42 protein-coding genes and 5 pseudogenes (2 of these 47 running past the window's edge) are annotated in these 57,671 nt (G+C 42.2%); 12 read left to right on the forward strand and 35 right to left on the reverse strand.

Annotation, left to right across the window (positions count from 1 at the left end; all coding sequences use genetic code 11):
• The 7 genes and pseudogenes from parC to nudF all read right to left on the reverse strand — a co-directional run.
• Positions 1-1,313, reverse strand: the 5' portion of a protein-coding gene (parC, locus tag L0B17_RS17430; protein WP_235086536.1) for a DNA topoisomerase IV subunit A. The gene continues 997 nt to the left of window position 1, outside the view; the window shows 1,313 of its 2,310 coding nt (coding positions 1-1,313); it begins with the start codon at positions 1,311-1,313; its stop codon lies off the left edge, out of view.
• The gene (locus L0B17_RS17435; RefSeq protein ID WP_443019906.1) at positions 1,306-2,478 is read right to left on the reverse strand and encodes a PQQ-dependent sugar dehydrogenase; all 1,173 of its coding nucleotides are present in this window, start codon (positions 2,476-2,478) and stop codon (positions 1,306-1,308) included. Before L0B17_RS17435 ends, parC begins: the two co-directional genes overlap by 8 nt.
• 92 nt (positions 2,479-2,570) lie before the next feature.
• Positions 2,571-4,454 (reverse strand): annotated as a pseudogene (gene parE / locus L0B17_RS17440) (DNA topoisomerase IV subunit B).
• Between the two features lie 48 nt (positions 4,455-4,502).
• Positions 4,503-5,078 carry a YqiA/YcfP family alpha/beta fold hydrolase gene (locus tag L0B17_RS17445; protein WP_235086538.1) on the reverse strand — a complete coding sequence of 192 codons (576 nt, stop codon included), beginning with the start codon at positions 5,076-5,078 and terminating at the stop codon, positions 4,503-4,505.
• Positions 5,079-5,153: 75 nt separating this feature from the next.
• Positions 5,154-5,993: a 3',5'-cyclic-AMP phosphodiesterase gene (cpdA, locus tag L0B17_RS17450; protein ID WP_235086539.1), complete on the reverse strand. Its 840-nt coding sequence runs from the start codon at positions 5,991-5,993 to the stop codon at positions 5,154-5,156.
• A 33-nt stretch (positions 5,994-6,026) separates the two neighbouring features.
• On the reverse strand, positions 6,027-6,461 hold the full coding sequence (locus L0B17_RS17455; protein WP_235089919.1) for a DUF1249 domain-containing protein: 435 nt from the start codon (positions 6,459-6,461) through the stop codon (positions 6,027-6,029).
• Between the two features lie 41 nt (positions 6,462-6,502).
• Entirely contained in the window at positions 6,503-7,132 is a 630-nt protein-coding gene (nudF, locus tag L0B17_RS17460) for an ADP-ribose diphosphatase (RefSeq protein ID WP_235086541.1), read from the reverse strand.
• A gap of 505 nt (positions 7,133-7,637) precedes the next feature.
• Between nudF and tolC the strand changes: the two genes are divergently transcribed.
• Entirely contained in the window at positions 7,638-8,945 is a 1,308-nt protein-coding gene (gene tolC / locus L0B17_RS17465; RefSeq protein ID WP_235086543.1) for an outer membrane channel protein TolC, read from the forward strand.
• Positions 8,946-9,084: 139 nt separating this feature from the next.
• Here tolC and lysS read toward each other — a convergent pair whose 3' ends face one another.
• The 5 genes and pseudogenes from lysS to L0B17_RS17490 form a co-directional block, all read right to left on the reverse strand.
• Positions 9,085-10,587, reverse strand: a complete 1,503-nt coding sequence (gene lysS / locus L0B17_RS17470; protein WP_235086544.1) for a lysine--tRNA ligase — start codon at positions 10,585-10,587, stop codon at positions 9,085-9,087.
• A 12-nt stretch (positions 10,588-10,599) separates the two neighbouring features.
• A protein-coding gene (prfB, locus tag L0B17_RS17475; protein WP_235086546.1) for a peptide chain release factor 2 occupies positions 10,600-11,698 on the reverse strand; the annotation gives its coding sequence in 2 pieces (ribosomal slippage) (positions 10,600-11,622 and positions 11,624-11,698; 1,098 coding nt in all).
• A gap of 252 nt (positions 11,699-11,950) precedes the next feature.
• Positions 11,951-13,101 (reverse strand): annotated as a pseudogene (gene chrA, locus L0B17_RS17480) (chromate efflux transporter).
• Between the two features lie 54 nt (positions 13,102-13,155).
• Positions 13,156-14,301, reverse strand: coding sequence for a 23S rRNA (uracil(747)-C(5))-methyltransferase RlmC (gene rlmC / locus L0B17_RS17485; RefSeq protein WP_235086548.1), 1,146 nt, complete (start codon positions 14,299-14,301; stop codon positions 13,156-13,158).
• Entirely contained in the window at positions 14,291-14,749 is a 459-nt protein-coding gene (locus tag L0B17_RS17490; RefSeq protein ID WP_235086550.1) for a MarR family winged helix-turn-helix transcriptional regulator, read from the reverse strand. The genes rlmC and L0B17_RS17490 overlap by 11 nt, the downstream gene beginning before the upstream one ends.
• A 196-nt stretch (positions 14,750-14,945) precedes the next feature.
• On the opposite strand from L0B17_RS17490, the gene L0B17_RS17495 reads away from it, so the two are divergent.
• Complete coding sequence (locus L0B17_RS17495; RefSeq protein ID WP_235086552.1) at positions 14,946-15,137, forward strand: cytoplasmic protein; 192 nt, start codon at positions 14,946-14,948, stop codon at positions 15,135-15,137.
• 319 nt (positions 15,138-15,456) lie between these two features.
• Here the strand turns inward: L0B17_RS17495 and L0B17_RS17500 are convergent, their stop codons facing one another.
• Complete coding sequence (locus L0B17_RS17500) at positions 15,457-16,017, reverse strand: TMEM165/GDT1 family protein (protein WP_235086554.1); 561 nt, start codon at positions 16,015-16,017, stop codon at positions 15,457-15,459.
• 441 nt (positions 16,018-16,458) lie between these two features.
• On the opposite strand from L0B17_RS17500, the gene L0B17_RS17505 reads away from it, so the two are divergent.
• Positions 16,459-17,661, forward strand: a complete 1,203-nt coding sequence (locus L0B17_RS17505) for an aromatic amino acid transport family protein (protein ID WP_235086555.1) — start codon at positions 16,459-16,461, stop codon at positions 17,659-17,661.
• Between the two features lie 233 nt (positions 17,662-17,894).
• Positions 17,895-20,051, forward strand: a complete 2,157-nt coding sequence (locus L0B17_RS17510; protein ID WP_235086557.1) for a S46 family peptidase — start codon at positions 17,895-17,897, stop codon at positions 20,049-20,051.
• On the opposite strand, the gene L0B17_RS17515 is transcribed toward L0B17_RS17510, so the two are convergent.
• The 8 genes and pseudogenes from L0B17_RS17515 to L0B17_RS17550 form a co-directional block, all read right to left on the reverse strand.
• Positions 20,044-20,781: a pseudouridine synthase gene (locus L0B17_RS17515; protein ID WP_235086558.1), complete on the reverse strand. Its 738-nt coding sequence runs from the start codon at positions 20,779-20,781 to the stop codon at positions 20,044-20,046. The two genes, L0B17_RS17510 and L0B17_RS17515, sit on opposite strands and share 8 nt — an antisense overlap.
• 6 nt (positions 20,782-20,787) lie before the next feature.
• Complete coding sequence (locus L0B17_RS17520; protein WP_235086560.1) at positions 20,788-21,006, reverse strand: hypothetical protein; 219 nt, start codon at positions 21,004-21,006, stop codon at positions 20,788-20,790.
• Entirely contained in the window at positions 21,006-21,497 is a 492-nt protein-coding gene (locus tag L0B17_RS17525; RefSeq protein ID WP_235086562.1) for a hypothetical protein, read from the reverse strand. Before L0B17_RS17525 ends, L0B17_RS17520 begins: the two co-directional genes overlap by 1 nt.
• A 119-nt stretch (positions 21,498-21,616) precedes the next feature.
• On the reverse strand, positions 21,617-22,957 hold the full coding sequence (locus L0B17_RS17530) for a Na+/H+ antiporter NhaC family protein (protein ID WP_235086563.1): 1,341 nt from the start codon (positions 22,955-22,957) through the stop codon (positions 21,617-21,619).
• 359 nt (positions 22,958-23,316) lie between these two features.
• Positions 23,317-26,510 (reverse strand): annotated as a pseudogene (gene putA, locus L0B17_RS17535) (bifunctional proline dehydrogenase/L-glutamate gamma-semialdehyde dehydrogenase PutA).
• 316 nt (positions 26,511-26,826) lie between these two features.
• The gene (locus tag L0B17_RS17540) at positions 26,827-27,405 is read right to left on the reverse strand and encodes a TIGR04211 family SH3 domain-containing protein (RefSeq protein ID WP_235086565.1); all 579 of its coding nucleotides are present in this window, start codon (positions 27,403-27,405) and stop codon (positions 26,827-26,829) included.
• A 132-nt stretch (positions 27,406-27,537) separates the two neighbouring features.
• Complete coding sequence (locus L0B17_RS17545) at positions 27,538-28,806, reverse strand: inorganic phosphate transporter (RefSeq protein WP_235086567.1); 1,269 nt, start codon at positions 28,804-28,806, stop codon at positions 27,538-27,540.
• 24 nt (positions 28,807-28,830) lie between these two features.
• Positions 28,831-29,511, reverse strand: a complete 681-nt coding sequence (locus L0B17_RS17550) for a TIGR00153 family protein (protein ID WP_235086569.1) — start codon at positions 29,509-29,511, stop codon at positions 28,831-28,833.
• A gap of 237 nt (positions 29,512-29,748) precedes the next feature.
• Between L0B17_RS17550 and L0B17_RS18335 the strand changes: the two genes are divergently transcribed.
• Positions 29,749-30,114 (forward strand): CYTH domain-containing protein, encoded by a 366-nt coding sequence (locus tag L0B17_RS18335; RefSeq protein WP_443019907.1) that lies wholly within the window; start codon positions 29,749-29,751, stop codon positions 30,112-30,114.
• Positions 30,115-30,190: 76 nt separating this feature from the next.
• The gene (locus L0B17_RS17555) at positions 30,191-30,868 is read left to right on the forward strand and encodes a hypothetical protein (RefSeq protein ID WP_235086570.1); all 678 of its coding nucleotides are present in this window, start codon (positions 30,191-30,193) and stop codon (positions 30,866-30,868) included.
• A 50-nt stretch (positions 30,869-30,918) separates the two neighbouring features.
• On the opposite strand, the gene L0B17_RS17560 is transcribed toward L0B17_RS17555, so the two are convergent.
• The 4 genes and pseudogenes from L0B17_RS17560 to L0B17_RS17575 form a co-directional block, all read right to left on the reverse strand.
• Positions 30,919-32,136, reverse strand: coding sequence for a class I SAM-dependent methyltransferase (locus L0B17_RS17560; RefSeq protein ID WP_235086572.1), 1,218 nt, complete (start codon positions 32,134-32,136; stop codon positions 30,919-30,921).
• A gap of 331 nt (positions 32,137-32,467) precedes the next feature.
• Positions 32,468-35,592: pseudogene (locus L0B17_RS17565) on the reverse strand (efflux RND transporter permease subunit).
• 11 nt (positions 35,593-35,603) lie between these two features.
• The gene (locus L0B17_RS17570; protein WP_235086574.1) at positions 35,604-36,605 is read right to left on the reverse strand and encodes an efflux RND transporter periplasmic adaptor subunit; all 1,002 of its coding nucleotides are present in this window, start codon (positions 36,603-36,605) and stop codon (positions 35,604-35,606) included.
• Between the two features lie 45 nt (positions 36,606-36,650).
• A complete protein-coding gene (locus L0B17_RS17575) occupies positions 36,651-37,931 on the reverse strand; it encodes a TolC family protein (RefSeq protein ID WP_235086576.1) in 1,281 nt (426 codons plus the stop codon).
• Positions 37,932-38,208: 277 nt separating this feature from the next.
• On the opposite strand from L0B17_RS17575, the gene L0B17_RS17580 reads away from it, so the two are divergent.
• Positions 38,209-38,598 carry a MerR family transcriptional regulator gene (locus L0B17_RS17580; protein ID WP_235086577.1) on the forward strand — a complete coding sequence of 130 codons (390 nt, stop codon included), beginning with the start codon at positions 38,209-38,211 and terminating at the stop codon, positions 38,596-38,598.
• A 50-nt stretch (positions 38,599-38,648) separates the two neighbouring features.
• Here L0B17_RS17580 and L0B17_RS17585 read toward each other — a convergent pair whose 3' ends face one another.
• The 5 genes and pseudogenes from L0B17_RS17585 to L0B17_RS17605 all read right to left on the reverse strand — a co-directional run bounded on the left by L0B17_RS17585 (position 38,649) and on the right by L0B17_RS17605 (position 45,565).
• Positions 38,649-39,884, reverse strand: coding sequence for a potassium/proton antiporter (locus tag L0B17_RS17585; RefSeq protein ID WP_235086579.1), 1,236 nt, complete (start codon positions 39,882-39,884; stop codon positions 38,649-38,651).
• 393 nt (positions 39,885-40,277) lie between these two features.
• A pseudogene (katB, locus tag L0B17_RS17590) lies at positions 40,278-41,740 on the reverse strand (catalase KatB).
• Between the two features lie 341 nt (positions 41,741-42,081).
• Entirely contained in the window at positions 42,082-42,330 is a 249-nt protein-coding gene (locus tag L0B17_RS17595) for a YgjV family protein (RefSeq protein ID WP_235086581.1), read from the reverse strand.
• Positions 42,331-42,438: 108 nt separating this feature from the next.
• Positions 42,439-42,876 (reverse strand): PaaI family thioesterase, encoded by a 438-nt coding sequence (locus L0B17_RS17600; RefSeq protein ID WP_226411349.1) that lies wholly within the window; start codon positions 42,874-42,876, stop codon positions 42,439-42,441.
• Positions 42,877-43,054: 178 nt separating this feature from the next.
• Entirely contained in the window at positions 43,055-45,565 is a 2,511-nt protein-coding gene (locus L0B17_RS17605; RefSeq protein ID WP_235086582.1) for a S8 family serine peptidase, read from the reverse strand.
• A gap of 407 nt (positions 45,566-45,972) precedes the next feature.
• Here L0B17_RS17605 and L0B17_RS17610 point away from each other — a divergent pair, with 407 nt between their 5' ends.
• Together L0B17_RS17610 and L0B17_RS17615 are read left to right on the forward strand one after the other, a co-directional pair.
• A complete protein-coding gene (locus L0B17_RS17610; protein ID WP_443019908.1) occupies positions 45,973-46,407 on the forward strand; it encodes a curlin in 435 nt (144 codons plus the stop codon).
• 14 nt (positions 46,408-46,421) lie between these two features.
• Positions 46,422-47,909, forward strand: coding sequence for a curlin (locus L0B17_RS17615; RefSeq protein WP_235086584.1), 1,488 nt, complete (start codon positions 46,422-46,424; stop codon positions 47,907-47,909).
• 185 nt (positions 47,910-48,094) lie between these two features.
• On the opposite strand, the gene L0B17_RS17620 is transcribed toward L0B17_RS17615, so the two are convergent.
• Together L0B17_RS17620 and L0B17_RS17625 are read right to left on the reverse strand one after the other, a co-directional pair.
• Positions 48,095-48,763: a helix-turn-helix transcriptional regulator gene (locus L0B17_RS17620; protein ID WP_235086586.1), complete on the reverse strand. Its 669-nt coding sequence runs from the start codon at positions 48,761-48,763 to the stop codon at positions 48,095-48,097.
• 286 nt (positions 48,764-49,049) lie between these two features.
• Positions 49,050-49,664 carry a DUF2238 domain-containing protein gene (locus L0B17_RS17625; RefSeq protein ID WP_235086588.1) on the reverse strand — a complete coding sequence of 205 codons (615 nt, stop codon included), beginning with the start codon at positions 49,662-49,664 and terminating at the stop codon, positions 49,050-49,052.
• A 276-nt stretch (positions 49,665-49,940) separates the two neighbouring features.
• Between L0B17_RS17625 and serA the strand changes: the two genes are divergently transcribed.
• Both serA and ygfZ read left to right on the forward strand, forming a co-directional pair.
• Entirely contained in the window at positions 49,941-51,170 is a 1,230-nt protein-coding gene (gene serA, locus L0B17_RS17630) for a phosphoglycerate dehydrogenase (RefSeq protein ID WP_235086589.1), read from the forward strand.
• 408 nt (positions 51,171-51,578) lie between these two features.
• On the forward strand, positions 51,579-52,544 hold the full coding sequence (gene ygfZ / locus L0B17_RS17640; protein WP_235086591.1) for a tRNA-modifying protein YgfZ: 966 nt from the start codon (positions 51,579-51,581) through the stop codon (positions 52,542-52,544).
• Positions 52,545-52,884: 340 nt separating this feature from the next.
• On the opposite strand, the gene L0B17_RS17645 is transcribed toward ygfZ, so the two are convergent.
• Positions 52,885-53,334, reverse strand: coding sequence for a hypothetical protein (locus tag L0B17_RS17645; RefSeq protein WP_235086592.1), 450 nt, complete (start codon positions 53,332-53,334; stop codon positions 52,885-52,887).
• 610 nt (positions 53,335-53,944) lie between these two features.
• Positions 53,945-56,272, reverse strand: coding sequence for a S9 family peptidase (locus L0B17_RS17650; RefSeq protein ID WP_443019909.1), 2,328 nt, complete (start codon positions 56,270-56,272; stop codon positions 53,945-53,947).
• 194 nt (positions 56,273-56,466) lie between these two features.
• Here L0B17_RS17650 and L0B17_RS17655 point away from each other — a divergent pair, with 194 nt between their 5' ends.
• Positions 56,467-57,459: a class 1 fructose-bisphosphatase gene (locus tag L0B17_RS17655; RefSeq protein WP_235086594.1), complete on the forward strand. Its 993-nt coding sequence runs from the start codon at positions 56,467-56,469 to the stop codon at positions 57,457-57,459.
• A 67-nt stretch (positions 57,460-57,526) separates the two neighbouring features.
• Here the strand turns inward: L0B17_RS17655 and L0B17_RS17660 are convergent, their stop codons facing one another.
• Positions 57,527-57,671, reverse strand: the 3' portion of a protein-coding gene (locus tag L0B17_RS17660) for a dicarboxylate/amino acid:cation symporter (RefSeq protein ID WP_235086596.1). It continues 1,115 nt past the right edge of the window; only the last 145 of its 1,260 coding nucleotides appear in the window; its start codon lies beyond the right edge, outside the window; its stop codon occupies positions 57,527-57,529.

The raw sequence follows: 57,671 nt of genomic DNA on the forward strand, positions 1-57,671 counted from the left end.
AATTCTTCTAGCTTGCCAAGGTGACGTAGTTTTAACTCTAAAATTGATTCAGCTTGCTTGTCACTTAAGTTAAAACGCGCCATTAACTCCGCTTTAGGATCATCATGAAAGCGAATAATTTCAATTACTTCATCGATGTTTAAAAACGCGACCATTAAGGCTTCAAGAATATGCAGACGTGCAATCACTTTGTCTAAACGGAATTGTAAGCGACGGGTAACCGTTGACACCTGGTACTCTAACCATTCTGTTAACATGGCCAGCAAGCCTTTCACCTGCGGGCGACCATCTAAGCCAAGCACGTTCAAGTTGATCCGAAAACTTTTCTCTAAATCCGTGGTGGCAAATAGGTGAGTCATTAATTGATCGCAATCAACTCGATTTGAACGCGGAACAACAACTAACCTAACAGGGTTTTCATGGTCAGACTCATCACGTAAATCGCTGACCATTGGCAATTTCTTTGCCTGCATTTGCAAGGCAATTTGTTCTAAAATCTTGCCGCTGCCTGCTTGGTGTGGCAGTGAAGTGATAATAATTTCATGGTTATCAATGCTGTATACCGCACGCATTTTAATTGAACCACGACCCGTTTCATAAATTTTAGCAATGTCAGCACTGGGGGTAATAATTTCTGCTTCTGTTGGATAATCTGGCCCTGGCACCAGTTCCATTAAGCGGGCTAAATCGGCTTTAGGGTTATCTAATAACTCCACACAGGCAGAGACTAATTCACGCACGTTATGTGGTGGAATATCTGTCGCCATACCAACCGCAATACCGGTAATGCCGTTAAGTAAAATATGCGGTAATCGAGCCGGTAATGTTTTAGGCTCCTTCATGGTGCCATCAAAGTTAACGCCCCACTCTACTGTGCCTTGGCCTAGCTCTGACAATAATACTTCTGAAAATTTAGACAGTGTAGCTTCGGTATAACGCATCGCAGCAAACGACTTAGGATCATCTGGGGCACCCCAGTTACCTTGACCTTTTACTAGCGGATAACGATATGAGAAGGGTTGAGCCATTAATACCATGGCTTCATAACATGCGCTGTCACCATGGGGGTGATATTTACCTAATACGTCACCGACCGTACGCGCTGACTTTTTAGGTTTAGATTGCGCATTAAGGCCAAGTTCGCTCATGGCATAAATGATACGACGCTGCACTGGCTTTAAACCATCACCGATATGCGGCAATGCACGATCCATGATCACGTACATTGAATAATTTAAATAAGCCTCTTCGGTGAATCGGCGCAGTGGCATTTGCTCAACGCCATCTAAGCTTAATTCAATCGCATCACTCATCTGTGCTTTCCTGTATTGGATCAGCGGCTTTATAGAACAAACGATATACGTTGCCCTTTAAGTCGTCTGAAATGTAAATTGCGCCATCTGGTGCAGTTAGCAAATCAAATGGTCGGGCGACGGGAAACTCTCCGTCTAAAAAGCTCACTACGGTTTCCTGGTGTGCAATAGCTGTTTTTGGCAGGCTGTTGTCTAGTGTCAGCATAACTATTTGATAACCCACTTTACTTGAACGGTTCCATGAACCATTTTCAGCCACAAACAACTGTTGTTGATAACGTTCTGGAAATTGGGTGCCGGTATAAAAATGCAATCCGGTTGGGGCAACATGGGCCGGTAATTCAAAAATAGGTGCAGTGATTTTTAAATTGGTCGGCTTATCATAAGCGGGCTCTTTAATCGTGCTGGCATGGATATAGGGAAAACCAAAATGGGCGCCTTTTATATCAAGTCGATTAATCTCATCGGCGGGCAAATTGTCACCCATCCAGTTGCGGCCAAGATCTGCAAACCACATTTGTTTAGTATCAGGCTCCCAATCAAAACCGGTCACACTGCGAATACCCAAAGCAACTTGCTCACTGGCACCCGTTTGCACATTAATGGCTAGCACACTGCCATAGGGAGCTGGTGCTTCACACACATTGCAGGGCATGCCTAAGGCTATATATAACCGTCCATCTGGACCAAAACGCATCGCTCGGCTGTAGCGTTTATCTAAATCTGGCAAATTTGAATAGACTTCTTTAGCGCGAGAGGGACGACGTAAACGATCTTCAATCTCCTCATATTTGATAATTCGGTCTTCTTCACTGACATAAAGATCGCCTTTATAAAAGGCTAAAGCATCTGGGTTTTCTAATCCTCTGGCGATAACATATCGTTTATCGACCTGACCATCCTGATCATTATCAACCAATGCGTAAATGGTGCCATTTTTTTGCGAGCCCACAAATAAGGTGCCATGATCACCTAATGCCATTTGCTTAATATCGCCTAAATCAGAGGCATACAAGGAAAGGCCAAAACCTTTGGTCACAGTAATCATCACAGATTGAGCCGCATGAACAGGGTTAACAAGCATTGTGCTAAAACCTAATAATGCACAAGCTTTTACTGCCCATAGCCAACTCAACCAAAGTGATTTCGATTTGATATACAACATGTAATTATTCATTTGCCTCTAATTTTTATTATTGGCGGTCAAAAAACCATTAAAAAATGTTCCCAGTAAACTTGCTCAATAAAAGCAACAGCTTAAACCTGAGCTAAGTCACCTTTGGTTTCTAACCAGCTCTTTCTATCAGATGAACGTTTTTTAGCAAGCAACATATCCATTAGTGCATCGGTGCCATCGTCATCACCTATGGTGAGCTGCACTAAACGGCGAGTATTGGGATCCATCGTTGTTTCGCGTAATTGTAATGGGTTCATTTCACCTAGACCTTTAAATCGCGTGACTTGAACTTTACCTTTTTTCTTTTCAGCGATAATACGATCCAAAATACCCGTTTTTTCTGCTTCATCTAAAGCGTAAAACACCTCTTTACCTAAATCGATACGGAACAAAGGCGGCATAGCAATATACACATGGCCCTTTTCGACTAATACTCGGTAGTGTTTTAAAAATAAGGCACAAAGCAAGGTGGCGATATGCAACCCATCCGAGTCAGCATCAGCTAAAATACAGATTTTACCATAACGTAACTCATCGATATTAGCACTATCAGGGTCACAGCCTATCGCGACAGAAATATCATGTACTTCTTGGGAGGCTAATACTTGCGCCGAATCCACTTCCCAGGTATTTAAAATTTTACCCCGCAGCGGCATAATTGCCTGAAATTCACGGTCGCGAGCTTGTTTGGCACTGCCACCAGCAGAGTCACCTTCCACTAAAAATAACTCGCCGCGCATAGGGTCTTGACCCGAGCAGTCGGTTAACTTACCCGGTAATGCAGGCCCAGAAGTGACTTTTTTACGGGCTACTTTTTTAGCGGCTTTAAGACGACGTTGGGCGTTGCTAATACATAATTCAGCTAATTGTTCCGCTAACTCAGTATTAGAATTCAGCCATAACGAAAATGCATCACGCACAATACCTGATACAAATGCTGAACTTTGACGGCTAGAGAGTTTCTCTTTAGTTTGCCCAGCAAATTGAGGGTCTTGCATTTTGATGGAGACAATAAATGCCGCTTTATCCCAAATATCTTCAGGGGATAACTTGATACCACGGGGAACTAAGTTGCGAAACTCACAAAACTCACGCATCGACTCTAATAGACCTTGTCTAAAGCCGTTAACATGGGTACCTCCTAATGGAGTGGGAATTAAGTTTACATAACTTTCGTTAAGACTTTCACCACCTTCAGGTAACCAGGTAATCGCCCATTCGGCGGCTTCTAATTCACCTTTAAAATTGCCGACAAAAGGCTCTTCGGGTAATAACACTGAATCTTTAACGGCTTCTTTTAAATAATCTGTTAAGCCACTTTCATAAAACCACTCATGGACTTCACCGTTGTGTTTATTGGTGAATTTAATTCTAAGTCCTGGGCACAATACGGCTTTAGCACGTAGAATATAAATAAGCTTAGTCGTTGAAAAGTTAGCAGAATCAAAATAGCTACTGTCAGGCCAGAAATGAACGCTGGTGCCCGTATTACGACGACCGCAAGTGCCTGTTACGGTTAACTCCTCTACTTTGAAGCCATTTTCAAAGGCCATTTCATAGATTTGAGCATCACGGCGAACCGTTATCTGAACCTGGTAGACAGCGCGTTAACAACAGAAATACCTACCCCGTGTAAACCGCCTGAAAATTGATAGTTCTTATTAGAAAACTTACCACCCGCGTGCAGCTTGGTGAGAATAAGCTCAACCCGGGATCCCCTCTTCAGGATGAATGTCGACTGGCATACCGCGGCCATCATCGGTCACTTCCAATGAGTTATCAGTGTGTAATGTCACTTCAATTTTTGATGCATGTCCTGCAAGTGCTTCATCGACACTGTTATCGATGACTTCTTGGCCCAAATGATTGGGACGAGTTGTATCGGTATACATGCCCGGACGGCGTTTAACCGGGTCAAGTCCGTTAAGGACTTCAATTGCATCTGATGTATATTGATTAGTCATATTCCACACATTTTTGTTATTCACTCAACCAAAGCGGAGTGTTGATTATTAAGGCAGCTGAAGAAATCGACAAATTTTATCAAGCTGTTGCTCGTATCCCACAAAGCTGTGGTCGCCATTAGGTTCTAGATGTAATTCACAGCAATGATACTTGTGCAAAGCCTGACGATAATCTAACACTTCATCACCAGTTTGCAACAAAACCAAGAATCTATCAGGGTGGTTAATGGCACTTGTATCATATTGCGCTACGGCAATACGATCTTCAGGTAACACCTGATAATGCTCGTCAATATGAGGATTATATTGAGGCCCTAAAAACTCTTCAAATAAATCATACGGTTTTACTGCTGGGTTTACTAATACTGCTTTTCCACCATACTTTTCGGCTAAAAAACTGGCAAAATATCCACCAAGAGACGAACCAATAAATCGAACAGGCTGACTTTTTGCGAGTGCTTGTTCGGTTATCTCTGTTAACAATGCCATCGCGGCATGGATAGATGTGGGTACTTGTGGCTGAAAAAATGCTAAATCTGGATAATATTGCTTAATATATTTTGCTGTTTTCAGCGCTTTATCTGACTGATTTGAACTATTGAATCCATGTATATAAAGCAGCATATATCCTCACGCCACGGTTAATTTACATTAACGCGCATTCACAAAGCTTACTAAAAAGTAGTGGGTCGAAAGAAGTTAGTAACCGCTGGCTTCATTGTCTGGTGTGAAATGATCGCCTGCAACACGATGAACCTCAGAGTGAATGCTACCATCGCAAAGCAGCTCCAGCAAACGATAACCTGGTTGAACGTCATCTAAAGCGAAATGTTCGGATAAAGGCTTAAATTGTATACAGGTGGAAGGGGTCGCCATTAATGCTATTGCCCCATGTGGACCTTGGTGATATTGGTTTATCTGCTGATGCACATGCCCCCAAAGTAAGCCTTTGACTTGTGGGTATTGACTCACTCTTTGGATAAAGTCGTTACCATTAGCCATACAGTGTTGATCTAACCAGCCACATCGCATCAAAATGGGATTATGATGCATAACCAGTAATACATGCTTATCCGGCTCAGCTTTAATGGCGGCATCAATGATGGAAAACTGCGTTTCTCCCATAAAACCACCAGGTTTACCGCGAACCGTAGAATCCAACATTAAAATTTGCCATTTACCCGCAATTATTCGTTGCTGGCCAAAAACATGAGCGCCTTGCATGTGTAACGTCATCATACGAGGGTCGTCATGATTACCAGGTAAATAATGACAGGGCAATTGGGCAGATGATATTTGGCGAACAAAATTATGATAAGAAGTGGCTGAGTAGTCTTGGCTAATATCACCAGAGGCGATCAGTAAATCGGCAGTAGCAGAAGAAGCCAAAAAAGTATCAATAACGGCCTGTAGACTTTGAGCTGTGTTTACACCTAAAAGCTTAGATTCAGGATCGGCAAAAAGGTGCGGGTCCGTAACTTGGACCAATCGCACCGATTGATTTTCCTCAAAAGTGTATTTCACAGCTGGTTTCAGCACGTACAATTCCCGAATATATCGTTGTTAAGCAAGTCACGAAAAAGTAATACTGTGACAACCTATCTTAAGTAGCTCTTCTAAAAATGCATTCACTTGAAACTTTTCATCGGCCTGATGCATATCTATATTAGGATAATCATATACCGGTTTAAAACTAAAAATCTGTTGACTAGTTAACACTTCTGCTAATTGAGCGTCATGATATATTCTTACCACCACTTTCGGGGATGACACAAATAAGCTGTGTGGTAAGCTGCGTGAAATCTCAACTAATTGGGTATATCGAGTATTCTCAATCAATGTCACAGCCAATGAACCAAACTCACCTTCAACTACCCAAGAGGTATCGATTTCACTCGCGTCTGGCAACCATTTTAAAATCAACGCATAGTTTCGCCCACATAATGCTAAAAAAGCACTGACGTTGGGTTGGTATCGAGTTTTGCCTTGCGAACTTAACTGTGCCAATTGATCCACTTCACCTCAAATATATAATCCGTTGTGTTAACCTAATCGACTTGATTCTGGTATTGCTGATAATTCAACATCAACCACTGAATACCCAGTACAGTTGATGCATTATCTATTCGACCAGACTTCACCCAATCATAAGCTTGTTCACGACTAACCACATGGACTTTAATGTCTTCATTTTCGCTATCAAGCCCATGAATGCCTTTGGCTTGACTAGCATCAACTCGTCCAAGATACATATAAAACCGCTCGCTGGTACCACCAGGGCTGACAAGATAACTATTTATATAGTCAATATGACTGGCAATTAAGCCTGACTCTTCAAATAATTCCCTTGTCGCGACTTGCTCTGGTTTTTCGCCAGGCTCGATCATACCTGCCACAAGCTCAAGAAGCCAGATTGATTTAGTACTTGCTAATGCAGGCACGCGTAATTGTTCGATTAATACGACTTGATCTCGAATTGGATCATAAGGCAGCACCACAACAGCATTACCACGTTCAAATACTTCCCGAGTGACTTCTCCACTCCAGCCTCCAGCAAACAACTTATGTTTAAAGCGATATTCGTCTAACCGGAAAAAACCTTGGTAGAGCACTCGTTTAGACAAGAGTTCAAAGTCATTGTCCGCATCAAAATTGACGGTTGCTATTGTATTTTTCATAAAAAACCCAATGTTAAGCTGATAGATGGTTAAAAAAGTCTTCACCACCTAAAAAGATGAAATGAATTGAATTATTGTTGAGGTTGCCTAGTGTGAAATAAAATCTGTTACACTTCAAAGTTGACTTAAAACGATAATTTTTTAATAGTCCATGGTGTAGCATTTTACTTCTATCGAATAAAGCTCACTTTGGCCAACTATAAGCCAGTTAAACTTAGAAGCAAAATCACTTTTAAGCTGTGACACCAGACAAATGTAAATACATTAAAGTACCATCATTTGTGATGCTTCTTTTTAAGTAATAGTGTTTACAAAAAATTTAAGCTTTATCGCAATCTCGACTCAAATTGCGCTAAATGCCGCCACTATTTGTCACATTAATCATTTGATTAAGTGCATTGAAATCTACCTATCCAGGCTAATGCCATTTATAACAGATAGGTTTAATAATGAGTTCGTTATATCTTTAACTACGATATTTAAGCATTGTCTAAAAGGGCAGAAAATGAAATTCAAAATGGGTACTCTATACGCAGCATTATCATTTGCAGTGTTCGCGCCAACTGTACAAGCTGACGATTTAATGCAAATTTACCAACAAGCTCTCACCAGCGATCCTATCGTATTGCAAGCACAAGCTCAGCGTGATGCATTATACGAGAGCATTGAAGAAAATCGCGCCCCTTTACTACCAACAATCAGTGCGACTGTCGGTTACTCAAAAGCATGGAATAAGTATGAAGGTGAGTCAAGAATTGAGCCCGAGGGGCTAACTGGTGGTGTAAAACTAAGCCAGTTAATATACGACCACAGTGCCTGGGTAGGTTTAGATCTTGCTGAAATGGCTGCATCGCAAGCCGATGCTTCTTATGCATCAGCATTACAGTCACTTATCACTCGCGTGACCAATGCTTATTTCAACGTATTAACCGCTAAAGATAACTTTGAATTCCAAGGTGCCGAAAAAGCGGCCATTGAGCGCCAGCTTGAACAAACTAAGCAACGCTTTGCGGTGGGTTTAACCGCTATTACTGATGTCCATGAAGCGCAGGCACAGTACGATTTAGCCTCTGCACAAGAGATTTTAGCTGAAAACACGCTAGCCAATAGTTATGAAGCACTGCGTGAAATAACGGGTATCGATCATAAATCAATTAACATTCTCGACACCAACCGCTTTTCAGCAGGCACTCCAGCACCCGCCAGCTCTAGTGACTGGTTAAAAATGGCAGAAACTAGCAGCCTAGCATTGCTTGCTCAGCGTATCGGTAAAGACATCGCCAGTGAGACGATTAAGCTTTACAAAGCGGGTCACATGCCATCGCTAAGCTTAGATGCTGGTTACACTAAAGGGCTTGAGCAACAACCGACACCAGACTATGACAACGCGAATATTGGTATCACTTTACGTGTACCTATCTTTGAAGGTTTTAAAGTTTCTTCACAGGTTAAGAAAGCACAATATCAATATGTTGAAGCCAGTGAAAAGCTAGAGCAAACTCACCGTGGTGTCGTTAAAGATGTACGTAATAACTTTAACAACGTCAATGCTTCAATCAGTTCAATCAGAGCATATGAGCAGTCAGTGGTATCGTCTGAAAGTGCACTAAAAGCCACTCAAGCTGGTTTTGAAGTGGGCACGCGTACCATTGTTGACGTATTAAATCGTACCCGTGACTTATACGATTCAAAACGTAAGTTGTCTGATGCCCGTTACGGTTACATCAATTCTATCGTGGCCCTAAAACAAGCTGCGGGCACTTTGAATGAAGATGACGTAATTGCGATTAACAATGGCTTAATTAGTCAGTAATCATAATATCGTTCGTCTAATAAAAATGGCCCTTCAAGGGCCATTTTTATTATCTGTAATGTGATGTCTATCATTAAAAAACAAAAAACCAGCCGATTGGCTGGTTTTTCTATATAAGCTTTGGACACTTAGCTAGAGATTAGCCCTGTGGGCGCATCGCTGGGAATAAAATAACATCACGAATGGTATGAGTGTTAGTAAACAACATCACCAAACGGTCGATACCAATACCCTGACCCGCTGTAGGCGGCAAGCCGTGCTCTAGTGCAGTAATATAGTCTGCATCATAAAACATTGCTTCATCATCACCAGCATCTTTAGCGTCAACCTGTGCTTTAAAGCGGCTGTCCTGGTCTTCTGCATCATTAAGCTCAGAGAAACCATTAGCCACTTCACGGCCGCCAATAAAGAACTCAAAACGGTCAGTGATAAAATGATTGTCATCATTGCGACGCGCTAGAGGTGAAATGTCCGCTGGATAACCGGTAATGAATGTAGGTTGCATTAGCTGAGTTTCTGCGGTTTCGCCAAAGATTTCTTCTAACAGTTGGCCACAAGTCCAGAACTTCTCAATTTTCATCCCAATGCTTTTGGCAAGGGTACGCATAAATTCAACGTCTTTAACTTCTTCATAAGTCATAGACTGAATGGTTGCGTTATCTGGATTGTATTTCTTTATCGCATCTAACATGCTTAAACGTGCGTAAGGGCCACCAAAGTCAACAGTATGTTCACCGTATGGAAGTTGTGGAGAGCCGCACAATTCAGTCGCGATAGAGCTTAACATCTCTTCAGTTAAGTCCATAAGGTCATTGAAATCAGCGTATGCCATATAGAATTCCATCATAGTGAATTCTGGGTTATGGCGTGGCGATAAGCCTTCGTTACGGAAGTTACGGTTAATTTCGAACACACGCTCAAAACCACCAACCACTAAACGCTTAAGGTAAAGCTCAGGCGCAATACGTAAGTACATCGCCATGTCTAATGCATTGTGATGTGTCGCAAAAGGACGTGCTGATGCACCACCTGGTATGCTGTGCATCATCGGTGTTTCAACTTCCATGAACTCTTTTTTGATCATGAAGTTACGAATAGCAGAAACCACTTTAGAACGCATAATGAAAGCATTACGTGAATCTTCGTTGACGATTAAATCAACGTAACGTTGACGGTAACGCGTTTCTTGGTCAGTTAAACCATGGAACTTTTCAGGTAATGGACGCAAAGCTTTAGTCAGTAATTGATACTGTTCCATGTTGACATATAAATCACCTTTACCTGACAGGTGTAGCTGACCAGTAACACCAATAATGTCACCAATGTCTAAGCCCTGGAATGTCTCTTTCAAGTCTTTTTGAACATCTTTACCCGCGTAAGCCTGAATACGACCGCTGACATCTTGAATCACTAAAAAAGGACCACGCTTAGCCATAACACGGCCAGCGATAGAGCGTTGAATGCCCATGCCTTCTAATTCTTCTTTAGTATGGTGACCGAACTCAGCTTCAATGTCGGCAGCTTTATGTTTTCGATCGAAGTTGTTTGGGTGACCATTTGCTGGGCAATTCGTGCGGATGTGATCCAGTTTTGCACGACGTTCTGCAATTAACTTGTTTTCATCTTGAGTGTGTTCAGTCATCTTCTTCTCTCGTTAAAGGCCAGATTTAAGGCTAGCTTCAATAAACTTGTCCAAATCGCCATCTAAAACGGTTTGGGTATTTCGGTTTTCAACACCGGTACGTAAATCCTTAATGCGCGAGTCATCTAATACGTATGAACGAATTTGACTGCCCCAACCAATATCAGACTTAGCGTCTTCAGCGGCTTGCTTATCGGCATTTTGTTTATACATTTCCAACTCGTACAACTTGGCTTTTAATTGCTTAAATGCCGAATCACGGTTTTTATGCTGTGAGCGGTCATTTTGACACTGCACCACTGTGTTAGTAGGAATATGGGTAATACGTACTGCAGAATCCGTTTTGTTAACATGTTGACCACCAGCGCCTGAGGCACGGTAAGTATCAATACGTAAATCAGAAGGATTAATATCAATTTCAATATCATCTTCGATTTCAGGGTAGACAAATACCGAGCAAAAAGAAGTATGGCGTTTACCTGATGAATCAAAAGGGGACTTACGCACTAAACGATGTACGCCCGTTTCTGTCCGCATCCATCCAAAGGCATACTCACCGGTAAACTTAATGGTTGCACCTTTAATACCAGCCACATCCCCAGCAGTCACTTCAATCAATTCAGGGCTAAAATTATGCGCTTCGCCCCAGCGTAAATACATACGCAGTACCATATTGGCCCAATCTTGAGCTTCTGTTCCGCCTGAACCTGATTGAATATCAAGATAACAACTTGCCGCATCATTTTTGCCTGCAAACATACGGCGAAACTCTAAATCGGCTAGACGCACTTCAAGTTCAGCAATTTCGTTACTGGCATCATTGAAGGTTTCTTCATCGTCTTCTTCAATGGCTAATTCTAATAAACCAGCGATATCTTCAAGACCAGAATCCATATCATCGATGGTTTTTACAACGGCTTCAAGTGCTGAACGTTCTTTACCTAACGCTTGGGCGCGCTCAGGTTCATTCCACACTTCTGAACTCGCAAGCTCTTGGCTAACCTCTTCTAAACGCTCACTTTTAGCAGCGTAGTCAAAGGTACCCCCTAAGAAGTTCTGTGCGCTCGGCCAGCTCCTTAATTTTGAATTTTACCGGATTAACTTCAAACATGAATTTTCAACTTAAAAAATAGCGGTTAACAAAAGGTTTAACGGCGTATTTTACCCCATGCGCGTCACTAAACCTAGACCGAAGCAAGGTTAATTAAGCCGAATATATTTCAACTGTCTGCATCAAGATTTCAGATCCTAGCGACGCAGTAATCGTGAACCAAGATAAACCGATTTATTTCGACTCATAAAGCGTTAAATAAGTGACGCCAATAAGTAACACAGAATATAAAACGAATGAAAACACCTATATTTAAAACAGACTTAACAGCGTGCCAATAACAGCAAATCCAGCGACAAGCAGCACTATATTAGGCTTGAATATTTTCAGTAACCCAAACCCTAGCACCACTAACGCCATGTCGAGTGAACTGACTACCCCACTGCTAAATACAGGCTGGTACAAAGCCGCCAATAATAACCCCACCACAGCGGCATTGACCCCAGCCAACCCGCCAGCAATAACTGGACGTTGGCTAATGGCTCCCCAACTGTTTAACGCCACTAACATTAATAAAAATCCCGGCATAAAAATAGCAACCGTCGCCACAAGCGCACCTAAAATGGGAGATTCTTGCCAAATATCAGCCCCCAGAAAAGTGGCTAATGTAAACATGGGGCCAGGCACTGCCTGCGCTAACGCATAACCGGTTAAAAACCTGTCTTGAGTTACAAGTTCGCCAACATTAGCTTCAAGTAGCGGTAATACAACATGACCACCACCAAATACTAAACTGCCGACTTGATAAAACTGACCAAAAATTTGCCCAAGACTATCGGGCTGAGAAGCCAGCCAAAAAGAAGCGCTTAAGCCTAAAACAAAAATGGCTAACCACAATAGATTTAGCTTAATTTCAGGGGCGTCGGGAGATACATTATCACCGCGGGTGAGTACTAAAGCACCAATAATAGCCGCCACAATGAGTACCGCAATTTGTGTTAATAATGCCGGAAATAATAAAATACACGCGACAGTGGCTATCATTAAACATTGCGCTGTTTTACGTTGGCAAAATTGTTTAAACATAGTTAAAGTCGCATCAGCCACTACTACCACGGCAAGTAATTTTAAACCGTGAATAGCACCAGCAACCATATCCAGTTGCAGCCAACTGGCACTGGAAACAGCAAACAGAAATAACAGTAAAAATGAAGGAAGCGTAAAACCTAAGAATGCCGCCAATGCTCCAGTTAGCCCACCTTTATGGTAACCAATTGCAAAGCCTACTTGGCTTGAACCAGGCCCGGCATAAACTGGCTTAAGGCAACAAAGCTGGCGTATTGCTTGTCATCAAGCCAGTTCAAGTCTTGTACAAAGGTTTGTCTGAAATAACCAATATGTGCTGCTGGGCCGCCAAAACTGATTAAACCTAACGCTAAAAAACGACTAAAAATTTGCCACATATTGAATCCCTATTGCCTTGATGTCTTTTTAGTTTATGACATTAATATTAATACTTAATGACAGAGTGCGTCTTTCTCTAGCATCACCAGCACTTCATAATGATCCGTGTGAGGAAACATATCAAACAACTGTACCTTGGTAATTCGATAACCTGACATCATGGCTAAATCTTTGACTAGACTTGTTGGATTACAACTAGAATAGACTATCGCTTTAGGTGAGAATGCGGTTAACGATTGGCAAAGAGACTCGCCTATTCCCCGCCTTGGTGGGTTAACAATAATTAAATCGGGTTTATCATTGGCAACTATCCCATTGGCAAAGTCAGTTGAATCCAGCGCCCTAAAGCTGATGTTCTCTAAGCCCATTTCTGCGGCCGACATCTTGGCGCATTCTATCGCTTCGGCCTCAATTTCAATTCCCGTTAACCGAATTTTGCCACTGGCACAATGCAGTCCGAATCCCCCGACCCCACAAAATAAATCCCATATATGGTGCGGATTAAATGCCGCCACCCATTCGCGTGCGGTTTGATAAAGCTGCTCAGCCACTTTGGGGTTTGTTTGAAAAAAGCTTTTAGGTCGAATATATAAAGGCACATCATTAAAGCGATCGGCAAGACGGGTTTGATCGGTTAAAAATATTTCTTGCTCGCCTTCTAAAATCGCCATATGAATAGGTTGAATATTAACCGACACTAAACTGATTTTAGGAAACTCAGCCTGTAATTGAGGTAACTGTCGTTTAATCCGTGAAATGGCCTGTTCACTGTTCAATACAAAGCGCAGCATAAATTCACCAGAAGCATAACTGCGGGTAAGTAAAATATACTTCAACTCACCTTTACGTTTGTCTACCCGATAAGGTGGAATTCCCGCTTGCTGCACAAATAATTGCAATCGATTTAACAGTAACTGCATATCTTCAGGATACAGTTGGCAATCGCATAAACTAATCGGTTGCCCCTGGGGATCGACAATACCTAAAACGGGTTGATGTGCTGCACCTAACACCACCATTTTAGCTTTATTGCGAAAATGATTCTCTTGACTTGCAATAGGTTCAAGCCATTGCTCAACAGGCAATTGATTAAAAAACTGCTGTAACTTGGTCATTTTATGTTGTAACTGTACTGATATAGGCGTGTGAATATCACGACAAGATAAACAATGCCCTTTTTCAAAAAACTCACACTTCACAGCTTGATGCCTTATCACAATTGAGTACTTTTAATGCGTTATCACATAAGCTTTTAAGTTGCTGTAATTGTGCGATATCGCCACCCACTTTGCAGCGCATCATTTCAGGTACTGACTCAGCTTGCTGGCGTAGCATTTGCCCTTGTTCGGTCAGATGCAATACTCGTACTCGCTCATCTTCCTCACTGCGTCCGCGTATCACGAGGTTTTTGACTTCTAAGCGCTTAAGTAAGGGAGTGAGCGTACCTGAGTCTAAATGCAAACGCTCGCCCAAAGTTTTAACGCTTATTCCCGCCTCTTTCCACAACACTAACATGACTAAATACTGCGGATATGTCAGAGACAACTCATCAAGCAAAGGGCGATAAGCGCGGATCATCGCATTAGTGACGCTATATAATGAAAAACACACCTGATTTTCAAGTGCTAATGGATTGGTTGATGGCATAAATATCCCCCTTTAAATGAGGCGCTATGATAACATATTCTAATTGTGCACAACCTATAATACTTAACCAAGAATCTATAATATTTTGCCAAAGATGCTTATAAATACGATATCTTTGCTACAGTATTTAATACGCTGGCCGATATACAAAATAGAGTAAGACGAAAACCATTAAGTTAATAGAAGTGAGGTTTATATGACAATTTCAGTAAATGCCCCAAGTAACATGCCTACAACTATTGATTCTGGCAATAGTTTAAAAATAGCTGTAATGGCAAAGGATCAGCAAAAAGTTGAAGGTCAAATGGCACTGCAACTGATTGAAGCTGCAGCACCTCCAGCGGCACCTGTTGGTAATGCGGGTCACAATATTAATACGACAGCCTAATTTTTTAACTGTGTATTTGCTATCTTAAATTACCCCACTGAGTGATTAGATCATTACTGGTGTTGCTAATAGATAGATAAATTACTTGATGAAAAAACAATCGGCTTTAACTACGATTAATTTAACTGCAATTAGTTTAAATGCGATTGGTATAGCGCTGAGCGACTCTTCGATATCTGTGGCTCAAGCGCCTAGTTTTCAATGTAATAAAGCACACGGTTCCATTGAGAAGCTTATTTGCCAATCCGATAAGTAAGCCCTACTAGATATGCTGTTACAGCCGCTTATTATCAATGTGGTGATTTTCCGCAATCTCAAATCACATGCCATACCACAAAGTAACCACGCCAAGTATTGCAAATAAAGCAGCACAGCTTCTGTGGATAATCTTCATCGGTAATTTATCTGCACTAAAGTGACCCAGTAATACTACGGGCACATTGGCGATTAACATGCCTAATGTTGTCCCTATGACTACCATGGTAAGTGCGTCATATTTAGCGGCTAACACCACGGTCGCGATTTGGGTTTTATCGCCCATCTCGGCGATAAAAAAGAGAATAAAGGTAGCCATAAACGCACCAAGTTTATAAAAGCTATTGTCATCCTCATCTATTTTATCGGGTATCAATACCCATAGTGCAATAGCAAAAAATGACCCAGCTACAGCATAGCTAGCCCATTGAGGGTCAAGCCAGCTAACAGCAAACTGCCCGACCCAAGCCGCCACAAAATGATTGATTAATGTTGCCAATAAAATGCCTAAAACTATGGCAGATTTATTGCGAAAACGTGCGGCTAACAATAATGCTAACAGTTGAGTTTTATCGCCAATTTCAGCAATAGCAACGGTAAAAGTTGAAGTAAGAAGTGCTTCCAAGGGAAAATCCTAGCGTGATTAGAGGGCATATAAACCAAGCACAAGCAACAGCAAGCCCTCTAAGCTACTGTTACCGCACTAGGTCTTGCTTAACAAAGAACGTCTTTGTTGTTTATAGCATGGCAATATGGCCAATTATGTTGATATAAACGCCCAAAGTTATTGATGGCAACAACTTAAAGCTAGCTACTCCCCTAAAACGAGGGCTGCAATATAACTCAAACTCAAATGGCATACAATACTCAATGCCTAACCACTTGAGCTGTTATGGTCTACTGAAAACTCAATATCACTACTGACTTTAATCTTAACGAAACAAATGTTATGTAATTGTTTCTACACAGCGTAAAAAATCTTTAATAGACTAAGTTTCTTGCCTGAGTCGTTTGCCTTCTGCTAATGTCGCTGGCTATTAAAAATAATAATTATATGGACACACTCGTGAATTTAAAAACACTTGGCTCTATTTCGATAGTCGCAGGTACTGCAATAGGTGGAGGCATGCTTGCGTTGCCTTTAGCCACGGCAGCATTGGGGATCATCCCGGCTATTTTGTTGTTAATTGTCATTTGGGGGATCTCAGCTTACACCTCTTTACTGATGCTAGAGATTAACTTACGTGCTGGGGTAGGTGATAATGTCCATGCCATCACAGGGAAAACGTTGGGTAAGCTAGGGCAGTTAATTCAAGGTGGTTCGTTTTTAAGTTTATTATTTGCCTTAACCATGGTGTATTTAATGGGCGGTTCCTCGCTACTGGAAACCCGCTTAGCCCCTCTGGGGCTTGAATTAAGTAACCAAGCAGCAGTGCTATTATTCACGCTTATGTTTGGCGGTATTATTGCCGTTGGTGTCAGTTGGATTGATAAGGTCTCTCGAGTGCTGTTTACCGCTATGGTGGTATTGTTAGTCTTGGTGGTCACCTTTTTACTGCCAGACGTTAATTTAGTTGCAGCATTAACCAACACTGTCAGTGAAGTCGCTCAAGGCAATCAATTAACTCAGCTATGGCTAGCTGCAATTCCGGTAGTTTTTACCTCATTTGGTTTCCACGTGTGTATCGCCACTATTGTGCGCTATCTAGACGGTGATGCTATGTCACTGCGTAAAGTCCTGTTAATCGGTTCAACCATTCCATTAGTCTGCTACATTCTTTGGTTATTGGTGACATTAGGCTCATTAGGTGGCTCAACAGTGCATGAGCTTGGTGGATCTCTGCCTAAACTGGTATTGGCATTACAAGGGCTAGTTGAATCACACATTATTAGCCAATTTATTGATATTTTTGCCAACCTTGCATTAATAACTTCATTTTTAGGTGTCACTATGAGCTTGTTTGATTATGTGGCCGAACTTACACGTGCTAGAAGCAATGTTGCTGGCCGTATGCAAACTTGGTTAATCACCTTTATTCCACCATTACTGTGCGCATTATTCTACCCAGATGGCTTTTTTCAAGTGTTAGGTTTTGCTGCTATTCCTTTGGTTGTGATGATCATCTTTTTACCAATAGCGATGGCATTAATACAACGCTCACAAAAACTAGGCGGTTATCAAGTCATGGGTGGCGTTCCTGCACTGATAATCACAGGTATTATTGGTGTATTGATTGTTATTGCACAGCTAATGGTCGCACTGGGTTAATGGCCGATCACGAAGTTAAATTTAGTTTGTAACTGGGTTTTTCTGGCGCTGTTAAGATGTTATAAGTTTTGTTAAAGTCAGGCCTAGGCCTGACTTTTTTTGTATGGCGAATAGTCGCATTAACATCGCGCTACTATCTAAAATAATAAATACATTAATGTATATTCGGTTTATTTCACATACTGCCAAACCACTTGAGCATGTGATTACTTTATCAAAATGGACTTATAACAATGAAAACATGGTTACTTACGGCTGCTATTGCAGCCAGTTTTGCTGCGCAAGCGGATGAAGGTATGTGGCAACCGCACCAACTTCCCGCTATGGCTGATATGCTTAAGCAACAAGGCTTAGAGATTGATGCAAAATCAATTTCTAAACTGACTGAATTCCCTATGAATGCGGTAATCAGTCTTGGCGGTTGTACCGCCTCTTTTGTATCGCCAAAAGGCTTAGTGGTCACTAATCATCACTGTGCTTACGGTGCAATTCAATACAACTCAACCCCAGAAAAAAATCTGCTAAAGGATGGCTTTTTAGCTAAAACTTACCAAGAAGAATTACCTGCTACGCCAGGGTCACGTGTTTATGTTACCGAAGCGGTGACCGAAGTAACTGATAAAATTACAAATGGCCAAATGGACAAGGTCGGCAACGATTTTTACGCCGGTATCGAACAACAAGAGAAAGCCCTAGTGGCCGAGTGTGAGCAAGAAGAAGGTTACCATTGTCAGGTTTACAGCTTCCATGGTGGCTTAGAATATTACCTCGTTAAACAGCTCGAAATTCGTGATGTACGCTTGGCCTATAACCTGGCTGGCAGTGTCGGCAAATACGGTGGCGATATCGATAACTGGATGTGGCCACGCCATACTGGCGACTTCTCATTTTATCGCGCTTATGTAGGCAAAGATGGTAAACCAGCTGACTTTCATGCGGACAACGTGCCTTATGAGCCAAAAAGTTTTCTAAAAGTATCAGCTAAAGGCGTCAGTGATGGTGACTTTGTGATGGTTGCTGGTTATCCCGGCAGCACTAATCGCTATCGCACCGCAAGCGAGGTAGAAAACCAATTCGAGTGGGCTTATCCAGAAGGTAAGATTCTGCGCGAGCGCATGATTGAAATAATCAAAGAAACAGCCGCTGAAGGCACTGATGAGCGCATTAAGTATGAAAGCTTAATAGCAGGGCTTGCCAACTACGCTAAAAACTTTGCTTCAATGATTGAGTTCTACGGCAAAATGCCCATGCTAGATGATCGTAAAAAGGTCGAAAGTGATCTAGCGTCATGGATTAATGCCGATTCGGCACGTCAGGCAAAGTATGGCGAAACGCTAGTTGAACTGAATAAATTGGTCACTAAAAGTCAGCAAAACCAGCAGCGTGATACCTTGTTAGGCTATATCACCTACACAACCATGCTGACCACAGCGCGTGATTTATATCGTTTAGCTAACGAAAAAACACTGCCTGATATGCAGCGTGAACCAGGTTATCAAGACCGTGACATGACCAGCTTTACCTCAAGCATGGAACGTATTGATCGTCGCTATGCTGCTAGTGTCGACAAAGCATTATTAATCGATCTGCTAACGCGTTATGCCAACCTACCGGCAGAACAGCGTTTACCGGCATTTGATAAAGCCTTTAATATTGGTAAAAAATTCGATGCTAAAAAATTGAATAAAACCTTAGATAAGATGTTTGCTCAAACAACATTAGCTGATCAAGCTACCCGTTTAGCATGGATGAACAAATCGGTTGCAGATTTTAAAAAATCTAACGACCCATTCATTCAGTTTGCTGTCAGTACCTATGATGAAAGCATCAAGCTAGAGCAAGCACAAAAACAATTATCAGGTGATCTAATGAAAGTACGTCCACAATTTATGGACGCTATCATTGCTTATAATCGTGAACTCGGTAAGCCGGTTTATGCTGACGCTAACTCAAGCTTACGTGTCTCAGTAGGTAATGTTAAAGGCTATTCACCGCAAGACGGCTTGGTGGCGGTGCCCTTTACACGTTTAGAGGGTATCTTAGCCAAAGATACCGGTTTAGATCCATTTGATGCACCGGCTAAGCAGCTTGAGTTAATCAAACAAAAACAATACGGCGATTACTATGTCAAAGCTATTGATTCTGTACCGGTTAACTTCTTATCAACCTTAGATACCACTGGCGGTAACTCTGGTTCACCTACACTAAATGGCCGCGCTGAATTAGTCGGTTTATTGTTTGATGGTGTGTATGAAAGTATTATTGGTGATTGGGGCTACGATGCCAATAAAAACCGTTCTATCCAAGTTGATAGTCGCTATATGTTATGGATTATGGAGCATGTAGATCACGCGGATAATTTATTAGCAGAAATGGACATCGTTAAGTAACCCGTATTCGTTGCACCAACATGCTTAATTCGGCGGCCGTTAACGGTCGCCGTTTTGTTTCCGCCAGTTGACCTAACTCGACGCCTCCGATAGCCACCCGTTTTAAATCAATAACCCGATAGCCTAGGGTTTGGCACATTTTACGGATCTGTCGGTTTAATCCCTGGGTCAAAACAATGGCAAATTGCAATGATGTTAACGATGTCATCTGACAGGTTCGAGTGGTAATGCTTTGACCTGCTTGCTGATAAGTCACCCCCGCAGCCATTGTGGCCAAAAACAGTGCATCAAAAGGTGTATCAAGACTGACATGATAGGTTTTTGAATGTTGAAAACCTGGATGCAATAGTTGCTGAGTTAATTGGCCATCATTGGTGAGCAGTAACAACCCTCGGGAATCTTTGTCTAATCGCCCCGCAGGATACAATCTTGGCTCTTTAGGTAAATGATGTAACAAACTACTAGGGTCGCTTTCAATTAAACGACAATCAACTCCGACAGGCTTATGATATAGCCAGTATACTTTAGCTTCGGGTTTACCTACTTTTACGCCGTCAACACGAATATCATTAACTGAATCTGTATTAATAACATCTACTTCAATGACAGCTGAATGGGTGGCTACTTGGCCATTAATAGTGACCCTATTAGCATCAATAATTCTACAACATTGACGCCGAGAGGCGATGCCGCAAAGGGCAAGATAATGGGCTAAACGGTAATGAACCATAATGATTTACGCTGGCACAAAATGACGCGATAAAGATTGTTGTACCACTATATGTTGCCGTATGCTGAACCCAAGACAGACACACCATAAAATATTCGCTTGAGTTAACACCCACATACTAGAGGATACCCAACAAAAATGACTGCCACTATCATCGCAGTAAGGGAAATCCAGTAAATGCCAATCTAGCAAACGAATTAAGTTAACGGACGTTACAATCGCCACTATCGATAACCCAAATACCACCCGGTCATGGTGCTTTGGGGCTTAAAATAATCAGCAAAACATAAACAATGTAAGACTAACGAGCTAACTAAATACAAGGTTGACACTTTGCGATGCCATTCTAGAAAGTTAATCGGAAACATCCCCATGAGTGCAGTACTTAAACCAACTATAGCCCCTACAATGGCAATAGTTCGACTTAACGCATCAGAGAAAGTGAAATAAATAGCCAAAGTCGCTAACAAGAAACATGCTCCAGCAGCCAATAAAGATAGGTTAAATACCGCAGCTAAGGGAGAATTCATATAATCACCCAAAATATCAGGACGAATATTAAAGATGTTAGTTTGCATTTGCTGCGCCTGTGCAAACAATGCCGACAAGACTCCAAAGCTAGCAATAATAGCTGCGGCTAATGACATAAATACAATCACTAGATGTAAGTCAAAATTTTTATGCTGTTTATTCAAGGGGGAGCTGGTATTAGACATAAGTCAATCGAGCTTACCTTTATCTTTGAAAAAGTAAAAGCCCTAAACACGGCTTAGGGCTTACTGCTGTTAATGCTAGGGCAATTAACACACTCTAGATTCAAGTATTACTATCTTTATTATGCCCGCTTACGAAATATCACGATAGCGACCGCAACAACGGCCAGAATCATACAATACCAGGCATTGGATACCGCCGTTAATGGGCTGATAGTAAACACTGATGCAATTAATAATGCTTGCGCACCATGGGGGATCAGCCCCTGAATAATGCAGGCAAAAATATCCATCACACTGGCAGCGCGTTTAGGGCTAACACCGTGTTTTTCGGCTAAGTCTTTGGCAATATCACCGGTAACCACAATGGAAACTGTATTATTTGCCACGCAGGTATTTGTTGCAGCCACAATACTTGCTATGCCCAATTCTGCAGCCCGCGGTGATGTATCACCCGCTGATTTAGAGAAACGGCTAATTAGCCCTTCGACCTTACTATTCACAAATGCTAAGCCACCTTGCTGCTGCATTAGTGCCGCCAAACCGCCTACCAACATAGACAAAATGAAGATCTCTTGCATATTGGTAAAGCCAGTATAAATGTCATTACCAAATTGAATCACATTGTAATCTGCGGCCAATATCCCAGTCAGACCTGCCAACAGAATACCCAAGGTTAGCACCACAAATACATTTAACCCTGCAACAGCCAAAATCAATATGGTGAGATACGGTAATACTTTTACAAATTCAATTGGCTGCTGGGTAATAATAGCCTGCCCCTGGCCTGCAAACGAAAAAGCAACCAAGGTTAAAATAGATGCAGGAATAGCAAAGACTAAGTTTTCACGAAACTTATCTTTCATATCACAGCCCTGGGTGCGAGTCGCTGCGATAGTCGTATCAGAAATAATGGATAAATTATCACCAAACAATGCCCCTGACATGACCGCGCCCGCCATTAATGCGTAGTCAATTTGGGCTTGGTCTGCAACACCTAAGGCTACAGGAGCCACAGCCGCGATAGTGCCCATCGATGTCCCCATAGCAGTGGCAATAAATGCCGCTATCATAAAGAAACCAGGTAATAATAAATCTGCTGGAATAAGCGATAAACCTAACGCAACCGTAGCATCAACACCGCCTGTGGCTTTAGCAACAGAGGCAAATGCACCCGCCAGTAAATAAATTAAACACATGGCGATAATATTGCTATGGCCAATACCCTCAATGAAGGTTTCAATTGCGTTATTGATTTTCTGTTTAGACAGCAGCATTGCCAAAATGATCGCAGGTAAAATAGCAATCACACTCGGCAATTGATAAAAAGCGTAATCAACCCCCTGGCTTTGAAAGTACACTCCAGCGCCAATAAATAATCCAAGAAAAACAAATAAAGGAAACAAGGCAATAAAGGATGCTGTTGGCGAGCTGTTACTGGTGGCGAATTTAGTCAAAGTCATCTCTCTTTTTCTATATTTTTTAGGCTTGCGGCGAAGAAGCGATATTCATCTCAGTGAATACTCGATTTACATCCTACACATCCTATTCATCTGCGCCAAGAATAAGAGAAGTAATTTAAAATTGCAACACGGACGTCTAGACTTCTTTCCTTCCGCATTAACTTTTTACAAACATAGCTCAATCATTAAACAAAACACCGTTAGCCTAACTAATTCTGTAACAAAAATGCCCAGTCTTACTCTTATGTCTTATCGCCCTTACCTGCCATAAAATAGGGTTAAACTGAGTTTTAAGATGTGAGAAACAATAATGCCCGCAATAGCGGGCATTATTGTTTCTCACGTTAAGCGATTGACACTTATTCGTCAGAGTCACCTAACGATAACAAGGTCGCATTGCCACCAATGGCGGTAATGTTATTGGTGCGGGTTTTCTCGGTAACAAAACGCGTTAAATAGTGTGGTCCGCCTGCTTTAGGACCAGTACCGGATAACCCTTGACCACCAAAGGGTTGTACGCCTACTACCGCGCCAATTTGGTTACGGTTAATATACACATTACCCACATTAACTTTATCAGCAAGGCTTAAAGCATGGCCTTCGTTACGGCTATGAATACCTAAGGTTAATCCATAACCCGTGCTATTAATTTCATCGATAACCTTACCTAAATCAGCGGCCTTGAAACGAATAACATGCAGAATTGGGCCAAAATGTTCTTTGTCTAACACTTTAATCGAATCAATCTCTACCGCTGTCGGTGCGACAAAGTGACCATTTTCAGTCCCTGCTGGCAGCTCAAGTTGGTTAATCAATTTGCCCACTTGCTTAATATGATCGATATGGGCATTTAAATTCGCTTTGGCTGCCGCATCAATAACTGGACCCACATCTGTTTTCACAGAACTTGGATTACCAATGGTTAATTGCTCCATTGCGCCTTTCATCACTTCAATAACACGATCAGCAACATCATGCTGTACGTACAGCACACGTAATGCTGAGCAGCGCTGACCCGCACTGGTGAAAGAGGCAGACACGATATCATTCACCACTTGCTCAGGTTGTGAGGTTGAGTCCACCACCATCGCATTTTGGCCACCGGTTTCGGCAATTAACGGAATAATCGCACCGTCACGGTTGGCTAAAGTACGGTTAATGAGCTTAGCTGTGCCCGTTGAACCGGTAAAGCACACACCGCCAATACGCTCATCAGCGGTTAATACTGCACCCACTGTCGCGCCAGTACCTGGTAGGAATTGTAATACATCGGTAGGAATACCCGCTTCATGCGCCAACTGAACCGCGCGATAACCGACTAAGCAAGTTTGCTCAGCAGGTTTAGCAATAACAGTATTACCTGCGGCTAATGCAGCACTGGCTTGACCTAAGAATATCGCTAAAGGGAAGTTCCAGGGACTGATACACACAAAGATACCGCGGCCTTGTAAGAACAACTCATTCAACTCACCTGTTGGGCCAGGAAGTAATTCTGGCTTAGCCATCATTTTCTTCGCTTGCACCGCATAATAGCGACAAAAATCGACGGCCTCACGGACTTCATCGATGCCGTCTTGAATGCTCTTACCAGCTTCACGGGTACACAGTGCAATCAGCTCTTCACGATTTTCTTCTAATAAATCTGCCAGCTTTTGCAATGCAGTTGCACGGATTTCGACAGGGGTACGTGACCAGCGAACAAAAGCCGTTTCAGCTGATGCGATAGCGGTTTCAATCGCCTGGCTATCAGCAAAGGCTACTTTACCAACCAACTTAGTGGTGTCAAATGGGCTAACAACATCTTGCATTTCACCAGTTAAGGTTTTGCCATTAACTAATGGGCCTGCTTGCCATTGTGTTTGAGCGTATTTTTCGATTGCTGCAAAAAATGGCTCAGACTCTGAAATGATGTTCATATTTAATCCTTTAGAATTTTTACGCTCAGCGCCGAATATATCCGCCGGTTTAACAATCTTATGATTGGTAAAGCTCTTATAGCCTTTAAGTGTCACCAAAGGGTGTACCACTAAAGACTCGATTGGGGTTTTCGGGTCAACCAACTTATGTACAAACGACGTATTAGCACCGTTCTCTAATAAACGACGCACTAAGTAAGGCAGTAAATCTCTGTGGGCACCAATAGGCGCATAAATACGCACCGCTTTAGCACCACTTTCAGCAAGCATAGTGTCATAAAGCTCTTGTCCCATTCCATGTAAACGTTGGAACTCGTATAAACGATCACCCGCCATAGCATCTATACTCGCGACAGTTTGTGCATTATGGGTGGCAAATTGTGGGTAAATGTTACCGCGAGTTGATTCAGATAATAAAAAGCGTGCACAGGCTAAATACGATACATCGGTACCCGCTTTACGTGTATAAAGCGGATAACCTGCTTCGCCCGCTTGTTGAGCCCATTTAAGCTCACTGTCCCAATAAGCACCTTTTACTAAGCGCAATGGAATTTCATCACCTTGATCTTTAGCAAGGCGGTTAATCCAACATAATACTGGTAAACAACGCTTAGAATAAGCCTGAACCACAATACCGAGTAAACCCCAGCCCTTAGCTTCTTCTGACTGATACAGCTTTTTGAATAACGCTAAAGATAGCTCTAAACGATCAACCTCTTCTGCATCAATTGAAATACCAATATTCAACTGGCGGGCTTGCACTATTAGCTTAATTACTGTGTCATATAATTCAGTTAATACGCGATCGATATTGGCCACTTCATAACGCGGATGCAACGCTGAAAGCTTAATCGAAATAGTCGGTCTTGGTGCGTCAGTTTCATCGTATGCCTGCGCACCAAGATCGCGAATAGCATTGCTGTAATCGGTAAAATATTTTTGTGCATCTTTGGCTGTTAATGCCGCTTCACCCAACATGTCATAACTGTGGGTATAGCCCATTTCACGTTTGTCTTCGCTATTTTTTAGCGCTTCTTTAACATTGCGCCCAAGTACAAACTGTTTACCCATGATCTTCATCGCTGCCAGCATAGCTTGGCGGATCACAGGCTCACCCAATCGGTTAATTAAACGATTAAGTAAATGACTAGGGGTGCCATCAACCTTACGATCTAGCTTAACTATTTTACCCGTCAACATCAGTCCCCAAGTAGAGGCGTTAACCAATACAGAAGTACTTTTACTGATATGTGCATCCCACTTAGCACCTGATAACTTATCATCAATTAGAGCATCGGCTGTATCAGCATCTGGAATGCGCAATAACGCTTCAGCCAGACACATTAAAATAATGCCTTCTTGGGTTTCTAAGCTATATTGCTGTAAAAAAGCATCAACACCAACCATCAAACCTTTTTTTCAAATTGGCGAACCTTAGTCACCAATTCATGGGCTCGACGAGTTACCTGTTGAATCTCTTCATCTGATGAAGGCACCAGCGTAATTAACTCTGCTAGATATTGCTCTTCATCAACAATGTAATTATCAGTAACTGCTTTAAACAATTCTTCGAGAGTGGCGTTGTCATAGCGACCGCCCAATACTTCACTCGCTTTGAACATCATAATCGCTTCCATCATGGTCAGTTGAAGGAGGGTAAAAACCAATGGGTGTGACGTACATTACAGCATTTTATTTTGTATACAATGTACGATTCGGGCGAGTATACAATCAAAATGTGATCAAGAACACTCTCTATTAACCCATAAATACGCTTCAGTGCACATAAAATGTAGCTGTAGGTTTACCTGTTTAATAATAGATAGCTTAATGACAGTATCACCAATATAGTTTGTTATTTAATATCATAATCTTACATGGGTAATAACAAAAAAGGCCAACAGTTAATATGTTGGCCTTTTTGTTTTAAAAATTTGATATATCGTCGGTTAGTTACATCCACCGATTCTTTTTACGTAACTGAGGGCGAGGTAAATATACTAAAACAATCCCAATTAATGCACCAATACCTGCAATAATACCGCCTTGTTGCCACATCTGAAATTGTTGATCTTGTTTGGTCGTATCAACTTTAGCTTGGGCTATATCTCGTTCAGCTAAGGCTTTTTCTAAGGCCGCTTGCAACTCTGTCACTTTTTGCTTGGCTACCTCAAAGTCTTGAGTAACGTTATCGGTTCCTAATGATATTTGATTAAGTTGCTCATTAACCTTAATAAGCTCTTGCTCAACCTCGGGAAAACGCTCTCTTAAACTAGGTTGCTCAGTAACAAAAACACTACGAACCCAGCCCTCACGACCTTTATTATCAATAATTTGAGCATACTCACCTTCAGTTTTACCTAAAAACTGAATAGGTTGGCCCGCTTCGACACTACCAATAATGCGAAACTCAGTACCTGGCCCCCCATGAATATAGGTAAACACATCATCTGAAATATAATGTGAAGACGTTTGAGCATTAACGCTCAACGACAACAATAACAAAACAAAAAAATTAATGACTTTCAACACAGTCTTTTCCCTAACGCTATCTACTAGCAATCATGTTATTTATGTAATCCCATTAATGCTATTTACTTAATCCCATTAATGCAAGAAGGAAGTCGTATGACTTCCTTCTTAAGTCGAGATTAACGTCTATTATTAACTAAAGATACCTTTAATTATATAGAAGAACACGATAGATAAGCCTGCTCCGGCTGGTAAAGTGACCACCCAAGATATTACGATGTTACGAACTACACCGATATTGATTGCAGCAATACCACGCGCCATTCCCACACCTAACACTGCGCCGACTAAGGTTTGTGTTGTAGAAATAGGTAAACCTGTTCCTGAAGCCAGTACAACCGTAGAAGCGGCTGCTAGCTCAGCCGCAAAACCACGACTTGGCGTTAAATGAGTAATGTTTTTACCGATAGTTTGCATCACGCGCTGGCCAAATATCGCCAAACCTAACACTATACCGACAGCACCTAACGGTAGTATCCACCACGCCAAAACAGCTTCAGAGCCAATAATACCACCGCTTTCAACTACTGATACTACAGCAGCTAATGGGCCAATAGCATTAGCAACATCATTTGAGCCGTGAGCAAATGCCATACAACATGCAGTAACAACCATCAAAATAGCGAACACTTTCTCAACGTTACCAAATTGTGTTTGACGGTCTGCTTTTTCACTCATTTTTAAACGAGAGATTGCCACTTTTCCCAAAAGACCCACAACAAGCGCAACTACACCAGCCAGTATATAAGCTTCTAAAGTAGAGAAATGCAGCCCAACATGTTTTAAACCTTTTGTGATGGTCACAAGTGACATCACAAAGCCTGCTAACGCCATATAAAATGGGACATAACGTTTGGCATTACCCAATGGGTCTTCGGTATCAAAAATCAGTTTTTGCACACTTTGGAAAATGGTATAAGCAATGAAACCTGAAATAGCTGGGGTAATAACCCACGAGCCAATAATCCCAATCACTTTACTCCAGGCAACGGCATCAACATTGACACCTACCGCAGCAAAACCAACAATAGCACCAATAATTGAATGAGTGGTCGATACTGGCCAGCCTAACGCTGACGCGACAACTAACCAAATACCCGCGGCAAGTAGCGAACCAATCATACCGTAGACTAGGTATTCAGGCACTGCAGCGAAGTAGCTCGCATCAATAATGCCTTTACGGATAGTACTTGTGACTTCTCCGCCTGCCAAAAAGGCACCAGCAAATTCAAAAATCATTGCGATAATAATCGCTTGTTTAATGGTAATGGCGTTAGAACCTACAGAGGTTCCCATTGCATTGGCAACATCATTTGCGCCAATACCCCACGCCATCAAAAAACCAAATGCAGCCGCGAGCGCTATTAGCGTAGGGCCGTTGGTGATTAATACATCAACCATGTCTTTTCCTTGATAACCTTGTGATTAGTTACGAGCTAACATAACTTCTAGGCGGGAACCGACTCGCTCAGCAATATCTGCCAAACCTCCCACCCACTCGATAATTTTGTATAAAAACATTACATCAACTGGATTAAATTCTGATTCAACAGCATACAATTGACGGCGAACCTGGACTTGAAGATCATCTGAATCTTCCTCAATTTTGTCCAATTCGTTGATCATATTGGCAACCAACTTGACTTCACGACCACGAAAACCGGTTTCGAGTAAATCATCAAGTTCATTAATTGCTTGTTTTGCTAACGCAACAGCATCAAGACAACGCTTAAGGTAAGCATTGAATGACTCTTGTACTGGTTTAGGGAGAACTAATTGACGCCCGATAACACGGCCAGAAATGTCTTTTGCTGTGTTGGCGATTTTGTCTTGTTGAGTTAATAACTCAAGTAAATCAGTACGCTCAACAGGCATGAACAAGCCGCCAGGCAGGGTTAAGCGAATTTCTCGTTTTAACGAATCAGCTTCTTTTTCAAGCAAGCTAATTTGTTTACGAATTTTAACCGCTTCATCCCAATCTCCAACCATTGTGGCGTCAAAGAAAGGAACAAGAAGGGCTGCACATTCATGAACTTTATCGATATGCTGTTCTAAAGGCTTTAAAGGTGATTTTGCAAATACACCTAAAATAGAGTTTACTGGCATTGCCGTTTACCTATTTAATTAATTCCAACTTGTAAAAGCGGGCGCATACTAACTCAAGCGTCCGCATAAAGAAACAGTGTAGTTTCAATTCCGCACTACTGTGATTTACACTTACAATCCAGAGTATAATTTATCTGAGCGGTGCAATCCTAAGGGATTTTTATTACAGAAATGTGACATTGTGAACTAAATATGACGCATTAATGAACATTTGATTACAAGGTAAGTAATAAGTCAATGAATGCTGAAATTGAGCTGAAACTGCTCGTCTCTACCCAAGACCATGATTCATTCATAAAAACCCTTACTAAACTGTCCAATGTATCTTACTGTAAAAGTGACTTTTTATTTAATCATTATTTCGATACAAACACATTACAATTAGCCCAATGGGATATGGGCTTGCGCATCAGAGGTTCAAAAAGCTATCAAGAGCAAACCCTTAAAACTGCTGGTAGTGTCATAAATGGTCTTCATAGCCGCCCTGAATATAATGTTCTAACCGCTGAAAAAACACCCAACCTTCTTTTTATTTCCCGAGCATATTTGGCCAAAAGGTACTGTAGTCGCCGAGCTAAATTCTGCACTACTGGCTATTTTTGACACAAATTTTACACGGCAAACTTGGATAATAAACCTCAACCAAAGCAAAATTGAGGTTGCACTAGATAGCGGAGAGGTGATTACACCAGGAAAGCGTAGTGTAATAAGCGAGCTAGAGTTTGAGCTAATAGAAGGAGAAAGTGCAGATTTAATCTTATTAGGCTTAATGGTGGCTGAATATATTCCACTCAGATTAGGTCAGCAAAGTAAGGCATTAACTGGCTATTTATTATCAGGTCGAGTTCCTTATCAATTCAATACTACCTGGCCTACTGAGTTAGATAACCTGATAAATTTAGCCCATATTTGTCCAGAAACACTAAAGCCAGTACTCAAACCATTACTCCAAGCAGGACTCAAGCATTGGCTACAGCTAGAAAGCTATTTGGAATACATGACTAACCTGAGCGATAGCAAAAGCCATCCACAAGGTGATCAACACAATAAGCAATTGACCGACACCTCGACAAGGGCAGATCTCAACCCTAGTACCTTTGAGCAACTGTTACACTGCATAATGGTCATCAACCAATCTATGCTGCAGCACAAAGTGATCAGCGAATCATTAAACCAAGATATTCTGTCACTTATAGAATTAATCAATAGCCTAAGCATCGATTTAAAAACACGACAAAACGGCACGTTAGAATTAGCAGAACAAACGTACCCACCTTTAGCCTGTATAGAAAACCTTTGGCAACATAAAGGCTATGGCAAGCTGCAACTCGCCTTAATGCAGTACCTAATAGGCTGAAGCGCAACAGGCTAAAACCAAGGCTAAATTAAAGCTCAAATGTCTTTAATCTAACCCAGTAAGGTTTCTAAGCATTGTTGTTCAATGCCATAAAAAGCTTTAATGTCGGCTATTTGTTGCAATATCGCGCTGTTGTCGCGAGGTTGGGTGCGTTTTTGAGCCAAAATCATTTTATTCTTGCTAGTGTGTTCAAGTGAAATAAATTCAAACACTTGGGTATCATAGCCGTGGGCTTCAAGCAGTAATGCGCGCAGGCCATCGGTGACCATTTCAGCTTCCTGGCCTAAATGAATACCGTGTTGTAATAAAGGTGCTAGCAGAGTCGGGCTTTTCATTTGTGGACGAATTTGTTTATGACAACACGGCGAGCACATGATAATTTCGGCGCCTGTCTGAATCCCCATATGCAAAGCGTAGTCAGTGGCAATATCACACGCATGTAAAGCAATCATGATATTAATGCCCTGTGCTTTAAAATGTTGTACATCACCCTGTTCAAACTTAATCCCAGTTAACGCTAACTTGCTTGCGGTTTGATTACATAAATCAACCAACCCTTGTCGAAGCTCTACGCCAGTAACCTGAGTGCTTACTTGCAGCTTATCGATGAAATAGTCATGCACCGCAAAGGTTAAATACGCCTTACCTGAGCCAAAATCGGCAATATGCACTTCACTGCTGTTGGCAAGGCCAGTGTTATCTATTGCCCGCGACAGTACTTCAATAAACTTATTAATTTGCTTCCACTTACGCGACATAGCGGGAATAATTTCGCCGCTGGCATCAGTAATACCTAACTCGCGTAGATAAGGACGGTCTTGTTCAACAAAACGTTTTTTGGCACGGTTGTGCGGCGCAGCTTCGTTGTTATTTTCGCTATCTATGCCACTGGCTTCAACGGCTTTAGGGGCATTTTTATTACGGTATTTATTGATCAATACCTTGCCCTTCTTACTGATACTCAGTTGGACCTCCCACTCTTGGGTGATCAAGTGCGCATTTTGAAACTCGCTTTCAAGCCACTGCTGCCACAAGGCCTCAACCTCAGCCAGCTCAACATTTTTAGTGATGTGATTAGTGCGGTATTCATATAAACAAGATATCAACCGTTGGCCTTTTAGCTCAACTGGACGCATAGCAATACGCTTAAGCTCTTTATTGTCACCACAGTATTTTGAAAACACTAAACGTTGCAGCGTATTATCAGCTACAGCATGGGTACATTGTTGTACAAAGCCATTAAGTTCGAGGGTATTAACGTTCGACATTGAAATCTCGTTTACAGTAAATAATTTAAAGCTGCGCGGCACGCAAAGGGTGATAAATCATCACTCACAGCCTATTCAGATACCCTATTCTACACCATCTTGCGCAGACAACTCTTGTCTGGATAATATTTGCCTGTGGCCATCAAGTTATCTGTAATCAACCATGCTGCTTGATTTTAATCTTACCGGTATTTTAAAGGCGTCGTCTTTCCTATGTATCAGCATAAAAAGGCACTTTGCACACAGTTAAAATGCCTTTTAAATTAAGCTATACATAGCATCGTTATCCCATCACTTTTTAGTCAGAAATAACGACCAGCGATTAAGTTGTCTATGCTCGCTTGTGCGGTGGTAAATCACGTTTGTGTATCCACAAATACAACACGGGTAGCACCAGTAACGTCAACAGGGTTGATGACATAATACCGCCTATCACCACTGTGGCTAATGGCCGTTGCACCTCGGCGCCAGTGCCAACATTCAATGCCATCGGGATAAAACCAAGGCTGGCGACTAATGCTGTCATCAACACAGGTCTTAAGCGCAGCAAGGCACCCTCAATAATCGCGTGGCGTAAATCATTGGTTTCAGACCAGCGCTGACGAATAAATTCCACCATCACTAAACCGTTAAGCACGGCAACACCAGACAGCGCGATAAACCCCACACCTGCCGATAATGACAACGGCATATCACGTAGCCATAGCGATAGCACCCCGCCTGTTAACGCTAAGGGCACACCGCTGAAAATGACCAATGAATCTTTAACAGATGAAAACGCCATCATTAATAAGCCAAAAATAATCGCTAAGGTCACTGGTACTACAATGGAAAGTCGGTTGCTGGCAGATTCCAGTTGCTCAAAGGTGCCGCCGTAATCTAGCCAATAACCACTTGGTACGTCGACATCGCTGGCAATGCGCTGCTTGACCTCCGCAACAAAGCTGCCAAGATCGCGCGCTCGCACATTGACTGTCACCACTATGCTGCGTTTACCGTTTTCACGGCTGATTTGCGCTGGAGCGGGTTTATTTTCCAATGTAGCGACTTCACCTAATGGCACATAACCACCATTGGGTAGCGGTACAGGCAAATACTGTAGATTGTCAATATCAAGGCGCAGTGCTTCGGGTAAACGTACCACTAGTTCAAAGCGGCGATCGCCTTGATATAGTTGGCCGACGGTTTCGCCGCCAATACTGGTGGCAACTAAATCCTGTAGCGTTAATATGTTGAGTCCATAGCGCGATAACGCCATACGCTTAGGGATTATCGATAACATAGGTAAACCAGTGACTTGTTCGACACTGGTATCTGCCGCCCCTTCAATGCTACTCACCACAGCGCTAATGGCATTGGCCGTGGTGACTAATTGCGCCAACGAGTCACCAAATATTTTGATGCCTAAATCGGCGCGCACACCCGAAATCAACTCGTTAAAGCGCATTTGAATCGGCTGAGCAAACTCGTAGTTATTGCCCGGCAGTTCAAATAATGCGGCTTCTAATTCTTCAACTAACACATTTTTAGGTTTATCAGGATTAGGCCATTGATCGCGAGGTTTTAAAATCACAAAACTGTCGGCAATATTGGGCGGCATAGGATCGGTTGCCACATCGGGTGTACCGATTTTAGCAAAGGTTTTTGCTACTTCATCAAATTGCAACAAACGCTGCTCAACCTGTGATTGCATCTCAATGGCTTGCTCGATACCCGTGCCCGGAATGCGCATGGCATGCAAGGTGATATCGCCCTCATCTAGCTCAGGGACAAATTCTGAGCCCATTTGAGTTAACAACCAAATAGACACGCCCACCAGCGCAGCGGTAAAACACACCACAAGCTTGCGCCACTTAAGCACCCATTCTAATAACGGCCGATATAAAGACTTAGCGCCTTTAATCACGATACTTTCTTTTTCACTGATTTTTCCGCGTAGAAAAATCGCCACAGCAGCGGGCACTAGAGTGATAGAAAGCACCATTGCCGCCAATAAGGCCATAATGACGGTAATTGCCATCGGGTGGAACATTTTGCCCTCAACACCCGATAAACTGAAAATAGGGATATACACCACAGTGATAATGGCCACGCCAAATAAGCTGGGGCGGATCACTTCTATCGTCGCTTCATACACTAATTGTAAGCGCTGGCGTAAATCTAATAATCCGCCATATTGTTGCTGTGCATAGGATAAACGCCGCACACAGTTATCGACTATGATCACCGCACCATCGACGATTAAGCCAAAATCCAGCGCGCCTAAACTCATCAAATTTGCTGAAACACCGGTTTGCACCATGCCAGTAATGGTAACGAGCATCGACAGCGGGATCACGGCGGCGGTGATTAAGGCAGCGCGAAAACTCCCTAGCAGTAAAAACAACACCACAACTACCAGTAAAGCACCTTCTAACAGGTTGGTTTTAACCGTATCTATGGTTTTATCAACCAAGGTAGTGCGGTTATACACCACATCAACAATTACGCCAGCGGGCAGTGATGGCTTAATGGCCTCAAGTTTAGCGGCAGCGGCCTGCGAAACAGTGCGTGAGTTTTCACCAATTAACATCATTGCCATGCCAAGCACGCTTTCTTTACCATCACGGGTCGCAGCGCCGGTGCGCAGCTCTTTGCCGATAGCCACCTCAGCCACATCGCGGATTAAAATCGGCTCAGAGCCATTAAGCCCGACCACAATCTGCTCAATATCGGTCATCGATTCCAGTTGCCCGGTGATCGCACTAATAGTTGCTGGCCGTTCTTTTCAATATAACCCGCGCCGCGGTTGCTGTTATTGGCTCGCAGTGCATCAGCCACTTGCTCCATCGACATACCGTATTGCAGCAACAGCCTAGGATCAGGTAACACATGGTATTGCTTGTTAAAGCCGCCAAAGGTATTTACCTCAACAATGCCTGACACTTGGGCAAGTTGCGGCTTAATAATCCACTCTTGAATTTCACGTAAGGCGATAGCATCAATAGGCGCGCCATCGGCCTGCGTCGCGCCCGCCTGTGCTGCTAACGTGTACATAAATATTTCACTAAGACCTGTCGCAATCGGCCCCATTGTTGGCTCAAGCCCTTGAGGTAATTGGGCTTTAATCGACCCAAGGCGTTCATTAATTAAGTTACGAGCAAAATAGATATCGGTGCCATCTTCAAATACCACTGTGACTTGCGATAAGCCATAGCGGGAAATCGAGCGCGTATAACTAAGGTGCGGCAAGCCATAGAGTGCGGTTTCGACTGGAAAAGTGATCCTTTGCTCAGTTTCTAACGGCGAGTACCCTGCCGCTTCAGTGTTAATTTGAACCTGCACATTGGTGATGTCGGGGACGGCATCTATGGGTAAGCGCTGATAACTCCACAATCCCGCCGCAACCAGCAGCAAGATCAGGCTCATCATTAAAAAGCGTCGCTCGATGGAGAAACGGACAATATTTTCAAACATAATGTTTCTCCTTAATGATGGTGCGCCGCGGCAGATTTTTCGATATCAGCTTTGATCAAATAGCTGTTTTCAAACACGTATTGCTCACCCACTTCAAGGCCTGATAGCACTTGAGTGTGGTTATCGTCACTGTGCCCTAAAATGACGGGCCTTAGCTCGTAACGGTCGCCTTCTTTAACAAAAACAACGTCTTGATTCTCCATATTGTGTAGCGCGTGATTCGCCACCACCAAAGGGACATCAAGGTGGGCAATTTCAATGTTGGCAGCCAGCATATCGTTAGGGGAAAATGTACCTGTGGCATTGTTGATTGGTACACGGGCAATGATCGCGGTATCGCTATTCATTGGCGGCAGTATATGTGTAATCGAGCCTTGATATGAGTTGCCACCTCCCTGCAATATGACTGCTTGGCCGACTTTTACTTGCGAGCGGACTGAAGGAAATATTTGGATTTCCGCCCATAACGTTGCGGTATTAGTGATCAACAATAAGGGCGCATTGTGAGTGGTTTCACTCACATTGACATATCGACCTTGCACCATACCGCTAATGGGTGCTAACAAGGTATAGGTTTGTAAGCTGTCATTCGATTCGACTTGCGCTAAACGCTGACCTTTTTCAACCTTATCGCCAATATTGACATAAAGATTGGTCACTACACCAGGAAAACGCGCAGTGATATTGGCGATATTATCCGCCGCGAGTGTCAGTCTGCCATAGGCTTTAACGGTTTGAGTTATGGTGCCTGCTGCCGCTGGCGTTGTTTTTATACTGACTGTTTCAGCTATTTGTGCCGCAATAGTCACATGATTGATTTCATGCTCATCGTGATCATCATCACCATGCTTATCCTCATCGTCGTGATCCTTATTTTCGTCGTGTGTATCACCCTCATCATGCTGCGCATGTTTTTTTTGTTCTGACTGTGGCTCATGACCGTGATCGTTAGATGACCAAGCTTGACTTGAAAAGGCGAAAAAAAGCCATAGGGGAAAAAGTAACTGTTTCATATTAATGATATTTCCATTTGTATTACATTAATGGCAAAGCACGGATTAATCTTGCTCTAATGCTTGGGCAGTAAGTTGTTCAATCAAGGCTTGGTTTAACAGCACTGAAGTTGCGGCTTCTATCAAGGCTAAACGGGCATTAAGCAGTTCTTGTTGGGCAGACACCCAATCGGCATAACGATAAGCCCCTTTTTGATAGGCTTTTTGGGTATGAGTAAGCGATTCAGACAAAATGGGGATTATCTCTTCTCTTAGGTGTGTAACGGCCTCAAATTGCTGCTGACGACTTGAATAGGCTTTAAATAACCGCACACGTAAAGCCAATAAAGCCGCGTCTTTTTGTGCGCTGACCTGATTTATCGCCGAATTTGCCGCTTGTACATTGCCACTATTACGCTGCCCAGCAAATAACGGCATCGAAAACCCTAATGTCAGCGCGTTATCGCCAGAAACCTCAAAGTGTTTAACGCCTATCTGCCAACGAATATCGCTACTAGACTGACTGCGAGCCAATTGCCATTCAGCTTCACGAACGCGCTGCTCATTGGCATACACTTCAATCGCTGGGGTTGTTTCTATGCGCTGATAAAGTGCTTCAAAAGACTCAACCGATTTAAACGCAAACAGATCGCCACTTAATGACAAGAAATCAGGCTGATATGAGCCCCAATAGCTCGCCAATATCACTTTACTACTGTTATAACGCGATGCTAATTCCGCCGCATTTAAGCGCGCATTCGCCAGTGCGGCTTTGGCTCGTAGTCCATCCGCTTGAGACGCTGAACCTTGACGAACCCGCTGATTAACCTGTTGGTATGTTGCCTGCGCTAACGCAATAGCACTTTCGGCAAGCTGCTGTTTTTCTTGTAAAGAAAGTGTAGTGATAAAGGTTTGCGTGACTTCGCCTAATAAATCTAAGCCAGCGGCTTTTTTCTGCGCTTCAACGTGGGCAAAACTAGTATCAACAACCGTAGTACGCGCTAACCGTTTATCACCTAACTCAATAAATGATGATAAGGCTAATGTCAGCTCAACGGCATCAACACCTGAATACTCCCCCGTACCTAATACGTTTTCAGCCTCAAAGCCGATATCGTAAGATGGAGATTGATCAACACTTAAACGTTGTCCGGCTAATGCTTGGTTGCGCCATTGAAAAACCTGTAATTGCGGATGACGACTTAATGTTAACTGAGCAGCCTTTTCTAAAGTTAATGGCTCAGATACTTTCGCATTCACGCCCCCAATAGAAGCAAACGACAGCAATAATAATGCGCTACATAAATAGCATTTATATCGTCGTAATCGATGAATATTGTTTAACATGTGTTGATAACCTTAACGTTTAATACTCGTGTTACTGACTCGATGGGTTTGTTGGCGGCAGCTTTTAGCCAAGTACTTGTCATCAGACTACAATCACAATTTAATGCCGTTCGCTACGCACATAAAAACTGAGCTTATTGACTGGCGACGAACAGTACAGTTAACCAGCAGCTCATTCATTTTCAGCATAAAAGCGCTTAAAATGGGATGAGTAATGAGTTATTCAATATAATTTATGCTAGTTTAATCCTTCCAGTAACTAGAAGGTCAATCCTCAATGAAGATCACTGCCGCAGCCAAACTGTCTGGCATTAACAGTAAAACGATTCGTTATTACGAGGAGGTAGGCTTATTGCCGCCGACAAGCCGCAATGCTAATGGTTACCGGGAATATGCCGAGGCTGATATTGAAAGATTGATTTTTATTCGGCGCTGCCGCGAGTTACACATTCCAATCAAAGAACTGATGGTCCTCGTCAATGTACAAATCGATCAGCAGTCACCTTGTCTAGAAGTAGACGACATAATCCTCACGCAACTTGAAAAAGTACGCGAAAGAATTACCGAACTGCTGCAATTGGAAAAAACGCTCAACGAGCTGGCTCATTCTTGCCAGTTTGATACCGTGTCGCAATGCCAAATTTTACAAAAATTAAAACAAAAGTGATAAGTTTATAACGCTGAAGCTTGATTTACTCTACATAGCTACTGCATATTTTATCGCTTAGGCAGTGTTGATTCGCTATCTGCAACATGTTGTTTAGGAGGTAATTTTAGTCCGAGCTTATTAGCTAATGGTTTAATAGCAGCCCCCTGCACAATGACCGAAATCAGTACAATGAAGAACACCATGTGGATCATTTCACGTGAACCTTCAACTCCAGCTGCGGCGGGGATCAATGCAAATACAATGGGCGTAGCACCTTTGAGACCGATCATTGATACAAATAAACGTTTACGCCAATTGGCTTGTTTAAACGGCAGGTAACATAGCTGCACAGCCAATGGTCGCGCGACGAGAATAAGTAATATTGCCGGTAGTAGCGATACCACGAACACGGGCATTAACTGCTGTGGAAATATCTGTAAGCCTAAAATAATGAACATTAACGATTGCGCTAACCAAGATATGCCATTGAAAAAATGCTTACTGACTTCAGCACCTTTCTTTAAATAGTTTCCCACTATAACACCGGTAATATACACAGCAATCAGTTCGTTACCGCCTAAGATCCCCGTACTGGATACCGTGATAGCAAAGGTTGCCAAAATAAATACCGGAATAAGCCCAAATTCGGGCAACTTAATGCGATTAAGTGCCCAAACCGCCATTTTACCCATAACTAGCCCAATTACGGCGCCAACACCAATCTGCTGAGCAAGATCCGATAGCACTGAAACGGCTGTCGGCGTGCCATTGGCACTATTGATAATAAAGTCGGTTAACATCACCACCATTAACAAGGCTACAGGGTCATTGGTCGCGGATTCAAACTCTAAAATAGTCCCCGTACCATGTTTTAATTGCAGTTTTTTTGACTCTAAAATAGTGAATACCGCCGCAGCGTCAGTAGATGACACTACCGCGGCAAATAACATGCAAGTGATAAGATTAAAGTCGAGTATCGCATTCAATATAAAGCCAAAAATAATGGTGGTAAAAATCACCCCAGCGGTAGATAACACCCCACCTTCTTTCCAGGCGAAATGAATGCTTTTTATCGGTGTATTCAGTCCACCAACAAAAACGATGGTATTTAAGGCTATGGTGCCAATAAGCGAGGTAAGTTGTAGATCATCATAAACAAAACCAAACTCACCGTTACCAAATACCAAGCCAACGCCCATAAAAATCAATAATGACGGTAAACCTAATGTTTTAGATGGGTGATGCAGTAAAATCCCAATGGCCACAAGGATGGAGAACCCTAAAATAATAAAATCAACTGGCATATGGGTATTCCTTAGATAATCAATATTTTATCAAATCATTATTTTAGCATTGTAATTGTCTAATCTTGCATTATGACTATTTGTTAATTGTAAAACTCGCTGTGTTTGCCAAGCTTGGAGTAGAGTGTCGCTATTATTCTCTGCTTTCAAGTAAAACCTAATCGAATTTTTAAATAACAAATCGTAAAATACTCAAACCTTTACAGCAACTCTGAAAATATGACACAAACTCAATCTGTTGGATTTAGCTTATTGAGCTCATCAATTAACCCGAATTGAGGTTAACTATCGATATGTTTCAGACCAAAAAGAGGGACTGAAATTATTCAGTCCCTCTTAAGTTTAGTCTTTTTAGCTTATTATCATCGATACCATGACAATGAAAACGATTTTCTATAATCCTAATGCTTTTGCAATACGCTGACCGTAATCAGCATCTGCTTGACTAAAATGAGCCAGCATATTTTGCTGCACATCTATACTTGCTTGACTAAGTGAACCACTAATAGTGTCAATTAAGCGTTGCTTTTCTTCCGCTGAGAACATGCGATACAAATTACCCGCCTGGCTAAAGTCATCTTGATTGTAACGACTATAGCGTGCTGCTTCACCATCTAAACGCAGTGGTGGCTCGGCAAAATTAACCATCTCTTGCAATGGTGCAGTCGAAGTATTTGGGCCATAGTTAGCACTAGCATCACCACCGGTTTGGCTATCATTAAATGGGCACTTGGTTCCCGCCATTGCCCCACCGCGTTGATGGTGATTAGCTTTAGCTGCATGCGGGCAGTTAACGGGCAACTGATTATAGTTTGCTCCAATGCGATAACGTTGAGCATCTGCATAAGCAAACAAACGCGCTTGCAACATTTTATCTGGCGATGCACCCACACCGGGACTAAGTTACTTGGCGATAGTGCCACTTGTTCCACTTCAGCAAAGTAGTTTTCTGGCATACGGTTCAGCTCAAGCTCACCGATTTCAATCAATGGATAATCTGAGTGCGGCCATACTTTGGTTAAATCAAACGGGTTGATAGCATAAGTATTCGCTTCTACTTCTGGCATAATTTGCACGTTAACCGCCCACTTAGGGAAGTTTTTATCCGCCAACGTGACAACCATGTCACGTTGTGAAGAATCAGGATCGATACCTTTTAATTTATCTGCTTGCTCATTAGTTAAATTGACCACACCTTGTTGAGATTTAAAGTGGAACTTAACCCAAAATCGCTCGCCCTTGGCATTCCAAAGTGAAAATGTGTGTGAACCATAACCGTGCATTTGGCGATAATTAGCCGGAATACCCCGATCAGACATTAAGATGGTGACTTGATGCATAGCTTCTGGGTTTTGTGACCAGAAATCCCACATTGCTTGCGGATCTTTAAGATTAGTCTGCGGATTACGCTTTTGGGTGTGAATAAAATCTGGGAACTTAATCCCATCACGTAAAAAGAATGTCGGGGTATTGTTGCCCACAATATCGTGATTACCACGAGCGGTATAGAAACGTAATCCAAAACCGCGTGGATCGCGCTCTGCATCTGCCGAGCCCATTTCGCCGCCTACGGTGGAGAAGCGTACAAACGTTTCAGTTTGCTTACCTACACCATTAAAATGATCCGCTATGGTGTAGTCACTTAAATCTTTAGTTAGTGTGAAGGTGCCATAAACACCGGTACCTTTAGCATGTACGATACGCTCAGGAATACGCTCGCGATTAAAGTGCGCCAGCTTTTCAATCAAATGCCAATCTTGCAGTAACAGAGGTCCTCTTTCACCTGCAGAAAGCGAGTTTTGATCATCAGCGATTGGCGCACCACTTTGACTGGTTAAATAATTTACATTGCTCATTCTTATTCTCCTAATTACTTTCAAGTAACCACTGTTCGATTAAATCGTAAACGGTTGCCATTGCGTCGTCCTCGGCTGTCGTTATCGTATAAAGCGATAATATAGAACAACAATAAACATTAAAAACGATTAAAAACGATGAGAGTAATCGATATAAAGAATGAATAGCGATATGAGGAAGGATCTATATATTGCAAGATCCATTAAGAAATAGAGTGAGGTTAGCTTGAGACCAGATAGCGTGAAGTTTGCCATCTCGTATTTTCGTTACTCACATTAAACACAATAAAAAACCGAAGCATGCTTCGGCTCTTATAATTTGTATAGGTGTAGATGTAGGGTTACTCTGCACTAGGATCTGTTATAGGTTCGCGGTACAACTTAACGAGGTAATAGACATCAATTAATACAATGAAAAAGTTCACTAATGCGACAGGAATAGCATCAATGGCCAGTCCATAGGCAACAAATAAAGCTGCACCGACTAAATTCCACCAGCGAAGTTTTTTAATGTTTGCCATCATTAAAGATATCGCCACCACTACAGAAGCAAGATACCCTACCCACTCCCAAATTGTCGCTGTGTCCATATTTATCCCCTATCACACTCTTTTATTGAGTATAGTCAGAGTCTGTTGATCTTCCATGCTAAAATTAATCTCAACAGACCAACAAACCCTAGCTCAATCTAAGCAGGCTTAACGTTCCACAACCGCTGCTGTCATTCGTGAGATACAACATAAATCATTAGCACTGTTATGGATTAAAATTTCCCATACTGAACTACGTTTGCCGATATGAACTGGTTTTGCTGTGGCAGTTAATGTGCCATTGCGAGAGGCTTTTAAATGATTAGCGTTAATTTCTTGGCCAACGCAATAGAACTTGGTGAAATCAACCACAAAGTTTGCTGCATAACTGGCAACGGTTTCAGCAAGTGCGATGTTAGCGCCGCCATGCACTATACCGAGTGGGTTATGTACACTAGGGTCCGCTGGCATAGTCGCTTTAAGATAATCATCACCAATCTCAGTAATTTTAATCCCTAGGGTTTGCATCAATGTGCCTTTACCATTCATCCCTGCATCTAAGCGTTCACAATCTGCAAGTGTCACTTCTCTAAACCAAATACTCATTGAATACATCCAGTTAACAATTATTTCCCCAGTGTACTGCGAGATGATGTCAGAAGAAATAATTAACTGGTAAATTGTGCTTTATAATTCATATCCTGCCGTTATGACAATAAAAAAGGGAGCATAAATGCCCCCTAATTATCTTTTACATTAAGTAAGTTAACTCAATTTTTATGGCTTAAAACTGTGCCACAAATGAGTCTGAACACAAGGTGCTCGATGCTTGGCAGATTTGATATGTTACCGAACTTGCCGTTGTGCTGAAACGATCACGGTAACGACCATCATTATTGATGTTTGCAATCATCACACCATCGCGATAAAGATCAACCGTTTCACCGATAGCGCCATCCCAACGAAGGTCAACAAGTGCACTACCACGACGTGAGACTAATGCCCGAGAAGCATAAGCGTCAATGCTATGTTCAAATACTTCGACATCCATCATGGTGGCGTTAGTATTTCCTTCAGCATCTGTTACCGTCAGGCTCACAGTGTAAACTCCCGCTGCAGCATAGCTGTATACAGGATTGGTATCCGCTGATACCGAACCGTCACCAAAGTCCCATGCATAGGTGGTTATGTCATTATTGGCATCAGAACTGGTATCTGTAAAGCTGACATTTAATCCATCAATGACATATTCAAACCCTGCAACTGGCGCTGCTGGAACTGAGTCACCTATACCTGAAATAGTAAGTCCCCAGCTGTTCAGCGTTCCGGTATCTGCTCCGACATTATCAGACACAGATAATGTCCAATCACCCATAGCCATTTCACCGTTAAACGCACTTAAATCCCATGACTTAACAATATTATCAGCGCTGCCACCATCACGGTTATGCAGTACAGATGAAGTACCATTAGGTGAGGTTAACGTCACGATAAGATCGCCAATCCAAGTATGACTAATATCAACACTTGCTGTTAATCCGAATACTTCGACATCATCCGCTACATTAATTGTGCTGGTAATACCTACCGCATTGTTATCTGGAATATTAACAGGAGTATCATTGGTGTATGGGAAATCAATCAAGCCTTGTGGATAAACCGCCAGCGCCACTGATTTAGTTTTAACGACTGAGCCATCATCACCTGTTACCGTAATGACGTAATCCCCCCAGGCAGCATTGGCTTCAGTGGCAACATTCACGCTAAAGTCATCACCCGCACCCGCTGTTGCACTGGATAAAGTCACACCGTTTAAACTAGGTGATACATCAACGGTCAAGGCCACATTGCCATTCCAACCCGCTACACTGCCTAAACTAAAGTCATAACTTACAGCACTGCCTGCTTCCACTTGCTGCGATGCAGGTGAAACAGTAAAGCGATAGCCTGGTGCAGGATTTGCTTGATCAAGGGCTGATGCCACATTTAAACGCGTACCAGCTACTGTTAACCCTGTTAATGCAGCATTAGAATCACCCGATACCATCAATAACTCTTTCATTTCTACGGCACTAAGATCCGGATTCAGTGACCACACCAAAGCCGCTGCACCAGTAACATGGGGCGTGGCCATTGATGTACCAGAATAAGTATCGTAACCGCCACCAGGTATTGTTGATAAAATAGCCGAACCAGGTGCCCCCATATCAACGCTGGTTAACCCCCATTGAGAAAATCCTGACATATTGTCATTGCGATCAGTACTGGCAATGGCCATTACAGCATCTGAATCGTAACTAGCTGGGTAACTAGCTGTAACATCATTATCTGATGCGCTATTACCCGCAGCTGCGACAAATAAGATACCTGCATCACCTGCGCTATCGATGGCATCTTTTAATGCCTGACTGAAACCGCCGCCGCCCCAAGAATTGTTTGTCGCTTTAACATCGACACCATGATTTAGTTTCAAGTTGGTCATATAGTCAATACAGGCAATAGCGCCAGCCGTTGAGCCTGAGCCGCTTGCATCTAAGAACTGACAGCCAATAATGCTGACATCCCAGTTAACGCCAACAACACCTACGCCATTGTTACCTTTAGCACCAATAGTGCCCGATACATGCGTTCCATGACCATTGCCATCCATTGGATCACCCGTATTAGCGTTCGCGTTATAGCCGTGAATATCATCAATAACACCATTGCCATCATCATCGATACCATTACCAGGGATTTCACCTGGGTTTACCCACATGTTCGCTTGTAAATCTGGATGATTATAATCAACACCAGTATCAATGACGCCGACAACCACATTGCGATCGCCCGTTGACGTATTCCATGCTAACACTGCATCAATATCAGCACCGGCTAATCCGCCTGATTGACCAGTGTTATGTAAACCCCAAAGGTCTACAAAACTTGGATCATCGGGAACACCTATTGCCCGTACAATATAATTTGGCTCAGCATATTTAACCGCCGGATGCTTGCTGATCATTTTGATTGCTTTTTCAACATCAGCACCACTTTTCAGGCTTAAACGAGCAAGTTTACCGTTTAAAAGATGGCTAAACTTATCATCCACCCCATCGGCATTTATATCTTTAATTGTTGCACCAACGAGTTTTTGCGCAGACGAACGTTCGAATTTGGTTACATTGTCTTTATACACCACCAAGATAGTATCTTGCTGATAAGTCACTGCTTGTTTAGCCATCACTGGCGCAGCAGTTGTCATTGCCATTGCAGACGCTATCGCTAATGCAACGGGTGTTATTTTAATCGACATAGACTGGTTTCCTATCATCCTTTTTGATTCCAGAACCGGTATTGCTAAATATGTCAAAGAGTCTCTTCTAACCCATAAACGGCATATTCATCCGGCAATTTTTTTACCTGCAGATTGTTGCCATAATGTAACCAGTTTGAAAAGGATGACATGGATAATTACAACTTTACTACTAAGCCCATTAACCTAAGCCATAAGAATTACTTTTACTCAAAAATACAATAAGCCACTGTAAATAAAAGAAAACAAATAAAACCCATCGTATAAAAATGCTGTTTACCCCCCTAAAATAAATACCCGTTAGTCCAATTGTTAGCCAATTGTTAACCCCGTAAGTTGGTCAAGTCAATTTGACTCTATCTAGTGAGTCATCGCCGAAATGTTTCACATAATACAAGGGAGTGGCTATGCAGATTTCAATGGAAACAACATTGTGCCTCGCTCTCCTGCTGTCCAGTTTTGCAATCACCGCGAATGCGCAAGACATTAAGTCAGATCAAGAGATAGATGTACCTATCACATTGCAAACCTTGCTCGAGAATAATGGTCGTAGCAACATGATCAATATCATCCAACAAGGCATGCTGAACCAAGCAAGTATTTTGCAAGCAGGAGAACTCAATCAAGCTTCTATCTTGCAACTAGGTGAGAGCAATCTGGCTTATATTGCTCAATATGGTGTGAACAATGAAGTAGAGCTGTTACAGGCAGGCGAGAATAATAATGCTTCGATTACCCAGACGGGAAACGATAATCGGGTGCAGTTAAATCAACTAGGAAGTGCAAATTTCTCAATTGAACAGATTGCTGATGGTGCGGCAATCACAATTACGCAATATTAAACAGGGAGCGTCATATGAAATCGCAAACAACTAAAACCTTATTAGCTTTAGCCATTGCAGCAAGTCTATCTTCAACTGCATTTGCAAGTGATACCAGCGACATTAGTATTATACAAAACGGTACGTGGCAAGATGTTAAATCAGAACAAACTGGTTCGTTAAATCTGTCAAATGTTACCCAAACTGGTAACGACCAAACTGCTGAAGTCAGTCAAGATGGCTTTTGGAATGAGTCGTACATTACATCAACCGGTGATGATAACGAGGTCACTACGACTCAATCAGTAGACTGGCATGTATCGTCAATAACATTAGAAGGTAATGATAACCTAGTTAATGTTGATCAAGTTGGCTTCTGGAACCAAAGTGATATTCAACTGACTGGCAATGACAATATGGTTGATGTTGAACAATCAGGTGACACGAACGTCAGCAATACTGAATTATTGGGTGACTCAAACAGTAATACTGTTTCTCAAGATGGCGTCGATAACTTTGCCGTATTCCGCGTGCAAGGCAACAATAATGATGGCGATATCACTCAAATTGGTGACGGTAACCAAGCAGGTTTAATTGCCTTAGATTTAACCCCTAATGTGGGTAACAATAACGATGTGACTACTTACCAAGAAGGTAATTCAAACTTAGCGGCCGCTCGTGGTGTTGCGGGTGATGATAACTCTATTGATATCGACCAAGTTGGCAATTCAAACGTTGGTTTTATCTATTCATTAGTAGGATCAGATAACGACATCGATATTGAACAAGAAGGTGATAACAACGTTGCGGTTCTTGAATTCACTGCCGGTGATGACAACGATGTTGAAATTGACCAGGAAGGACAATTAAATACCGTTGGTGATACCTTTATTGCAGTGATTCAAGGCACTGATAATAATATCGATATTAAGCAAGAAGGTGATTCAAACTTAGCTGAATTTGAAGTGATAGGTGATGATAATCATCTTGATCTTGACCAGGAAGGCGACAGTAATTATGCAGCCTTTGGTGCTTACGGTGAAGATAACCACTTTGATCTTTCATCAGATGGCAATGACAATATTATTCAAGCATTTTCAGTCGGTGACGACAACGATATCGAAATAGACCAAGAAGGCGATATGAACTTTGGTTTTGTTGAAACAATCGGTGCTGATAATGAAGTTGATGTTGAACAAGATGGCAATGAAAATGAAGCATTTGTTTCTGTTATGGGTGATCTGAATACCCAAATTGATGTCACACAATCAGGTGATCTCAACCTAGTTGATTTACTGGTCATGGGTGATGAAAACTTAGTTGATATTATGCAGTCTGGTGATGGTAACTGGGTAGGTGGCGAGTTAGGTGGGGCTTACACTATAGCAGGTGATAACAATAGCTTTACTGTGACACAAACAGGGAATGATAATCTAGTGACAGGTTCACAAACTGGCTTTGATAACACGATTAACGTTTCACAAACAGGTGATTTCAACAGCGCCTCAGTAATTCAAAACTAAACTGGCCTGTAAATATTAATTTGTAATGAGTAACATTTACACAAAAAAGGGAGCAATATTATTGCTCCCTTTTTTATCGCCACTAAAATCAACTGCATCAACTGCATCAACTCACTGTATTGACATCCAACCAAGTAAACTAACATCATCAAATGCACCAGCTGCAAATACCAACTCAACAACCCCTAGCTTACCAACTCAAAATGGGTTTGATAAGTTTGCGCCCAACGTAATAATTCAACTCTATTTCGGGATTGTGTTTTACGAAAAACAGAAGAGATATGCGCTTTTACAGTATGTTCACTAATGCATAAGCGATGGGCAATTTCCTTATTCCTAGCACCACTAGAAACAAGCTGAATAATCGTTCTTTCACGGTTAGTCAGCATTTGTAACATAGCAACGGTATCAGCTGGAATGTCGTTGTTATTATCAAGCTTTTGAACTAAGCGTCTGAAAATTTTACTGATCAAAGGTCTGTCATACCACAGTTCGTCAGATACCATTTTGCGTAAGCCAGTTAACATCAAATCCATTCGTTGATCTGAGTATAACAATCCACGTACACCGAGTAATAAGGCAGACTCTTGATCTAATGAACCGCGTTCTACTTGATATAAGGCAACGGGGACATGATTAACGATGCGCGATACCAATAAAGGAATACCTTTGCTATCAAGGGCTGCGCCTTTTTGAGCGACAAGGTAAAAACTATTGGACTTTTTCTCAAGCTCTAATTCAGCTGCATTTTTAACAATGCGTGTCTTTAAGCCTATTGATTCAGCAAGAATGGCTAAATGGCAAGGTGCGGATAATTGGTGTAAAAAAACCAATTCATATGTATTGGAACTCATTACTCTTCTCCCTGAAAAGTTTTATTTTGTTCAAGTGCTCCTAAATATTAGGTTTTACCCACATCATCAATAAGCGAAATTGCTTAATACTTGAACATCATCCTGAATTTTATTCTATACCTAAATCTTACCTTGAAGCCAGATACAATTGCTTATAAATGTTTAGAAAAAAGGTAAATAGATAAACTGAGTAACAAGGATAGTAGAAAATCACTAGAACAAAGAGAAAGTTTATCAACCAAAAGTATTAATAATCATTTTGGTTGATAAATCATAAGCTTTTTGACTAAGACTTAATAACTAGACCTAGGGTTTGAATTTGTCGATTATGAAGCCGAGTGCAAAATAATAATCCACAACAACCACCAATTAATGCTAGAAACATGTCCGATTGTGTGTCCCATACATAACCTTGAGTGCCTAAAAAGGCTTCTGCATTTTCACCTGTTGCAACAGCAACCCACCATTCAATCAATTCGTAAAACGCAGAGAAGGCTAATACGAAACACACAGACAAGAATTGACACCAGGCACCCAGCTGTAACGCCCCATTACGCAACATGATTTCTCTAGCCACAATAACCGGCACAAAACCTTGGGCAAAATGGCCGACTTTGTCATAATTATTGCGCTCGCTACCCATCACTTCAGCTAACCAATCAAACAAGGGTACTTCGGCATAGGTAAATCTCGCGCCAACCATTAACACTATGCAATGAAATAAAATTAGCCAGTAGGCTAAAGGGGTTAATGGGAAGCGCTTTCGCGTAAAAAATAACAAAGGTAACGCAATCAAAGCAGGGATCGCTTCTAACCACCAAGTGAACATATCTTTGGGATCACTCACAGACCAAAGTAGCACCGCGACATAAATTACCATCCATATAACTTTATTCTGCAATGTAAAATCCTCTCATTTGATATTGTTCTAAAATTAGAATATTAACTTTAGCCATCTAGCCCTCCACAACCCGCCAAAAAAGTGCTACTTTGACTAGGCGCTGGAAGTCGCACATTATTCCCGAAGTAGAACAGACCTTATTGGCCGTTTCTAAGGTTGATAACTTGACGTCACTTGGGAGCAGATATCAATCATAAACTAATTGATATTATAAGCATAAGTACTAATTTAACTAGGTACTAAATCAGCAATTATACATTAGAGGGTACCCATATCATGGCGAAACATTCGCTTGACAAGGATAAGATCAAAATCCTGCTGTTGGAGGGCGTCCACCAAAGTGCGGTAGATGTACTAGAAAGAGCAGGCTATACCAACATTGAATATCACAAAGCCTCGCTAGGCGAAAGTGAATTATTGGAATCCATCAAGGATGCTCATTTTGTTGGTTTACGCTCGCGCACTCAATTAACTGCTGAAGTACTTAGCCATGCAGAGAAGCTGGTTGCCATTGGCTGTTTTTGTATTGGAACCAACCAAGTTGATCTTGCTGCTGCAGAAAAACTCGGTGTGCCCGTTTTCAACGCGCCATTTTCCAACACCCGCAGTGTGGCAGAATTAGTCATTGGTGAAATCATCATGCTAATGCGCGGCATTCCACAGCGTAATGCTCAATGCCATCGTGGCGGCTGGTTAAAAAGTGCCAACGGTAGTGTTGAAGTGAGAGGAAAAACCTTAGGTGTGATTGGTTACGGCCATATTGGCACTCAGCTGGGTATTTTAGCTGAAACCTTAGGTATGCGAGTTATTTTCTTTGATATCGAAGATAAGTTACCCCTTGGTAACGCGTCTCAAGTTCACAGCCTAGAAAAACTGCTCGCCACAGCAGATGTTATAAGCTTACATGTTCCTGAAACCCCGCAAACCAAAGATATGTTTGCTGAAAAAGAATTCAGCCAAATGCGCAAAGGCAGTTTCTTCATCAATGCCTCTCGCGGCACAGTGGTTGATATCGATGCACTTGCAGAGGCCGTTAAGTCTGAGCACATTGCGGGCGCAGCTATTGATGTGTTCCTGGTTGAGCCGAAATCAAATGACGATGAATTTGTTAGCCCACTTCGCGGCCTAGACAATGTGATACTGACACCGCATATTGGTGGCAGTACTGCTGAAGCGCAAGAAAACATCGGTATTGAAGTCGCAGGTAAACTGGCTAAATACTCAGATAATGGTTCAACGGTATCTGCGGTTAACTTCCCAGAAGTATCGCTAGCACAACACGCTGGCGCATCACGCTTACTGCATATTCACCATAACCGTCCGGGTGTGTTGATCAAAATTAACCAAGCATTTTCGGCTAAAGGCATCAACATTGCGGCCCAGTATCTGCAAACTACCGCTGAAATTGGTTACGTGGTAATGGAAGTGGATTCTGATCAAGCTGAAGAAGCTTTAGGTGAACTGAAACTGATTGAAGGCACTATTCGTACTCGCGTATTGTTTTAATATCGGTGGTATCAGATCACAGTAACAATAAAACGACTATCTATACTAGGGCCTGTTGATCTTTCAAGGTTGTTTTTGCAGTGAATTGTTGGACATTTGTACAAGGCAGAGACTTTGAAGTGTAGTTATTCTACATAAAAAGTCGATAACACGGTAAAAATGACCAACAAACGCTGCCCGAAGGGTTCGGCTAAAAACGTTTTACTCTTTGTTGAATGGCTCTTGCTTAGATGACTAGGCATCAATCCATTCGCCTCAATTAAAACGTTTTTAATTCGAACAAAATTCAACCTGCAAAGCTCGACAGGCCCTAACTAGATAGTCGTTTTTTATTATCTTACCTCTTTAGAGTCCCCAGCGATTGGGCTACACTGCTGGCATTATGTTGCTGTATTACAGGAAAATCCTATGAGCCTTTCAATAAGTCAACCAGATTGGGCCCCCACCCAAGACACACCTGCAATAATGCTAGCTAACCTGAATCATTTAGGCCTTATAGAAGTGACCGGAGAACAAGGTCGCATCTTTATTAATGGTCAGGTCACGACTGACATAACCTCACTTACCGCCGACCAATGGCGTTGGGGCGCACACTGTGATGCTAAAGGAAAAATGCTAGCCAGTTTCCGCACCTTTGCATTGCAAGATAGCTTATTTATGTTAATGCCCACCAGCGCATTGGCTATCGATTTACCCCAGTTAAAAAAATATTCAGTATTTAGTAAGGCTGAATTAGTTGATGCATCGGCTAACTGGCAATTAATCGGTATTGCAGGCAGCGAAGCCAACGTTTTTGTTAAGCAACATTTTGCTGAGGTTAACCCTGAAACCGCCAGCGAAGTCACTGTGATTGAAGGTGGTTTACTGCTTAAAGATGGCCAGCGTTTTATTGCCATGTTAAGCCCAGAAAAAGCCCAAGCTCTTTGTGCAAACCAAACCTTATACAGCGCTGCAGCATGGCAAGCATTAGAGATAAAATCAGGTTACCCCAATATTCCGGGCGTACATGCCAACCAATACGTACCACAAATGTGTAACGTGCAATCCATTAATGGCATCAGCTTTACCAAGGGCTGCTATATGGGACAAGAGACCATCGCCCGTATGAAGTATCGTGGTGGCAACAAACGCGCGCTGTATATTTTATCTGGCACCAGTAGCCAAACCCTAACTGAAGAAACAGCATTAGAAATCGCCCTTGAAGGCGGCTATCGTCGTGGCGGTGCTATTATTGAGTTTGTCCAGCAAGGTAACCAAGTATTACTCACGGCTGTGTTAGCCAATGACACTGAAGCAGATGCAACTTTGCGTATTGCGGGTGATGAAGAGTCTGCTTTAACGATTATACCGTTACCTTATTTGCTAGATAATTAGTCCGAAAATAGCGACTTGAGTAGAACAGTGTAACAGACACTTTTACTGATTAAGTCGCTTTTAAATTAGCGGAAGCAAACTTTACCTAGGTAGAGATTAACCTAATCTGCGGTCATTTTAACGACGTTTTTTACCTATTTAAGTCGAGGGGGATGTAGCCATATCTTCAGGCCGGTTCTGGGTTTTGGTTTTATTTATTAGACTTGATATTTACTTTCGAGTCTGAATTCAGCCAACGAAAAAACTGGCTAAATGAATAAAACAATAAACTGACAACCCACTAGCAAATAAAGTAGACATATGGCTGGCAAAATGAGAGCTTTCTTCGCTCATTTTTGATTCAGGCATTAGCTTTTCCACTTAGCGTTGACCAATTTTGAAAAGTACCCACAGAATAGAGAACTCCTATACCTAAACAAATACTTGAACTGGCCACCCAAAACGTCAAACTGTTTTCGGGAAACATCGGCATAATCACAACAAATGCGACGCCACGCACTAAGTAAATGAAAGAGATAACGGGTAACCCAAGCTTCAGCAAAGGCAGCTTAGGTATCACTTTAGCGCCAGAAAAACCATATAGCGCCCAGAGAGTTAACACTAAAACAATAATAGAAGTCACTACTGTAGGATACCAATCACCATTTTCAGCCATCCTAGCCATTTGCTCACCAGCACCAAAAAAACGATACCAGTCACCACCAAAAATGATACAACCTAAATGAGCTAAAGCTGCTACCGCGCTAGACGTTGCACCCAAAATTAAAAACTTATTCTTCCCTGAAGTCATCAAACCTCCCTTAATATCTATTAGCTTAAATGAACCTAAGTCACCGACCACTATCATATTGGGTAAATAAATTAAGCTCAATAACTCATTGTAATCAATTACCTGCCGCAGGCTTTATACAGATAATCCAGCGAGACGCCGACTCTTGATTTTAAAATCAGCACTTCCCTGTGGGCTTAACCAAAACATCCCTGTTTTGGATACTCGCTGGCTCATCTGCACCTGAAATGTCGTCTCTTCGATTTGCTTTCAAGTATTGCTATGAATAACAGCCAAAAATCTAAAGGCTTGATTACTAATGAAGCTAAATCGAAGAGATAAATCATCGGGTACATATGCATCTAAGACCTTCGAAAACAGGGATGTTTTCGCAGAGCCCCCATGGATGGGTTCACGGCGTGTCTTGGATGCATATGTACTAAAAATCGCGAATATGCATGTGATCGCGACATTCCGTTCTTCCTGAACATTCCTGTGACAGGCAATGCGTTAAATTAAGGCTTAACGTTGAAATAAGCTACTCAATACCAGTGCAGCCAAGGTCTTAAAAACGAAAAAAGCGAATGGGCTACACCACATTCGCTTTCCTTCAACATCAAATAAAAATCAATTACTTCAATTGACTGTCCAAAAATGCCGCTAACGATTTGTACAAATGATTGCGCACTTTTTCACCGCGCATAGAATGCTTAGACCCTGGGTAATCGATCATTTGAAATAACTTACCTTCATCTTGAAGCGCTTTATACACCCGAGTGCTGTTTTCAAACAACACGTTGTCATCTGCCATACCGTGGTACATCAGCAATCCAGATTGATAGTTTTTCACATAAGGTAAAACACTGCCGGCATCATAACCTTGTTTGTTAACCTCAGGATTACCCATGTATCGTTCGGTGTAATGGCTGTCATATAAACGCCAATCACTCACCGGTGCACCAGCAATGGCGGCTTTAAAGTAATCAGGCGCTTTAAATTGGCTCATCAACGCCATGTAACCACCATAACTGTGACCATAAATCGCCACATTATCGCCATCGATGAAAGGCAAACTACGCAGATAATCGACACCGGCTTTTTGATCGCGAACCTCTGCATCACCCATGTTTTGATAGATCACATATTCAAACTTTGTGCCGCGATGGGCTGAACCACGGTTATCTAATTGGAACACCGCATAACCTTGCTGCAACAAATACTGGGTAAAGTAATCAGCCTCGCTCCATGCGTTCACAACTAACTGAGCATGTGGGCCACCATAAACCCGCACCACTACAGGGTATTTTTTACTGTCATCAAACGGCACAGGTTTGAATAAGCGATATTGTAATGTTTGCCCATCATCTGCGCTTAAGTGGCCAAATTCCGGCATTGCCCACTGGCCTGCAAATGCATAAAGCGGATGCGAAGCATTCACTTGGTTTTGCTCAACCCAGGCTAATTGCTTGCCAGATTCGTTATGCAAACTGATTTGTGGTGGCTGCTGTAGACTGCTGAAGTAGTCTAGATAAACCGGTTTATTTTCAGCAAATACACTTTGATGCATACCAGATCGCTCACTAATACGCTCGATACTTTGGCTGCCTTTGGCTAAATTAACTCGGTATAAGTGACGTTCAACTACGCTGTCCTTGCGACCAGAAAAATACAGCCAGCCTTGTTGTTCATCAACATACTCAAGGCTATCAACCACCCACTCACCCTGAGTTAATTGGCGCACTAACTGGCCATTTAAATCAAATAAATAAAGATGATTAAAACCATCACGTTCTGACGCCCAAACTAATGCTGATTGCTGCTTTAAAAAGTGCAAATCATTATTTAAGTTAACCCAGGCGTTACTGCGCTCTTTAACGATGGTTTTCGTTTCAGTTGGCTTGGTTATATCCACAATGCGTAAATCTAACGCTTGTTGGTTACGGCTTTGCCATTGAAATGATAAATGTTGGCTGTCTGGTAACCATTTTACTCGCGGTAAATAAATGTCTGTTTGTTTACCTAAATCAATCCACTCAGTTTTGATATCAGCAACCGCTACTACGCCCAGTTCAATGGTCACATTTGGCTTGCCTGCATAAGGGTATCGCTGCTCAGTCAGCTTAATACCGTCGGCATAGATTTCATTGCGGGTGACTAACTCAACACCGGACTCGTCAATACGGGTAAAGGCAATGTGTGACTCATCTGGCGACCACCAATAACCTGTCATGCGATCCATTTCTTCCTGGGCCACAAACTCTGCCATGGCATTTTTAATCGGCCCTTTGCCATCTTTAGTCAGCGCAGTGATTTTGTTACTGGCTAAATGGAGTACAAATAAATTTTGCTCGCGCACAAAAGAAACGTAATTGGCTTTAGGTGACAGGCGAGCATCAGTGACAAAACCTTCACCGGTATCAAGCACACTTACGGCATTATTTTTAACATCAAAAAGATACAACTGACCAGACGCCGGTATTAAAATCGATTGACTATCATCCGCCCAAAAGTACTCCATGATCCCTTGACCATAAATACGCTGACGTTCGCGGCGGGCTTTTTCTTCATCCGATAACTCACCTGCGGATAATTTGTCTGCATCAATCAAACGACTGCGCACACCACTGCTGATATCCATTTGCCATAGGTCATAGAAGCTTTGGTTATCATCTCGACCAGCAAGGTAAGTCACCCTTTTGCCATCTGGCGATAAACTCAACCCTCGAGGGCTGGAGCCTGCTAATGCAGGTGAAGCGTGAATGCGCTCTATGGTTAATGCACTATCGCCACCTTTAAAACCGTTTAGCGGTAAAGTGGTGTTAAAAGTAGCACTGCTACCTGCTGCATTGTGAGTATGATTAACTGATGTCATTTGAGTCGCCATAAGTGAGGAGCTGGCAAATAGAAAAGGCACAGCAGAGAAAGCGGCCAAGGCTTGTAGCTTCCATGTAAGGGTCATTATTATTTTTCCTGAAGAATTTTTTACACCTGCATTTTGCCTGAATTCACCTTAAAACGAAAATGCCTCATCAAGCGCTGAAATTTACGCCGTTCTAAGGTATGATCGCCGCCAATAAGATTCAAAAAATAATGAATAATAATCATCTTCAAGAATAACCGACCTTAACCTTAAAATTTGTCATAGGAATACGCATGCAAACTTTGGCACAAACCCTTACAAAACAAAAAGTAACAGCTTCTCTTGCTGAACTAATATTGTCACTAGCCGACACATCTAAAGCCATTAGTGGCGCTGTGCGTCACGGTGCTTTAGCCGGTATATTAGGTGCAACAGAGCAAGAAAATATTCAAGGTGAAACACAAAAGAAATTAGATGTGATCACTAATGATATGCTCAAAGATGCATTAAAAGCTGAAGGCAATGTGCGCGGATTAGCCTCAGAAGAAGAAGATTATGTAGTTGAAGTGAGCAAGCAAGGTGAGTACCTAGTGTGCTTTGACCCGTTAGATGGCTCATCAAACATTGATATTAACTCACTTGTAGGCACTATTTTTTCAATATTGCCTGCCCCTACAGGCGAGTTAAACGAGCAAAGCTTTTTACAAGCAGGCCGCAAACAAGTGGCTGCCGGTTATGTGCTTTATGGCCCATCAACCATGATGGCATTAACCACGGGCCACGGAACGCAGTTTTATACCCTAAACCCTAGCAACGGTGAGTTTTTACTGACCAATGACAAGGTACAAATTACCCCAGATACCGCTGAGTTTGCGATCAATATGTCAAACCAACGTTTTTGGGAAGCGCCAATGCAAACCTATATTGCCGATTTACTATTAGGTAAAATTGGTCCACGCGAACAGTCATTTAACATGCGTTGGATTGCCGCTATGGTAGGCGATGTACATCGTGTGCTTTGTCGTGGTGGTATTTTTACTTACCCAACAGACAACAAGAACCCAGCTAAACCATTCAAGTTACGTCTAATGTACGAAGCTAACCCAATGGCATTTTTGGTTGAACAAGCAGGCGGAAAAGCATCAACAGGTTATGAAACGATTTTGGATATTCAGCCAACTGAAATTCATCAGCGTGTGGCAGTGATTTTAGGCAGCGCTAACGAAGTCGATACCTGCTTAAGTTATCACGGACTGGATTACAGCGAAGAGCCATCGATTGACTAAAACAAGCCATTAAAAAAGCCGCTCAAAGTATTATTTGAGCGGCTTTTTTATTTAATCACCTACAGAGTTATTCTTTCGCAGCGATAATCTCATCTTCATTCTGTTGATGTTTTTTCTCAGTTTGGTCAACAATGGTTAATACCGCGGTATCGCCCACGACATTACATGACGTCAGCACCATATCGATAATGCGGTCTAATGCCGCCACAATG

The sequence above is a fragment of the Shewanella sp. OMA3-2 genome (genome assembly GCF_021513195.1).
Classification (GTDB): Bacteria; Pseudomonadota; Gammaproteobacteria; order Enterobacterales; family Shewanellaceae; genus Shewanella.

What these genes read in the sequence shown, in the direction of transcription:
- L0B17_RS17610 (WP_443019908.1), top strand. Translation starts at nt 45,973, where the DNA reads ATGCAGATTTCAATGGAAACAACATTGTGCCTCGCTCTCCTGCTGTCC.
- L0B17_RS17655 (WP_235086594.1), top strand. Translation starts at nt 56,467, where the DNA reads ATGCAAACTTTGGCACAAACCCTTACAAAACAAAAAGTAACAGCTTCT.
- L0B17_RS17645 (WP_235086592.1), bottom strand. Translation starts at nt 53,334, where the DNA reads ATGACTTCAGGGAAGAATAAGTTTTTAATTTTGGGTGCAACGTCTAGC.
- L0B17_RS17545 (WP_235086567.1), bottom strand. Translation starts at nt 28,806, where the DNA reads ATGGTTGATGTATTAATCACCAACGGCCCTACGCTAATAGCGCTCGCG.
- L0B17_RS17435 (WP_443019906.1), bottom strand. Translation starts at nt 2,478, where the DNA reads ATGTTGTATATCAAATCGAAATCACTTTGGTTGAGTTGGCTATGGGCA.
- L0B17_RS18335 (WP_443019907.1), top strand. Translation starts at nt 29,749, where the DNA reads ATGAATGCTGAAATTGAGCTGAAACTGCTCGTCTCTACCCAAGACCAT.
- lysS (WP_235086544.1), bottom strand. Translation starts at nt 10,587, where the DNA reads ATGACTGAACACACTCAAGATGAAAACAAGTTAATTGCAGAACGTCGT.
- L0B17_RS17550 (WP_235086569.1), bottom strand. Translation starts at nt 29,511, where the DNA reads ATGCCAGTAAACTCTATTTTAGGTGTATTTGCAAAATCACCTTTAAAG.
- ygfZ (WP_235086591.1), top strand. Translation starts at nt 51,579, where the DNA reads ATGAGCCTTTCAATAAGTCAACCAGATTGGGCCCCCACCCAAGACACA.
- serA (WP_235086589.1), top strand. Translation starts at nt 49,941, where the DNA reads ATGGCGAAACATTCGCTTGACAAGGATAAGATCAAAATCCTGCTGTTG.
- L0B17_RS17650 (WP_443019909.1), bottom strand. Translation starts at nt 56,272, where the DNA reads ATGACCCTTACATGGAAGCTACAAGCCTTGGCCGCTTTCTCTGCTGTG.
- L0B17_RS17575 (WP_235086576.1), bottom strand. Translation starts at nt 37,931, where the DNA reads ATGTTAAACAATATTCATCGATTACGACGATATAAATGCTATTTATGT.
- L0B17_RS17600 (WP_226411349.1), bottom strand. Translation starts at nt 42,876, where the DNA reads ATGAGTATTTGGTTTAGAGAAGTGACACTTGCAGATTGTGAACGCTTA.
- L0B17_RS17570 (WP_235086574.1), bottom strand. Translation starts at nt 36,605, where the DNA reads ATGAAACAGTTACTTTTTCCCCTATGGCTTTTTTTCGCCTTTTCAAGT.
- L0B17_RS17510 (WP_235086557.1), top strand. Translation starts at nt 17,895, where the DNA reads ATGAAAACATGGTTACTTACGGCTGCTATTGCAGCCAGTTTTGCTGCG.
- L0B17_RS17530 (WP_235086563.1), bottom strand. Translation starts at nt 22,957, where the DNA reads ATGACTTTGACTAAATTCGCCACCAGTAACAGCTCGCCAACAGCATCC.
- L0B17_RS17495 (WP_235086552.1), top strand. Translation starts at nt 14,946, where the DNA reads ATGACAATTTCAGTAAATGCCCCAAGTAACATGCCTACAACTATTGAT.
- L0B17_RS17615 (WP_235086584.1), top strand. Translation starts at nt 46,422, where the DNA reads ATGAAATCGCAAACAACTAAAACCTTATTAGCTTTAGCCATTGCAGCA.
- L0B17_RS17595 (WP_235086581.1), bottom strand. Translation starts at nt 42,330, where the DNA reads ATGGACACAGCGACAATTTGGGAGTGGGTAGGGTATCTTGCTTCTGTA.
- L0B17_RS17580 (WP_235086577.1), top strand. Translation starts at nt 38,209, where the DNA reads ATGAAGATCACTGCCGCAGCCAAACTGTCTGGCATTAACAGTAAAACG.
- tolC (WP_235086543.1), top strand. Translation starts at nt 7,638, where the DNA reads ATGAAATTCAAAATGGGTACTCTATACGCAGCATTATCATTTGCAGTG.
- L0B17_RS17620 (WP_235086586.1), bottom strand. Translation starts at nt 48,763, where the DNA reads ATGAGTTCCAATACATATGAATTGGTTTTTTTACACCAATTATCCGCA.
- L0B17_RS17445 (WP_235086538.1), bottom strand. Translation starts at nt 5,078, where the DNA reads ATGCTGCTTTATATACATGGATTCAATAGTTCAAATCAGTCAGATAAA.
- L0B17_RS17490 (WP_235086550.1), bottom strand. Translation starts at nt 14,749, where the DNA reads ATGCCATCAACCAATCCATTAGCACTTGAAAATCAGGTGTGTTTTTCA.
- L0B17_RS17560 (WP_235086572.1), bottom strand. Translation starts at nt 32,136, where the DNA reads ATGTCGAACGTTAATACCCTCGAACTTAATGGCTTTGTACAACAATGT.
- L0B17_RS17525 (WP_235086562.1), bottom strand. Translation starts at nt 21,497, where the DNA reads ATGTCTAATACCAGCTCCCCCTTGAATAAACAGCATAAAAATTTTGAC.
- L0B17_RS17605 (WP_235086582.1), bottom strand. Translation starts at nt 45,565, where the DNA reads ATGTCGATTAAAATAACACCCGTTGCATTAGCGATAGCGTCTGCAATG.
- L0B17_RS17515 (WP_235086558.1), bottom strand. Translation starts at nt 20,781, where the DNA reads ATGGTTCATTACCGTTTAGCCCATTATCTTGCCCTTTGCGGCATCGCC.
- nudF (WP_235086541.1), bottom strand. Translation starts at nt 7,132, where the DNA reads ATGAAAAATACAATAGCAACCGTCAATTTTGATGCGGACAATGACTTT.
- L0B17_RS17585 (WP_235086579.1), bottom strand. Translation starts at nt 39,884, where the DNA reads ATGCCAGTTGATTTTATTATTTTAGGGTTCTCCATCCTTGTGGCCATT.